A 56,621-nucleotide genomic window follows, 5' to 3' on the forward strand; every position below is an offset into this window, starting at 1 on the left:
TCATTTTCGAGAGACCTCGACCTCTATCCCGGCAACGACGCGCCAACCACCTCTACACCCTCATCTGTGAAGAGCCGTTTTAGCCAAATCGTGACTAGCCTGCCGCACCAGTTTCAACTCTCGGAACGTATTGTTTGGCGGCGAAAGCACGATGTCGCCCGGACCACAGTCCGCTGAACCCGGAACATTTGCCATCATCGACAATTTAGAGGGTTTGACATGACGACCAAGGGGCGGGGTGCAAAAACGTGGACGGCACTGACTCGAGCGGTGAGCATCGCGTCCACCGCGATACTGATCGCGCCGACGGCAGGTGCTGAATCGTCTTTCACGGGGGCCGCAGGCCGCCCATTCGCGAGCACAAGCGTGTGGAACAGCGCCATCACATCCAACCCGGCGTTGATAAGCAACTCCGCGGCCATCGTCGCCAGACTCAGCATCGGCCAGCACGTCGCCAATCTCAACGAGTTCGGAATACCGATCTACAACGCATCGGCCTCGTCGCCGGTCGTCTCCGTTCGATGCACACAAGCTTGGGGTCCATGCCCATTGCCCACCGCGGTGCGTCTACCGGCAGGTGCACTGCCCAACACAGGCAGCGACCATGCGCTGATCTCCATCGACTGGACCGCGAATCCCCCTGTTTCGTACGACTTCTGGGGTGCTGCGCAGCCGTCCGGCGGAACCATTTCGACCAGCTGGGGTGGCATCACGTACGACCTTGCAAACGGTTCGGGCATCGGGCCGGGCGGCGGCACAAGTGGATCCGCCACAGCCACAAACGTTTCGCGACTCGCCGGCGTCGTCAGGATGCGCGAAATCCAGGCAGGTTTGATTCCGCACGCACTGGCCATTGCATCGAGCCTCGCGTGTCCGGGGTACTTTCGCTACCCCGCATCGCATACCGACGGTTTCGACGCAAGCGCGAACTGCGTCCCCGAAGGCTCACGGGTTCAACTGGATCCGTCGATCAACGTCGGCGCACTGCCTTACGGGCAACAAGTGATCGCGAAGGCGCTCCAGACATTCGGTGCGTACGTCGTCGACAATGCCGGGGCGTCCATCGCGGTGGTTTTCGAAAGTGATCCGAGCCTGATCGGCAAGCCCGGCCAGATTCCGGCTGCCTACCAAAGTGCCGGTCTCGCATGGGACTACTACGACATGAACGCGATTCCGTGGAGCCGCTTACGCGTGCTGCAGCAATGGGACGGCAACGTCGATGTCACCCCGCCGACCGCACCGGCGGGCGTCACTGCCGTCAGCGTCGCCCCGACCAGCGTCACGGTGGCCTGGCAGGCATCGAACGACGGACAGGGTTCCGGAGTCGTCGGTTACTACCTCTGGCGTGGCGACCCCTCGGGACAGTACTGGACCATGGTGGCGTCGGGATCGTCGGCTACCCTCGCCGACCGATCGGCCCTACCCGGCCAGACCTACCTGTACGGAGTGCGCGCTCAAGATGGTGTCGGCCGGTTGTCTTCGTCATCGAACATCATCTCGGTGCGGACACCTGTCGGTTGATCCGACCGGCAGATGACGGCCGAGCACGCGGTTGGATCACCAACCGAAATCACAGCGCAGACAGCAGTTCCGTCAGCTCCGTGTACATCCGGTCAAGCGCCGCCTCCACAACTTCCCCCGACACGGTGGCTTCGCAGTATGTGACGGAGACGTTGCGACTGTTGGTGGTGTCGGAAATCAGTAGCGTCATCGCATCGGGTCGATCGAGGTCGACGAACGCAGTCGCCAGTTGCGGCGCATCACGCACCCACGGTAGGTGATCGAATGGAAGCCGGCCCATATCACTCACGGACAGCCGAATCCGTTCTGTGCCAACGTCTGGTTCTGCGGCTCTCGTGCGGGTAAAGCCACCCAACAACGAGCGGAGCGCGCCGATCCCGATGGACATGATGGGCCATCCTGTTTCAGTCACTTTGCGCAGCTGAGCCGTGATCTGGTCCGGCGGCAATGTACCTATCCTAAGTGGAATCCCGATCGCGAAATTTCCCAGGGCGGCCGCATATTCGCGAGGCAGGTACCGCCGGCAATTGAACAACACCACCACATGCTCGTCGATGGGCAGCTGCACTGATCGCAGCGCGGCGAGCCACAAGGCTGACATCACCGCCACCCGCGTCGAGTCGGGCGCATGCTTGTCAACCCAATCCTGCAATCGACCGATCTGGCGCGCATCGAACCGACGTGTGGCGACTCGCCTCAACGACCGCCAATCGGCCACGGCGCCGGCTTCGGAAATACCAGAAGTTCTGCGCCGCTGTTCTTTTCGCAGAGTCCAGAGCGATCTCAGCAGCGCAGGGCGCCTAGCGTAGTGCCGCCACAACGCCCGCCAAACCACGGTATGCGGCAGATCCGACGGCAACTCCGGTAGTCCGGCAGCCAGCGCACCGATGATGCTCAACCCGTAATGTCCGTCACCGACCGCGTGTGGGTATTCGACGGCAAGGAAACCGCCGGAGACGAAGACGTCGGTTGGATTCCGCCGACCCTGGCGGTGTCCGATCCCGGTGAGAAAGGCGCCGAGATCGATTGAGGCAGTGTCTGCCACGACGTGAACCGCATCGTCGATGAGATCAGGACGGTACGGCCAGCACGCTTGGCTCTGGCTTGGCGCGATCGCAATCCTGGGGGTTGCCGAACTTGTGACTATCGTCGACAGTCGGGATTGCACCTCATCGGCGGTGAGCCCCTCCAAGGGTCCGACGACTGCAACTATCCGACTGCCGGACCAAGACCTGTCCAAGGGAGTGGAGCGATACACCCCGGTCACGTTGCCCCACCAGCGCTTTCGCATCGACATCAACATACGGCTCCCCGCCATAATGGTCGCCACCGGTCCAAAGTTACCGCAGACGCGAAAACTTCCCGCGTCAGATGGTCATTTCGACATCATCGAACTCCATTTGCGTCGCTACGCAGCTCTGGGCAAATCGCCACGCCTGCTGCGCCGGGTTGATGGCATGATGGCGCCATGGCCCAGCTGACCCGGCGCGCCTTCATCGGTTGCGGCGCCATCGCCGGCGCCGGAGCCGTCGGCGCGTATGTACTGGGCACGACTGTTCGCCGGCCCCGTGCCACCGCACATCCGGCCCCCGCAACGAGCGGAGCCAATACTTTCCTCTCCGAGGCGCGGGGCGGCGTGTCAACCAGGTGGGCCATCGCACGGCCACCCGGCCGTGGTGGGCCGCTTCGCCCTGTCATCGCGTTGCACGGCAGGGGCAGCAATCTCGACGAGACCATGTCGGCAGACTTTCCGGACCGCCTGGATGAGATTGTGAAGGCAGGATTGCCGCCGTTTGCAGTCGTCGGCGTCGACGGCGGCGACAACTTTTGGCACAAGCGGGCCAACGGAGACGACCCGGGAGCCATGGTGCTCAATGAGCTGATACCGATGCTGGCCGGGCAGGGCCTGGATACGTCGCGGGTGGGGTTCCTGGGCTGGTCAATGGGCGGGTACGGCGCACTTCTCTTGGGCGCCCGGTTGGGTCGCGCCCGGACGGCGGCGATCTGCGCTGTCAGCCCAGCACTGTGGACCTCGCCTGAAACGGTGCCGGAGGGAGCCTTCGACGGCCCGGAAGACTATGCCGCGAACTCGGTATGGGGACAGCGCTCGTTGGCCTCGATTCCGATCCGGATCGACTGCGGTGAGAGCGACGGGTTCGCTGCCGCAACCAGAGCTTTCATCGCTCAATTGCCGAACGGCGCCGCAGGCGGTCTCTCACCCGGCGGTCACGCCCCCGCGTTCTGGAACCCACTGATGCAAGACGAACTCGCGTGGCTCGCGCCGCTCATGGCCCGATGATTGGTGCAGACTCTCAGCGCTTACTCGCTCTCGGTGCGCCCATAGATCCGCACAATTTCCGAGAACGCGGGTCACAGAACTCGGCCCGCTAGATGCTCGCTGCGACGGGCCGCGGAATGCTCGGCGGAAAGTCTCGCCGTTCACGAAGCCAGGCGGGCACGCGATCAGCGGCGATGGGCGTGCTGTAGAGATAGCCCTGCACAACGTCGCACTTGAATTGCTTGAGCCGAGCGGCAGTTTCGCCGTCTTCCACGCCCTCAGCGACGACGCGGGCACCCAGATGATGGGCCAGCGAAATGATGGAGCGGACGATTTCGGCGGCACGATCGTCCTTGAGGACAGATGCGACGAACTGCCGGTCGAGCTTGACTTCGTCCACCGGAAGGTCGCGCAGGTAACTCAACGTTGAATAGCCGCTGCCGAAATCATCGATCGCGACCCGTACTCCGGTGTGGCGCAACCCGTTCAAGACGTACTGAACGCGTCCCAGCTTGCTCAGCATGAAGTCCTCGGTGATCTCCAGCGTCAGGTCGGCCGCAGAGATCCGGCGTTCTTCCAGCGCCTTGGCGATCCGCCGGGGCAAGGCGATGTCAGTGAGGCAATTGGCGAATACGTTGACTGCCACGGGAACAGCCAGTCCCTCACCGCGCCAGCGGGCAACGTCGTCAAGCGCCCGCTCGATCACCAGATCGTTCACCAAGGTGGTCAGGCCATGCGAACGCACCAACGGCAAGAAGCGGTCGGGGGCCAGCAGGCCGAGTTCGGCATGGGGCCAACGCAATAGGGCTTCCACGCCCATCATGGCGCCCGAGATCAGGTCGAACTTCGGTTGGTAATACAGGCAGAGTGCCTCACTGTCGATCGCCTGGCGTAGCTGGCCCAGCAGCCGGACCGTCTCGGTCGGCCGTGCTCCCAAGGCCGCGGTGCGCGTTGTCGTCGCAGCGTCGTCGTCAATGTCGCTGTCCCTGCCGTGGATGTACGCACTTCGCAGGTGCGAGTTCTTGGCGATTTGAACGGCCGCCGCCGCTCGCGCGAGCAGATCGTCGGCAGTCAGGTCGGCTTCGCCCTCGGTGGCCACCGCCAGGCCGACGCTCGGTCGGATCAGCAGGTCGTGCCCGTCGATGATGAACGGGTCGGCGAATGCCTGGACCAGGCGGTCTGCCACGGCCCGGCCGCGCTCGACACCGCCGTCCATGAGTACCGCGAACTGCCCGCTGTCCAGCCGTGCGATGACATCGTCGAGGCCGACGCTCGATCGGATACGGCCGGCGGCCAGGTTCAGCAGGTCGTCTCCCGCACCACGGCCATAGGCCGCGGTCACCAACGCCAACTCGTCCATATCGAGACGCGCAACCGAAACGCCTTCGGCGGCATGGCCGGTCCGGGACAGCAAGGAAGACAGTCGGTCGCGCAACGAGATCGCGTTGTCGAGGCCGGTCACCCGGTCCTGCTCCAAGAGTTCTCGCGCGGCGGCCCGTAGGCGTTGGTTCTCGTTGAACGTCACAATCTGACGCACCACAACCCCGAGGCCATCCCGCACATCAACGCGATCAAGGACGCGGTGTTCGATGCCCTCAAGGCGACACCCATGTCGGACGCCAAGATCTACATCGCCGGTATCGGCTCCACCAACAAGGACATCCAAGAGGGCACCAAGTACGACCTGTTGATCTCCGCGCTGGCGGCAGTCGCGCTCATCCTGCTGATCATGGTGATCGTGACCCGCAGCATCGTGGCCGCGGCCGTCATCGTCGGCACCGTCGTGCTGTCGCTGGGCGCATCGATCGGATTGTCGGTTCTGGTGTGGCAGTACATCTTCGGCATCCATCTGTACTGGGTCGTGGTGCCACTCGCGATCATCCTGCTGTTGGCCGTCGGCGCGGACTACAACCTGCTCCTGGTGTCGCGGTTCAAAGAGGAGATGCATGCCGGCCTCAACACCGGCATCATCCGGTCGATGGGTGGCACCGGCAGCGTCGTCACAGCAGCCGGTCTGGTGTTCTCCGCCACGATGGCGGCGTTCATCTTCAGCCCGCTCGTGATCCTCGGGCAGATCGGTACGACCATCGGCCTGGGCCTGCTGTTCGACACGTTGGTGGTGCGATCGTTCATGACACCGTCGATCGCCGCACTGCTGGGCAAGTGGTTCTGGTGGCCGCAGATCGTGCGCCAGCGTCCGGTGCCCGCCGAGTGGCCGTCGCCGCAGAAGTTCGACGACGACGACCTGTCGCTCAGCGAGCGCTGACCGAACCGCACTGGACGGCGTGCTGCGCGGCACGCCGTCCGGAGTACACACAGTCGGCGAGCGACAGCCCGCTCACGTAGGAGTTGGCACAGATGCCGACAGCTGTGCGTCCCGCCGCGAAGAGGCCGTCGATCGGTTGTCCCTCAGCGGTTTTCACGGCACCGGTGTCTTCGTCGACGATGAGGCCACCGAGGGTGAACATCGGGCACGGATTGATGAGGCTGGGCTTGATCGAGATCGCGATCAGCGAGTACGGACCCTGTTCGATGGGGTGGACGTATTCGGCCGGCTTGCCCATCGGATCAGGGCGCCCCGCTGCCGCGGCCTCGTTATGCTCAGCGACTGTCCGGCACAGTCCAGCCGGGTCGACGCCCGCCTTGGCGGCGACAGCTTCGATGGTGGCCGCCTCCACGCGATCGGTCCGCAGCATCGCTTCCATCTGCAGGCGCTGAAACCAGATCGCCTGCTGCGGAAGCTGTTTGCGCGCCTGCTCGAGCAGCGACCGGTCGGCCAGAATCCAGCCTCGCCCGTCGTGGCCCTGCACCATTGCGTTGCCGATGGCTGCGCCGTAACGGGTTTCGTCGATGAAGCGGTGTCCGCGTTCGTCGACGACAAGCCCGCCGAGCATCGCACTGGGCGGCGTGATGAACCGCCAGGCGGACACGTTGTCCAGCCGATCCACGGCCGCGCCGACATCGACAGCCAACTGCATGCCGCTGCCGTCGTCCGCGCTGGTGCCGAGTTGCAGGCCATCGCGATAGTCCGGAGCGTGCTGCTGGATCAACTCACGATTGGCGATATATCCACCGGCGCAGAGGATTACACCCTTACGAGCACGGATGTCGACCGTTCGGGCGTAGCGGCGTTCGAGTGCGGCCAGCAGCCGGTCCATCGCCGCGCGCAGCGGCGGGTAGTAGATACCGGGTTTCACGGACAGCGCGGCGTATGTCGCGTAGCGTCGCTGCACCCACGCCGGCGCTTGCGCCAGGGTACTGGTGCGGACACCCACGACCCGGCCTGCGGCATCGGTCAGAAGGGAATCGGCTCGCGTGTGGAACATCGTGCGCACACCCGCCCGGCGCGCTGACGCCGCCAGCGGCTGATAGATCTTTTTACCCGACGCGCCCGGACCCTTGGCCCGGTGGCCGCGCTGCACCGGCGGCGTGATCGCGCGGAAGTGGCCGGAGTTCTCACTGCCCGAGTAATAGAGGTAGTACTTGTTGTTGGGATACGACGTCTTGTAGGGACACACCGAGGCCTCGAACGGCACGCCGTGTGCGGTGAGCCAGTCGATCATTGCGGGACTGCCGTCGACGAACCGCCGCAGTGTTTCCGGCCGCACCGAGTCACCGACCTCAGCGTGCAGGTATTCGTACATGGCATCGGCGCTGTCGGTGATGCCTGCCTGGCGCTGGACCCACGTGCCACCGCCGGCGTAGATGATCCCGCCCGACACCTGCGTGGCGCCGCCGCCGTTGAAGCGATCGATGGCGAGGACGTCGGCTCCCTGCGCACGCGCTTCGAGCGCAGCGCACACCCCAGCGGCTCCGTAGCCGACCACAACGACGTCTGCGGTGACGCTGCCCATGGTGATCCCTTCCGACCTGCACTAGAACCAGCGGTTTAGACTCCGAGTACAACATATCAGTTTGGATGTCGGTTCCACGGTCCCGGAATCCGGTGGGCCGGCGGCTCGTACACTTCGATTCGTGGTTGAGCAGACGGGACGGGCAGTGCCCGCGGCGGTGGCGAGCAAGCTCTATGCCGCGGCCGACCTGATCGCCGCCAAAGGCCTGGAGAACACGAAGATCGAAGAGATCGCCGCCGCGTCCGGCGTCCCGAAGGCCACGCTGTACTACTACTTCACCGGCAAGGACGACATCCTCGGCTTCCTGCTGCGCGATTCGCTCGGTGACCTGGCTCGTGATGTCGCCGCTGCCGCCGATTCCGCCGGTAGCGGGCGGGAGCGACTCATCGCCGTCATCACCGCGCAGGTCGCCCACACGATGAATCGACCGGGAACCAGCATGGCGCTGGTCGGCGACCTCGGCCGCGCCATCCGTCTCCCCGACCTGGCCTCGGCTGTCCAGCATGCGTTCTACGAACCCATCGCGCGCGTGCTCGAGGCCGGTGCCGCCGACGGCTCCTTGAAGCGTGTCGCGGAGCCACACACCGATGCGGTCAGCATCTTCGGCGCGGTCATGATGACAGCGCTGTTGCACAACGCCGTCGGCTCGGGAAAGACCCAACGCGACGTCGCCGGTGCCGTCATCGACTTCGTCTTGAACGGCGTCGCGCCGGCGAGCTAGGCACGCCGCAAGCGCCGGCATCGTGCCGCGGGCGGCGATCGATACCTACCCCGGGAGTAGGACGTGCCAGGCCGATCTCCGACCGCAGCACGATCCGGACCGACCCCTGACCTTCATACGCTGTTGAACACGTAGTGCGCCAATCTGTTTCACGCACGGGCAAGAGGGTTGACAGTGAATACTGCAGTAACCGGCATGGCCGGAATCGCGCGAGCCATCGCCGTCTCAGCGGCAATGAGCGCGGCCCTGACGCTGACGGCCACGTCGGCGTCCGCCTCGCCGACCCATCGAATGTTCCTGCTCGCCAACATGCACACGTGCGATTTTCAGCTCGTGACAACGCAATTGGGGCGCGCAAGCGCGAAGCCCTTCGCCGAGATCAACTCGGACGGGCACATCGTGACCGCGCACATCGACCTGACGAACGGCGCCGACGACGCGCGCTACGTGGTGCGGGTGATCCCCGCACCACACGCAGTGCAGGGCTGCCTGGCCGGTGATCCCAGCATCACCACTGGAACACTCGTCACCGATGCCTACGGCAGCGGCGGCGTCACACTACGGGCGCCCATCCCGGCCGGCGCCACCGGCATGTGGCTGGCTGTGGACCTGCCGTCCGCCCATTCACAGGTCCCGGAGGAGTTCTACAGCAGCAACTACATCGCGACGGTCTGATCAGGTCGAACCATCGCGCGTGACAACGACTTTCATCGTAGGCGCTGCCAGGCATTCCGCCCTATGGCGCGCCGATTCCCTTCACGAGCAGGACGACGGCGTCGGACCCGGCCCGTCGGTCGACCGAGATTTCCTGGTACTCAGGCGAATCCGCCCATTCACGGAACGACGGTTCGTCGGGAAACGACATCAGCACGACCTTCTCGCGGTCCCAGTCACCTTCGATGACCACGGGTGCCTCGTCGGCGGCGAGGATGGTTCCCGCGTACTTCGCGAACACACCCATGAATCGGCTCTGATACCTGTCATAGGCGGGTCGGTCCGTAAAGCGAAGCTGGGCAATGGCATACACCGTCATGGCGTGAAACTACCCGACGTCGGCGCGGTCAGTGTCGAGAACCACCGCGATACTGCACCATGCGTTCAGCACGGCAGGGCCGGGGCGCCGGCGGTCAGACTCCGGTCCACGCGCTGGCTATGCGCTTGCCGATGTCGACGACCTTCGCCTGCTGCGCTTCGGGCGCGTCGATCCGGCGGCCGACCTGCTTGGCGATGACGCGTTTGATCTCCGAGTCGACATCGGCCACGATCCGCAGGAGCTCGCCCCGCAGCGTCTGGGACGTCACGTTGACGGTGATGTCTTTGCGGTGCGGTTTCGGGATATCGATGATCAACAGCAGCGGTTCGGCGGCGCGCGCGGTGGCGATCAGCGCGATCTCACCCGTCACCTCGAACCGGGAGCGGTCCACGCGCAGGTCGATGAGCAGATCGATGTCCAGCGGAATGCGAACGTCGAACGCGATCATGTCGCCGTCTCTGCGTGTCACCTGTGGTTGCTCGATGCTGACCCGCGCCGTCACCCGCGCGATCCCGGCCGGCCCGGCGGGAAACGGCCCGAGCTCGAAGGTGTCGCCGGCCATCGTGCCGAAGCCCTCGGCAACACGGTCGGCGGTGACCGCGACCTCGAAGAACCTTCGGCCGAACTCCTCGTAGGTGGCGTAGTCGTGCGTCGACATGGGCACCAGGTCAGTCGACGGTGTGCACGATCAAGATGTCGATCTTGGCCTTGCGCGCAACATCGGCAGGCACCGAGCCCAACAGGCGGCCCGCTGCCGTATTCAGTCCGACATCGCCGACGACGATCAGGTCGGCGTCGACGTCTCGCGCCAACGTGGTCAGCGCCTCGACGGGCGCACCGATCACCGACCGCTCCACGACATGCTGTGCGCCCGCACCACGCGCGAGTTCGGCTGCGTCGCGGAGGATTTCGTACACGTGCGCGTCACCGTGCACCCGGTATCCGGCGTCGCGCCCGAGTACGTCCTCCGCACGGCGATCACTGGCCTTTTCAGGTGCGGCCGCCCGTGCCCAGCTGCCTTTTTCGACTTCGTGGAAATGGGCCGTCGCAATCACCAGTTTCGCGCCCTGCTGAGCGGCGAACGTCGCGGCGTGCTCGACGGCCTTCATCGACGAGTCTGAGCCGTCAGTTCCGACGAGGACGGTCCGGTAGGTGCCCATGGCTGTCTCCTTACGGGAGTGACGTCGTGACGACACTAACGCGAACAGGCCGGTTGACGTGGGCTTTTGAGTGCATCGCGGGTAGGCACTGTCGAGGTCTCCCCCGATCGGTGGACATCGATTTCCTCCCCCACGTCGGCCGGTCGCCGGACAGACCCGCGGCGGCCCGAGCGAGACGCTGTAGGCATCGCTGAACCGCGAAGCCACCGACTCGTCCGGGAAGGACACCACCATGACCGCCATGTCGATCGACACCATCGGACCGGAGCCGGTCGACCGCCCGGACGCCGCGCGATCCGCTGCCAAACGCCGCGTGATCATTCGGACCGTTCTCGAGATCGGGAGCCCGTTGGTCGCCTTCTACGGCCTCCGCGCCACCGGGCATTCCGAGTACTTCGCGTTGTTGGCCGCGACGGTGGTCGCCGGTATCCCGGTGGCATACGGGCTCGTGAAAGCACGTCAGCTCGATCCGTATTCCGGGTATCTCATGTTGATGTTCGGCCTGACCCTGGCGGTCGCACTGGTCACCACCGACCCCCGGCTCGTGCTGGCCGGGCAGACGCTCGTCGGCGGCGTGGCGGCGGCGGTGTTCCTGGCGAGCTGCCTGCTCGGAAAGCCCATGACACACTTCGTCGCGGCCCGCTTCATGCCGGCTGCCACGGCGCACACCCCGACCACCGCGCTGCACGCGTTGCACATCCGGCTGAGTGCCGTGGTCGGCATCGGCCTGTTGATTCAGGTCGCCATCCTGCTCGGCATCATCTTCACGTTCCCGTTCGACGTCGCCAATGGCTTGGTCAACGTGGTCGGTTCGGTCGTCGTTCTGGTCCTCGGCGCGGTGGTGGCTCTCATGGTCCGCCGTTTCAAGCAGACCCTCGCCGGCTGAGCTGACGCCGCCGCAACAGACCCTGCGCCGCTTCGACGCAGGGTCTGAGCCGCTCTGCCGGACCGATGCCGGCGAGCGCCGGCGCGCGTTGCGGGACTTCCAGGCCGATGACGACGTCGTCGGGAAGCGCCGCAAGGATTTCCAGCAGCGGCAGCTCGCCCTCCCCCGGCACCATGCGTTCGAACATGGCCTCTTCTGCATAGTTGTCGGTCCGCGGCGTGAGCGTGGTGTCACAGAGTTGGGCGTAACCGATCTGGTCGGGAGCGATCGCCGAGATCTCGTCGGCGCCCGAACCCGAGCGCACCAGGTGCATGGTGTCGACGAGGAGCCGGACATCGGGCCGCGAGACCTGTTGGAGCACAGCCAGTGCCGTCGACAGATCGCCGATCGTCAGGCCCGGCACGGGTTCGACGACAGTCTCGATCTGCCGCTCGGCCGCGTGCTCCGCCAGCGTGCCCACCTGATCACAGGTGCGGTCGAGATCCGGGTCGAGGCTGACCACATTGATGCGCGGCACCCCCAGCTCGGCCATCAGGTCAAGATCCATTGCGAATGACCGCATGTCGGCGCCGGGCAGCACCAGGAATCCATCACCCAGCGAGATGCTGACGCCGCGGTGATGCATGGCGGCCAGCAGGTCAGCCCGCAGCCGGCTGTCGTCCATGAGCGCGAACGGCGGATAGCCCAGTGGCAGCACGGCGAGGTTCCGGAGGAAGACCGTGATGTACCGACACCCGAGATCCGCGGCCAGTTCGACGAATTCGACCGGCGGCAGGCCGAACACGCTCAGCGCCTCGATACCGAGCCGATCCGCAGGCGGTGTCATGCGGGCTGCCGCACCGGAAGGCCGGCCGCCCGGTAGACGGCATCGATGACGGTCATGTTCTCGACCGCATCCTGCGGAGTCGTCTTGACCGGTTCACCGCGCAGTACCGCACCGGCGAAGGCGTCCAGCTGATAGCTGTAGGACGCTCGTCGTGAAAATCGTTCCACGCGTTTGCCGTTCGTGCTGCGGACCGCGAGGCGGTGGTACAGCTGGGGCAGCACGGGATTGACGACCCGCAGCTCGCCGTGCTCCCCGATGACCCGCGCGCTCATCGCGAGCAGGCTCGTCGACCACATACTGCAGCGCACGCGGCCGGTATGCCCTGCGGGATAACGCAATTCGGCGGTCATCGCGCGATCGACCTGCCCGTCACGGAGTTTCGCCTGCGCCGACACGACCTCGGGAGTTCCGCCGCCGAAGATGCGCGCCATGTGGATGGCGTAGCACCCGCCGTCCATCGTCGCGCCACCGGCGAGCGCGTAGTTGTACCGGATGTCGGAGAACTTGGGCAGCGGAAAGCACATCGCCGTCTCTACGTGCTGCAGCTTCCCCAGCTCGCCGGAGGCGATGATCTCCTCGACGCGCAGGGCCAGCGGATGATAGCGGTAGTGGAACGCCTCCATCACCACGCGGTCCGATGCCGCCGCCCGCTGTGCAATGTCCGTCGCCTCAGTTGCATTGGCGGTGAACGGCTTTTCGCAGAGCACATGCTTACCGGCGTCGAGGGCGGCCCGGATCCACCTGCCGTGCAGACCATTCGGCAGCGGGATGTACACCGCGTCCACCTCGGGATCCGCGATCAGCGCGTCGTAACTCCCATATGCGGTACCGATGCCGTGACGCGCGGCGAACTGGTCGGCCCGCGCGGTGTCACGTGCGGCCACCGCCGCCACGACGACATCGCTGCGGCCCCTCGCCGGTTTGATGAGCGCCAGCGGCCCGATCCGCGCGGCGCCCAGGATGCCGATGCGCACCGGCGGGGCCGTGATGTCGTTCAGCATTCGACGACATTAACGGTGACGGCGAGGCCACCGGTCGAGGTTTCCTTGTATTTGGAGCTCATGTCCATGCCGGTCGCGCGCATCGTCTCGATGACCTGGTCAAGGCTGACCCGGTGGGTGCCGTCACCGCGCAGTGCCATGCGAGCGGCATTGATGGCCTTGCCCGCCGAGATGGCGTTGCGTTCGATGCACGGGATTTGCACGAGACCTCCGATCGGATCGCAGGTCAGGCCCAGGCTGTGCTCCATCGCGATCTCGGCGGCGTTTTCGACCTGTTGGGGTGTGCCACCGAGGATTTCGGCGAGGCCACCGGCAGCCATCGATGCCGCCGATCCGACCTCACCCTGGCAGCCGACCTCTGCACCCGAGATCGATGCACGTTCCTTGTACAGGGAGCCGATGGCGCCGGCAGTCAGGAGGAAGCGGACGGTGACGTCGTCGGGATCGGCCTTGCCCGCCGCGGTGTAGTGCAGCGCGTAGTACAGCACCGCCGGAATGATGCCGGCGGCACCGTTGGTCGGTGCGGTGACGATGCGACCACCCGAGGCGTTCTCCTCGTTCACCGCCAGTGCCACCAGGTTCACCCAGTCCTCGGCGAAGGCCGGGTCGCGCCCGGCGTCTTCGGCGCTCAGTCGGACGAACCAGTCCTTGGCCCGCCGGCGGACCATCAACTTGCCGGGCAGGTAGCCGTCGCGGGACATGCCGTTGGTCGCACACGCGAGCATCACATCGCGGATGTGTAGCAGCTGTCGACGCACCTCGGTTTCGGTGCGCGTCGTCGACTCCTGGCTCATCATCACCGCGCTGATGGGGATGCGCTCGCGGTCGGTGAGCGCCAGAAGTTCTGCCGCCGACGTGAAAGTGTCCGCATCTCTGCCACATTCGGGTGGCTGCGCCAAGTCGTCTTCGGTGACGACGAAGCCACCCCCGACAGAAAAATACGTCTCGCCGAAGAGCACTTCGCCGTCGGCCGAACGGGCAGTGATCGTCATCGCGTTGGGATGACGGTCGAGCTGCTGCGCCGGGTGCAGGGCGATGTCAGATTCGGCGAGAGGGAGCTCGATCCGGCCGCCCAGCCGGACCGTACCGGTGGCCCTGATGGCCGCCAGCCGCCGTTCCATCTCGTCGGTCTCGATGGTCTCGGGACGGCAGCCCTCCAGTCCGAGCAGGATGGCGGGCATCGTGCCGTGGCCGCCGCCGGTGGCCGCCAGCGATCCGTACAGATCGATTCGAACATCGACGACGTCGTCGATCGTCTTGCGGGCGATGAGTTCGTCGACGAACATGCCGGCCGCCCGCATCGGGCCGACGGTGTGTGAACTCGACGGCCCGATCCCGACGGAAAACAGGTCGAACACGCTGATCGCCATTACAACTCCGGGTAGAGCGGGAACTGTTCGGCCAGGGTACGCACCTGCGGGTCGAGATGTCCGGAATCGGCTGCACCGTTGGCGAGCGGAGCGGCCGCGACGACCGAGATGCTCATGGCTACTCCTCGTTACGTGCGGCGTAATCGGCTGCGGTGAGCAGGTTTCCGGCCGCGGTCGGCTGTACCTCGAAGAGCCAACCGGCATCGTAGGGGTCGGCGGTGATGATGCTGGGATCGTCGACCGCGGCGCTGTTGACCGCAGTGACCGTGCCGCTCACCGGCGGGTACAGCTCCGACACGGTCTTGGTCGATTCGACCTCGCCACAGGTCTCGCCGGCGGTGATGGCGGACCCGACTTCGGGCAGGTCGACGTACACCAGATCACCGAGGGCCGCGGCCGCGACCGCGGTGATGCCGACCCGCACCGGGGCGTCGGGAAGGGCGGCGCCGGGCGCGATGAGTACCCATTCGTGCTCCTCGCTGTAGCTGCGATCGTCGGGGATGACGTTGGTGGCCATGGTGGTCCTTCCTGAAGTGGTCGTCTCGTATTCAGGGGCGACGGTAGAACGGCGCCGGGGTGACTTCGAACGGCTCTTTTCGCCCTCGGACGTCGACCTGCACCCTGGTGCCGGGTTCCGCCAGCGCGGCGTCGAGATAGGCCAGCGCGACGGGGTATCCCAGGGTCGGCGACAGCGTGCCCGAGGTCACGGTGCCCACCGCCTCGTCGTCGTGATGGATGGTGTACCCGGACCGCGCGGCGCGTCGGGTATCGCCCTTCAGTCCGACCAGCACCCGCTGGCCGTTCTGCGCAGAAAGTTGTTGCAGCGCATCACGTCCCACGAAGTCCTTGCCCAGGCGCACCACCTTGCCGAGGCCTGCCTGGTAAGGGTTGATGTCCGCGGTGAGCTCGTGCCCGTAGAGCGCCATGCCGGCCTCCAGCCGTAGCGTGTCGCGGCAGGCGAGACCCGCGGGTACGCCGCCGGCCTCGGAGGTGGCTGCGAGCAGCGCTCCCCACAGTGCCACAGCCTGACCGTTGGGCACGTAGAGCTCGAAGCCGTCTTCGCCGGTGTAGCCGGTGCGCGCGAGCAGCACGTCGATGCCGGCCACCTGAGCATCGATCACCGCGTAGTACGGGAGCTCGGCAACGGCGGCTCTCCGGCGGTGCGGCACCAGCGAGCTGACGATGGCCTCGGACGCCGGCCCCTGCACCGCGATCAGTGCGGTCGCCAGTGACTGGTCATCGACAACCGCGTCGAATTGCGCTGCGCGCCTGACCAGTTTGCGAGCCACGGTCGGCGCGTTGGCCGCATTGGCGACGACCAGGAAGGCGTCAGTGCCCAGCCGGTACACCACCAGGTCATCGATGACACCGCCATCGGCGTCGCACATCAACGAGTATTTGGCCCGCCCCACACCAATCTTGGAAGCCTCACCGACCAGCGCGAAGTCCAGCGCTGCCGCCGCTTCCGGTCCCGTGACCGCGACCTCACCCATGTGCGACAGGTCGAACAGGCCCGCCGCCTCGCGTACCGCCCGGTGCTCTGCGAGTTCACTGCCGTACTTGAGTGGCATTTCCCACCCGGCGAAGTCGGTGAAACTAGCTGCCAGGGCCCGGTGTTCGGCCAACAGCGGAGATGCCGGACCAGTGCGGTCACGAAAGCTGTTGTGGTTCTTACCAATTATTGTACGGACAGACATGAGGTGACTCCGGTTCGCGGGGCGTCGACTGCTCGACGCGTCGTTGGGTAGCACCTCCCCGCTCTGTCCTGAAACCTGAGAGTTTTGACGCGTAAGCGCCGTTCACCTTCGGTAAGCGCGGATCTGTTGATCCGCACTGTTCTCCAGAGTTGCCTCGACGCTGCGGTATTTGGGCCTGAGAGATTCCCGGGGAGGACTTGCTCCTACGGCGCCCCGTTTCCGGGGGTTCTCCCACAGCGCGTTGTCGGCGTATTGAGTTGTCTGCGGCAATCGTAGCCTGTCATCTCGATAGATAGATGCACGGCCCGCGTCTTTGTGCGAACGTCTAATCCTGGGATCGACAGGAGGTGGGCAGGTGCGTCGATGGGTTACCGCGCTGGCTGTCTCGGCAGTGCTCCTGGCGCCTGCGTGTAGCCCGAAGGTCGTCGGCGGCTACTACGTCGACGATGGCAAGGTGTACTGGACGGGCGGCATCGACTCGTCACCTCGCGAAGTCGCCGGCGCGGACGCCGGCTCCTTCCACAAGCTCTCCAGCGGCTACGCGCGGGACAAGGCGCGCGCCTACTACCGGGGGGCTCAGATCGGCGGTGCGGATGTCACCACGTTCGACTGGCTGAATTACGGCTGGGCCAAGGACCGCAACCACATCTGGGCCGGCACCCTGCCCCTCAGCGGCGACCCCGACCACTTCGAGACGATCAACAGCGATCTCGCGAAGGACAGCGGTGCCGTCTACTGCAAGGACCGCGAGATTTCGGACGACCCCGCGCACTTCGAGATCCTGCGCTTCACCCCCGACGACCGAAACCTGGACTACACCAAAGATATTCACGCGGTGTACTACCGATGCGAAGCGATCCCCGGGGCGGACGCGGCGACCTTCCGCCGACTCAACGACAGCGTTTTCAACTACGCCGTCGACAATCAGCGGGCCTACTACCAAGACCGGGTCATCGCCGGCGCCGATCCGCACACCTTCCGGGTCCTGTACGACACCGCCAATGAGGGCTGCGCCGCCGACGCCCAGCGCGCGTATCGCTGGGACACCGTCATCCCGGATGTCGATCCGCAAAAGTTCCCACCCGGCAAGTCCGTGACGGGATGCGACGGGACGCAGGTTACGTTCGGTCCATGACAGCTGACCATGGAGAACCGCGCCGACCGAGCCGGTTCCTCGTCATCGGAGCGGCGTGCGTTCTTGCGGGGGCGCTACTGGCGATGATCGCCATGAAGACACACGGGTTCGGCCTCGTCCGCCCCGAGCCGCGTCTCGCGCAAGACGTGGCCCGCGACAGATGCCAAGCCGACGTGCGCAAGCAATTGGCATCGCCCGATTCGGCTCAGCTTTCCGACGTGCGCTCGGTTGCCGGCACGCTGGAGACGGATGGGCAGGACATGTTTCCGCTGATGACCGACGAACCACTGAAAGGCGTTGACCACAGCCGCATCACCGTGTGGAACGTGTCGGGAATGGTCGACGCCAAGGCCGAAGCCGGCGGCACGATTCGTGATCCTTTCACCTGCCGCGCCTACTTCGTCGACGGCAACTTGGCCGACACCTTGGTTCTGTTCGACCACGCACACTAGCCATCTGCCTCAGTGCGGCGGCGGGATGTCTTGCTGCTCTGCTGATTCAGCGGCCGCGGCTTCTGCGGCTTCGCGTTCTTGGCGTTCTTTGCGCCGGCGGGCGAAGGCTTCTTGGGCGGCTTCGCGTTCGTCGATGTCGGCTTGGTTGAGGGCGCGTTCGTAGGCGATCTGCTGGGCCTGGTTCTGGGCGCGGGTGCGGCGCCGGATGGGCATCATGACACCCCGGCCGGCAGCCGCGGTGGTGTCCAGATCGGTTCCCTCTGGTGGTGGGTTCGGCAGCGGGGTGTCGGTGACCGTGCGGGGAAACAGGATTCGACTTTCGGGCACGCTGATGTAGGTGTGGCCGGTGGGTGCGGTCCACACAATCGTCCCGTCAGGCTGTTGACGGTCCTGCCACCCATCCGGCCCGCCGTAAAACGTTTTCAGCAGGTGGTGTTTGCGGCACTTCGGGCTCAGGTTGCCCGGATGCGTCGGCCCGACCGGCCACGCAATCGTATGGTCCACATCGCAGGCGGTGGCAGGCTGATCACAGCCCGGGAACATGCACGTCATGGCCCGCACCCGCACGAACTCATCCATCGCCGCCGACGGCCGGTACCGCGGCACCTCAGCCAGATCGGCGGCCGAGGCGACCGTGCGCACTTTCGCACCGCGGGCCACCAGATCCGCCAGCACCGCCGGGGGCACCACACCGCCGCCGAGGACATAACCGACCGGTGTGCGCACCGGAGCCGGGGGCTTGGTGGAAGTCGGAGCGGAAGCCGGGACCGGCGGGTGCGCCGCATGAGCTTCAGGGGTGGGCGCCGACTCAGCCGCCGGAGCAGGTGTATGCGCGGGTCTGCTGGCCGGCACTGGCGTGGACGTGCTGTCGCCGGCCCGTTCGACCCCAGCAGGAGTCAGGGTTTGGGCAGACCGCGAATCGGCCGCCGGTGCAGGCGCGGGCATCGGCGCCACGTCATCCGCCGGCGCGGGCTCAGGCTCAGGTTCGGGTGTGAACACCGGCTCAGGTGCAGGCTGGTTTGGCGCCGGGGTCAGCGGCGCGGCCGGATCCCCGTGCAGCAGCGGATCCGCCACCGGCGTCGGCAGCTGATCGGTGAGCACATGAATCATCACCGCCGCCGCCCGGAGCCTGTCAAGTTTTCTGTGTAAATCGCCTGTCTGATTGTTCGTATGTGAGTTGTTGTGGTGCTTACAGATAACGTTCGATGCGCTCTGGGTAGACCAGCGCGAGTTGCTCGAGTGCCTTTTTCCAGTTGGTGACCACCTGTCCTTCCACGAGGCGTCCGGGGGCTGTGCGGCCCTGTCTCTGGCCGCGTTCCTTGGCTCGCTGTGCAGCGCGTTTGTCCTCGATGTTGCAGATCGCCAGCCACAGCAGTTTCACCACCGAGGCGTCGTTGGGGAACTGGCCGCGGTTCTTGATGATCTTGCGTAGCTGGTAGTTCAACGACTCGATCGAGTTGGTTGTGTAGATCACCCGGCGCAGCTCGGGCGGGAACGCCAAAAACGGGATGAACTGTTCCCACGCGCGTTCGAAAACCATTGTCACCGTGGGGTTTTTGCGCCCTAGCTCCGAGGCCGCGAACGCGTCCAACTCGACGCGGGCAGCGTCGGCATCGGGTGCGGTGTAGATCGGCTTGAGCGCCGCGGCCACGGCCTTGCGGTCGGCATAGGACACAAACCGCAGCGCGTTGCGGATCAGGTGCACCACGCAGGTCTGCACCGCGGCCTGCGACCAGGTCGCTGTGATCGCCTCCGGGAAGCCCGTGAGCCCGTCGCAACACACGATCAGCACGTCCTTGACACCCCGATTGGCCAGGTCCGCGCACACCGATGCCCAGAACGAGGCACCTTCATTGGGCTGGACCCAGATACCCAGAACGTGCTTGACCCCGGCCATATCCACGCCCACGGCGATGTGCGCGGCCTTGTTGCGGGTGTGGCCACCGTCTTTGACCTTCACGATCATCGCGTCGAGGTAGATCACCGGATACAGCGGCTCCAACGGCCGGCGCTGCCAGGCCAGCACCTCATCGGAGATCTCGTCGACGATCTTGGAGATCGTCTCGTGCGACACCTCGGTCCCGATCGTCGATTGAAGATGAAATTGAATGTCCCGCAACGTCATTCCACCCGCATACAGTGAAATGATCATGTCGTCGAGACCACCGATACGGCGGGTTCCTTTAGGTACCAGCGTGGGGGTGAACGAGCCATCGCGATCCCGCGGCACGTCCAGGGGCACCGGGCCGGCTTCGGTGAGCACGGTCTTGGGTGAGGTGCCGTTGCGGGCGTTCGGCAGCACCCGACCGGCCGGGTCGCCCTTCTCATACCCCAGATGATCGGTCAGCTCGGCGGCCAGCCCGCGTTCGAGAGCGAGCTTGATCAGCCCGGGCAGCAGCCCACCTTCACCGGTCAGCGCGACCTCACCGGTATCGATCTGCGCCAGCAGATCATCGACCGCCCCCGACGCCCGAAGCGCCTCGGCCATCTCCACCGTGGAGACCGCCTCAACCAGCGCCACATCCATGTCCTTGCCTGTCATCACGCCCTGCGATCCTTCCGTTAACAGGACTTACACAGACCATTTGACACGCCCGCCGCCCGGGCATCAGGCCCAGCGGCCGGGCAATCCGGATTGCCGCACTGGCACGCCAGCCGATCCCCACGGGCCGCCAACACCCCCAACGCGTCAGCCCGCCGCTGCCCAAACGTCCGCGGATCGTCCTCACACACCTGCCGGGCCATCTCGTCCAGCACCCGATCCAACAACTCGGCATCGGTGGCCAACAGCGCACCCCAGATCGAGGCCACCCCGGTCTCATCATCGGGCTTACCCACCCCGACCCCACGCCGGCGCGCAGCCGAGCGCACCTTGATCACAGCGGCCGGGTCGAACTTCTGCACCCAACCGTCGATCTTGCGTTCAATCTTCTTGCGCGACAAACCCGCCCACTCCGACAACGCCCCCGCCAACGCAACATCGATCACCGCCAGCGTATTGGGATCCTCCACCAAACGGGTACGCCAACAGATCGTCCCCACCGTCCGCGCCGACACCCCACCATCGGCGAACACCGCCGCCACCCGCGGTAACCGGAAGCGCAACGCGACCGCGATCGACAACTGCCCCGACGCTTCACGCTTCCCGATCCCCAGCGCCGCACCCACCTCGGCGACCGCAGCATCCCACCCATCACAGGCCCACCACTGCCGGCCATCTTCGTCATCGACACGCAACGCCACCAGATCAGCGATCGCCCGAAACTTCCCGCACTCAGCGACATTCGACACCCGCGCGAAATGCACCACCGCATCGACCACAGAGGCATCGTGAACCAGCACACCACCGGCCCCGACACCCACATGTTCGAACATATGTGCGATTATGCCAGACGGGTCGGACACGTGCCATGTATTGCCGCCGGGTCCCGTGCACAATCGGTGCGTGACCGGCCGACCGCTCAAGCCCTGGCACTTCGTCCTCGTCTTCGGGGTGGTGAGCCTGCTCGCCGACATGGTGTACGAAGGCGCCCGCAGCATCATCGGCCCCTATCTGGCGACCCTCGGCGCGTCCGCAGCAGTCGTCGGATTGGTCGCCGGCGCAGGCGAATTCATCGGATACGGGCTGCGCGTCGTCGCCGGCTATGCCGTCTCGCGCACCCAGCACTACTGGACGTGGACGATCACCGGCTACGCGCTGACCGTGCTGAGTGTCCCGTTGATCGGCGTCACCGGATCTCTCGTTCCGGCGCTGCTGTTGTACGGCACCGAGCGTCTCGGCAAGGCGGTGCGCTCGCCGGCGAAGGACACTCTGCTGTCGCATGCGTCGACGAGCACCGGGCGCGGCAGCGCGTTCGGCGTGCACCAGGCCCTCGACCAGACCGGCGCCATCGCCGGGCCGCTGCTGCTCGCGGCGGTGTTGAGCGCCCACGCGGGCGACTACCGAATGGCGTTCGGCGTACTCATCGTTCCCGGCGTCCTGGTCCTGGTCCTGCTGGGCTGGCTTCGGTTTCGCGTTCCCGACCCGCGGAGCTACGAAGAAGAGGCCGTTCGCGAAGCCACGGAATCCACCCCGGGCAGCCCCGCGGTGCCGAAGCGATTGCCCGCCCAGTTCTGGCAGTACGTCGTCGCGATCGGCCTGCTGTCATGCGGCGTCGCATCATTCCCATTGTTGGCGTTCCATGCCCAGCGCACCGGACTGCTCACCGACGCCCAGGTGCCGATCCTGTTCGCGATCGCGATGGCCGTCGACGGCGCCGCGGGTCTGGTGATGGGCCGCGTGTACGACAAGCGCGGACCGATCGTGCTGCTCGCGGTTCCCCTCGCCGCCGCGTGCTCGGCGATTGCTTTCACCGGTGACCGCACCCTGGTCTGGGTCGGCGTCGCGGTCTGGGGTGTCGTCAACGGCGTGCTCGATTCCACAGTGAAATCGGTGGTCACCGAGCTCGTGCCGGCAAACACCAGGGCCATCGCCTTCGGCTGGCTGGCCCTGCTGCGGGGCGTCGCGTTGCTGATCGCCGGCGGCCTGCTCGGTGCCGTCTACGACATCTCCCCCGGCTACACCATGGCCCTGATCGTCGTGGCGAACATCGCGGCGCTCGCCGGTTTGGTGCCGGTGTTGCGGCGGATCCAGCCGGCCACACGCTGACGCCGCGCTGAAACACCTGGGTGAGGCCTGTTCGGCGCACGCGCCGGCGTGCCTGTCAACCCCTACGTGCCCTGCCAGCGGGACGACCTGCAGAACCGGAAATGCCGATCGCTAACATGAATGCGCTGCTCAGCGCGATCGGCCAAGCGACCCGTAGGACAGATGAGTTGAATACACCAGAACTTGCCAATTGGAACACCCAGGAAGCCCTGGCGGAGGCGATGATTCCGATCGTCGGCACCTTGCACCGCACGCGCGGCGTCACCGTCCTGCTGCACAGCCGGTCGCTGGTGAACAAGTCGGTGATCAGCATCCTGCGCACCCACCGTTTCGCTCGGCAGATCGCCGGCGAAGAGCTGTCGGTGGTCGAGACCTTCCCGTTCCTGGAGGCTCTGGCGAACCTGGACCTGGGTCCGGCCAAGATCGATCTCGGCCTGCTGGTACACGCCTACCGCGCCGATGAGCGTGGCCTCTCGGTCGCCGACTTCGTCGCCGACGCGCTGTCCGACGTCACCGGTGACAACAAGGCCGAGCCGCAGGGCCCGCGCGACGTGGTCCTGTACGGCTTCGGCCGGATCGGTCGCCTCGTGGCGCGACTGCTCGTCGAGAAGGCCGGCGGCGGCAACGGCCTGAACCTGCGCGCCGTCGTGGTCCGCAGCGGTGGCGCCGATGACCTGAAGAAGCGCGCTTCGCTGCTGCGGCGCGACTCGGTGCACGGACACTTCAACGGCACCATCAAGGTCGACAAGGAGAACAACCTCCTCATCGCCAATGGCAACGTCATCAAGTTCATCTACGCCAACGACCCGTCCGAGGTCGATTACACGCAGTACGGCATCAACGACGCCATCCTCATCGACAACACCGGCAAGTGGCGCGACCGCGCGGGTCTCGAGCAGCACCTGCGTCCGGGCGTCTCGAAGGTCGTCCTGACCGCGCCGGGCAAGGGCGACGTGCCGAACATCGTGCACGGTGTCAACCACCTCGGCCAGGACGTCAGCCAGCAGATCTTCTCGTGTGCGTCGTGCACCACCAACGCGATCGTCCCGCCACTCAAGGCGATGGACGAGAAGTTCGGCATCATCCGCGGCCACGTCGAGACGGTGCACTCGTTCACCAACGACCAGAACCTGCTGGACAACTACCACAAGGCCGACCGTCGTGGCCGTTCCGCGCCGCTGAACCTGACGATCACCGAGACCGGTGCCGCCTCGGCCGTCGCCAAGGCCCTGCCGGAGCTCAAGGCCAAGATCACGGGCAACTCGATCCGCGTCCCCACGCCCGACGTCTCGATCGCCATCCTGAGCCTGCAGCTCAAGAAGGAGACGACGAAGGACGAGGTGCTCACGCACCTGCGCGAGACGTCGCTGTCGGGCCCGCTGAGCCGCAACCTCGACTACACCGCGGCCACCGACGCGGTGTCGAGCGACTTCATCGGTTCGCGTGCGGCGTCCATCATCGACGCGAACGCGGCCATCGTCGATGGCGACCAGGCGATCCTGTACTGCTGGTACGACAACGAGTTCGGTTACTCGTGCCAGGTCGTCCGCGTCGTGCAGTTCCTCTCGGGTATCGAATACCCGACGTACCCGCGCAGCTGATCCACCTTCCGCCGAAACGGCATTCCGACAGACAAGTTCACGAGACTTGCTCTGCTGGAGTGCCGTTTCGGCGCTAGAGGGGCAGTCCGTAATGCGCGGCGATACCGGTCAGCAGCAACGTGATTCGATGCTGGAAGGCCTCGTCACCGAACGGGTCGTCACCCGATTTCGCGATGGCACGCAACGTGGGAAACTCCGACGGTGAACGTTTGGCGGTGAGCGCGAGAATCCGGGCCAACCATGGCTGCCCGCTCTCGGAGTACAGGTATTCGCGATGGGCCTCGGTGACACTGCCGACTGCCATGGTACTCACCGATGCCCATACCGCGAGGGCGTCGCTCGGCGACAAACCTTGCGCGGCAAGCGCTTCCACTGCATCGGCGGTGTACTCCATCTCGACGTCATGGCCGACCGCACCACTGACGAACTTCTCCACCAGCGCGGGTTCGGCGGCCAGCACCGACCGGATGTAGGACGCATAGTCGCGGAGCCAGGTCGCCCAGTGTCCGCCGGTGTACCGCGGCGGCGGTGAGTTCGTCAGGGCACTGACGGTGGCCAGGCGCAGCAGGTCGTGCTGGTTTTTCACGTGATGGTAGAGCCCCGGCAGGCTGATACCGAGATGCTCGGCGACCCGGCGCATGGTGGCGTTCTCGGTGCCGATCTCCAAAACCGCTGCGGCAATGGCACTCTGGTCGACACGCGGCGGCCGCCCCCGGCGGGGTGCTGCGTTGTTGACGCTCATCGGACTCTCCTGGCGACCACTTCCACATTCGGGGTTGACGATAACCGAGAGGACTTTTAATAATCAATATGAAAACTCGCCGGTACCCACAGAAACGACACGATGAACCGAGAAAACCGTCAGATCCTGCTGCGGCGCCGCCCCAACGGTCTGGTCTCCCCCGACGACACCGAGATGGTGACGGTGCCCGCACCCGTCCCCGCAGAGGGTGAAGCACTGCTACGGACGACCTATGTCGGCATCGACGCCGCTGCCCGCACCTGGCTGGACGGCGAACCCGGTTATCTCCCGGCGCTGGGGCTCGGTGAGGTGGTGCGCGTGGCCGGCATCGGCGAGGTCGTCGAATCTCGTTGCGATGCCTACAAAGTCGGTGACCTGGTCACCACGCTGACCGGCCTGCAGGACTATGCGATCATCCACGACGACCTGTTCAGCACGCCGGTCGTCGGGTACACCGACCCTCTCGCGGTGATGTCGATCTACGGCCCCACCGGGGCGACCGCCTACTTCGGCATGACGGGCGTCGGAAAGCCCCAACCCGGCGAGACGGTCGTCGTCTCGGCCGCCGCGGGCGCCACCGGATCGGTGGCCGGGCAGATCGCCAAGATCGCCGGCGCGCGCGTCGTCGGCATCGCAGGCGGCCCGGAGAAGTGTCGCGTCGTGGTCGAGGAGTTCGGGTTCGACGCCTGCGTCGACTACAAGGCCGACGATTTCCCGGCCGCCTTGAAGGCGGCCTGTCCGGGCGGCATCAACGTCTACTTCGACAACGTCGGTGGCGACATCCTCAATGCCGCGCTCGGCAATCTCGCCCACCGGGCGCGGGTGGTCATGTGCGGCATCATCACGACGTACCTCAACGGCGACCACCCCGGTCCGTCCAACTACGTGAATCTGCTGTCCACGGCCTCGACGATGCAGGGCTTCATCGCACTCGAGGAGTGGGCGCGGTTCGACGAGGCCTTCGCCGCGCTGAGTGGCTGGGAGCAGCAGGGCCTGCTGGTGCATCGCGAAACCGTTTACGAGGGACTGGAATCCAGCATCGACGCGCTGAACGGCCTGTTCACCGGGGCGAACATCGGCAAGATGCTGGTGAAGATCAACGACCCGGAACGGTGACGCCGCCGTGCTGACGCCCTTTGACGACTATCCGATTCACGCCTCGGCAGACCCGGTAGGCGTGCCGGCCAGCGGCGACCCCAACCACTACGACCGCTACTGGTTCAACGGCCACCAGCGTGACGGCGATTTCTACTTCGGTGCGGCCATGGGGCACTACCCCGTTCGCGGCATCATCGACGCCGCGTTCAGTGTCGTGAAAGACGGTGTCGAACATTCGATCTTCGCCTCGGGCGCGATGCCCCTGGACCGGTCGGCGACCATCGGCCCTTTCCGCGTCGAAGTCGCCGAACCATTGCGGACCATCCGCTATGTCGTCGAGGACAACGAGCAGAACATCTCCTGCGACCTGACCTTCCGAGCCACCACTGTGGCCGTCGAGGAGCCACGTCAACAGCGACGCACCGCTGAAGGCATCGTGCTGACCGACCACACCAGGCTGACGCAATGGGGGTCGTGGGAAGGGATCATCAGCGTCGACGGCGAGGACCTTGCGGTCAGGGCCGGTGAGGTGCCGGGGACCCGGGATCGGTCGTGGGGCATCCGTCCGGTCGGCGAACAGCTCGCCGTGTTGCGCCAACCCATGCCGTTCCAGGTCTTCTGGCTCTGGGCGCCATTGCATTTCGGAGACCGATTCACCCACTACGCGTTCCATGAGCATGAGGACGGCCGCCGGTGGCTGGAGACTGCCGCGGTCCTGGACCCGCTGCCGGACGGTGCGTCACCGTCCAGTCGCGTCGGCGTACGCGAGTGTTACGACATCGGCTACGAACTGGACTGGGAGCCCGGGCGGCGTGAAATCCGGCGGGCCCACCTGTGGTTCACCGATCCCATCGAGGGCGAGACACACATCGAACTGGAGAAGCTCTATACGTTCCGGATGCGCGGCATCGGCTACTGGCACCCGCACTGGGGCCACGGCTCCAATCATGGCCCGTACGAAATCGGCAGGGAATCAATCCGGTTGGGCGATTTCGATCCGACGGACTTCACGTCGCTGCACCTGCAGAACGTCGTGAAGGCGACCATGGGTGAGCGCACCGGGATCGGCGTCGTCGAACAGATCGCCATCGGTCCGCACACCCCGTCGGGACTCACCGGATTCCTGGACGGCTACCAGGGCTGACCCGGCACGGCAAAGATCTCCCCCGCTGACGCGACCGTCAGTGGCGTACGGCACAGTAGACCCCGGATCGGGGGCAGTCTCTTGCCGCATCAGCAGAAGGAGGGGTCGAGTTGTCTGACACGAGTGTGGTGGCACCGGTACTGCCGGACGGTGGCGTGTTGCCGTTCCCGCCGGTTCCATCCGCCAGCATCGCCGGCCGGACGCTGCAGGAGTCGACGTACCAGCCGCGGACCGTCCCCAAGCGGTTGCACGACGACACCCCCAACATCGTCATCGTCCTCATCGACGACGCCGGTCCCGGGCTGCCGTCCACTCTCGGTGGTGAAGTGACCACCTCGACACTCGACCGGGTGTGCGCGGAAGGCGTCTCGTACAACAGGTTTCACACCACGGCCATGTGCTCGCCGACGCGGGCCTCGCTGCTGACGGGTCGCAACCATCACGAGATCGGCAACGGGCAGATCGCCGAACTCGCCAACGACTGGGACGGGTACGCGGGCAAGATTCCGCGGTCCAGCGCGACGGTCGCCGAAGTTCTCAAACAGTACGGCTACGCCACCTCGGCTTTCGGCAAGTGGCACAACACCCCGGCAGAGGAAACCACCGCGGCCGGCCCGTTCGAGAACTGGCCCACCGGTTTGGGTTTCGAATACTTCTACGGCTTTCTCGCCGGTGAGGCGTCTCAGTACGAACCCAACCTGGTCCGCAACACCACGGTGGTCGCCCCGCCGAAGACTCCCGAAGAGGGCTACCACCTGTCGGAAGACCTCGCCGATGACGCCATCTCGTGGCTGCGCCGGCACAAGGCCTTCAATGCCGACAAGCCGTTCTTCATGTATTGGGCGAGCGGCTGCCTGCACGGCCCGCACCACATCATGAAGGAATGGGCGGACAAGTACGCGGGCAAGTTCGACGACGGCTGGGATGCCTACCGGCAGCGGGTCTTCGAGCGGGCCAAGGAAAAGGGCTGGATTCCGCAGGACTGCGAACTCACCGAACGCGACGAGACCCTGCCGGCGTGGGACGACATCCCCGAGGACGAGAAGCCGTTCCAGCGGCGCCTGATGGAGGTCGCCGCCGGCTACGCCGAGCACGTCGACGTGCAGGTCGGCCGGATCGCCGACGAACTCGATGCCCTCGGCTACGGCGACAACACCCTGTTCCTGTACATCTGGGGCGACAACGGTTCCTCCGGCGAAGGCCAGAACGGCACCATCTCAGAGCTGTTGGCGCAGAACGGAATTCCCACGACGGTGCGCCAGCACATCGACGCGCTCGATGAGCTCGGCGGGCTGGACGTCCTGGGCTCTCCCCTGGTCGACAATCAGTACCACGCGGGCTGGGCCTGGGCCGGCAGCACGCCGTACAAGGGCATGAAGCTGTTGGCGTCGCATCTGGGCGGCACCCGGAATCCGCTGGCGGTGCGCTGGCCCGCGAAGATCGCGGCCGACACCGTGCCCCGGGAGAACTTCCTGCACTGCAACGACATCGTGCCGACGATCTACGAGCTGGTGGGCATCGAGCCGCCACGCTCGGTCTACGGGGAACCACAGATGCCGCTGGCCGGCGCCAGCTTCGCGCGCACGCTGGTGGACCGGGATGCGCCGGGCGGCAAGAAGACCCAGTATTTCGAGATCATGGGCAGCCGCGCGATCTATCACGACGGCTGGATCGCGTCGGCGCGCGGGCCGCGGTTGCCGTGGGTGCCGGGACAGCCGCCGGGCATCGCGACGTGGACACCCGATCTGGACGTCTGGGAGCTCTACAACCTGGACGAAGACTGGTCGCAGGCCAATGATCTCGCCGAACAGCAGCCGGAGAAACTCGCGCAAATGCGGGAGATGTTCGCGATCGAAGCGGCCCGCAACGCCGTGCTGCCCATCGGTGGCGGGCTGTGGGTTCCCGTCTACCACCCGGAATTGCGGATCGCACCGCCGTTCCGGGAATGGCAATTCTCCGGCGACATGATCCGCATGCCCGAGTTCTGCGCCCCGGCGCTGGGCAACAAGAACAACGTGGTGACCATCGACGCCGAGGTCCCGGAGGACGCATCGGGCGTGCTGTACGCACTGGGCAGCGGCGCGGGTGGCCTGACCTGCTACCTCGAGGATGGTCACATCCGCTATGAGTACAACCTGTTCATCCTGCAGCGCACCAAGATTCAGGCCGAGGCCGTCATCGCGCCCGGCCGTCACACCATCACGGTGACCACCCAATACGCCGAGCCACGGCCCGGAGGTCCGCTGGACATCACCATCGCCGTCGACGGCGAGACGGTGGCCGGCGGCCAGGTTCCGATCAGCGCGCCGCTGCTGTTCACCGCGAACGACTGCCTCGACATCGGCACCTGCCTGGGGTCGCCGGTGTCGATGGACTACCGCGAACGCGCACCCTTCCCGTTCGAGGGTCACATCCACAACGTCCACGTCGCCTACACGTAAGCGGACGCCGCCCTGCCACGGCCCGGCACCATTGCCGACCGTGGCAGGACGCCCCCGAGTTGGGTCAGGTCACCACGTCACCGACGTCTCGACGTGGCCCATCTCCGACTTCTGCTTACCACTGGCGTCATGGCAGGACAGCACGACGTTGTAGGTGGAGAGAGTCGGTGCACCGCTGAAGTTCTCGGTGTGGTTCCCGTTGGCAGGGACGTTGAACTGGCGGGTGGTCTTGCGCGGCGCCAACGGATTGATCGAGTTCGTGGTAGCGACGTAGTTGCAGGTGGCCGAGAGGTTCGACGTGTTCGTGACGTTGAAGGCGACGCTCGTCGCACCCGGGGCGCCGAATGAGGCCTGGATCGCGTTGGTCACCTCGGGAATCGCGGCGCATTGCTGCCCGGCCGGAACCGTCGGAGTCGGCGAGCCGTCAGGGCATTTGATGTCTGCCACTGGCGCTGCTTCACACTGCTGGCCCGCGGGCACCGTCGACGTCTTCGATCCCGCCGGGCATTTCACGGGTGCCTGCTCCTGCGGTTTGGCGGGCGGCGTGTAGTTGTAGTCGGCCCACGGGCCGCACCAGTCGCCCTCGAGGTCCTTCTTGCGACAACCTTGGACACCGATCTTGAATGCCTTGCCACCGTTGTCATGTCCCCACCGCGCGGTGGCGCCGTTGATGCACTTGAAGTCGTACTCGGACTGGATGCCGTTCCACATGACGTGCACGGCGTCGATGACGTAGTCGCCGTGCACGCGAGCGCAGCCACCGATGATGCAGGTCACATGCACGTCGCTGTCGGGCGTACAGGTCGCGGTGAGCCCGTTCGACAACTGATCGGCGGCCGCCGATGGCGGCAGCATCAGGCCGAACGTACACAGACACGCGACCAGAATCGGCGTGACGACGCGTCTCACATTTAGCCGTCGACTGGGCATGACATCTCCTCGGGCGCTGGAACATGGCAGACGAATCGCGGTGTGCTGGCCAGCTCGAACCACGGTTCGACGCTACGTCCGCGTCCCCATCCAGCAAATAAGGGAAATCCCTATGATGTGCCCGCCGCCGTCAGGCCTGTCGGATCACCGCTCGATCGAATGCACCATGTCGATCGCCGCGCCGAGGGTGGTGAACCGTTCCTCCAGCGTGTCGCCCGCCGGGTAGATCCGGACGGTGTCGACGCCCGCGTCGCACCACACTTGCAGGCGGTCACGCACCATGTCCGGGGTACCGATCAAGGTGGTGGCCAGGATCATCTCGTCGGTGATCAGCGCTGCCGCGCCGGCGCGGTCACCGGACTGCCAGCGTTCGCGGACCGCGGCCGCGATCTCGGCCCAGCCCTGCCGGCTGTACGCCTGGTTGTAGAAATTTGTCGAGGCCGAGCCCATGCCACCGAGACTGAACGCCAACTCGGACTTCCGGGCGTCGATCATCGTCTTGAGGTGGGCCTCGTCGCGAGCGAACGACACCTCGGCGCCCTGGCAGATGTCGAGATCGGCGCGGCTGCGTTGTGAACGGGTCAGACCCTCGTCCAGGTGCGCGAAATACGCATGCTCCGCGCCTTCGGAGACGAAGCTGGTGCCGAGCCAGCCATCGGCAACCTCACCGGTCAACCGCAACATGGCGGGCGTGAGACTGGCTATGTACAAGGGTATTTCGTGCTCCGCCCGCATCGACAGCCGCATCGGCTTGACATCGCCGCCCGGCAGCGGGACCTGGAACTGCTTGCCGGAGTACGAGACCCTGTCGCCGGCGGCGGCTTGGCGGATGATGTCGATGGTCTCGCGCATCCGGCCCAGTGGCTTGGCGAACGGCACGCCGTGCAGTCCCTCGATGACCTGCGGTCCCGAAGCACCGAGGCCCAGCAGGAAGCGCCCGCCGGACAGATTCGACAGCGTGATCGCGGCCTGCGCGATGGCCACCGGCGTGCGGGTGCCGAGCTGAATGATGCCGGAGCCCAACAACATCCGCTCCGTGCATGCCGCGTAGTACCCCAGTGCAGACGGCGCGTCGGATCCCCATGCCTCGGCGACCCAACAGATGTCCAGACCCATCTTCTCGGCCTCGGAGACGAAAAGTCTCTGGTGGTCCCAGTTTCCGAGGCTCGCAGCCTCGACCGTCGTCGCCGCGCGCATCAGCTCTCGGCCCGCTGCTTGATGTGCGCGAGGACGCTCTGCATCCCGGACTCGAATTCGCGGAGACGGTTGAAGACGATCTTCTGTTCCTTGTCGGGCATCCGGGTGATCGCCAGCGACAAGCCCGACGGCGCGGGTCCCATCTGAGCCCACTCCACCAGGCGGGTTCCGGTGCCCTCGGGACGCAGGCTCAAGCGCCAGGTTGCGGTCGGATTGCCGGCATCGCCGATGGCCCACGCCATCACGTGCTGTGGTTCGTACTCGACGATCTCGCACTCGGTCGACCAGTCCCCGAGTGCGGGGTGGCTGTTGTGGCCGACGAAGCGGGCACCGAGACACGGTGCGTCGCAGTCCCCGAGCCACTCGACTCGCTGCAACTCGGAACTGCACTCGGGCATCACCGTGATGTCCGAGGCCAGTTCCCACACCCGTGCCACGGGCGCGTCGATCCACGTCGAGACCTCGACGGTCGGGGCGTCGGCATACACCGCACCGGTCCACTCCATGAGTTCAACTTCCCTTCGGTGTACTTGCGCCGGCCGCAAAGAGGGTCCGGGCCGCCAACAGCAGCTTCAGTTCGGCGTTGACATCATCGAGTGGCTGCAGGCTCGATGTGGCGCGGCACATGGTGATCGCACCTTCGATGGCACCGAGCGACATGGTGGCCAGCCGGCGGGCAACGACGGTGCCGACGCCATCGGCCACGAGGCAATCGGTGACCAACTGATGCCAGGTGCGGAAAATCTGATTGGCATGCTGAGCCAGTGCCGAGCCCGGCGCGGCACTGACGGCAATGGACACCACCGGGCAGCCGACCGCGAACTTGTTCTGGCGCAGAAGCTTCCGCCAGAAGCCCGTCACGGCGTCGACGACGGCGGCCGGACCGTCAGGTGCCGCTTTGGCGATCAGCCGGGAGATGGCATCGCCGCTGAGCTGCGCGGCCTCGTCGATGATCTGGGCACGTCCATCCGGAAAGTGGTGGTAGATGGAGCCTCGAGGCGCGCCGCTGCGGCTCAGCACATCATCGAGCGTGACACCGTCGACGCCGCGCTCGCGCAACAGCTCGACTGCGGCGAGCACCATCGACTGGCGAGTGTCGGGCGGCATCGGGCGACTCCTGGCGGGCGCAAGTATTGACCCGAATTATGATCGTGTTCATATCGAGGAGTCAAGAAGAGGCGCAGTGATGCCTCAAGGACGCGATCAGCGACTTTCGGCGGGCTCGAATATGAGGGCGGTCATAGCGGACTACAGCGCGCCGTCCAGATAAGCGGCTCGACAGGCGCGGCGCGCGAGCTTCCCACTGGTGGTTCGCGGGATGCCACCGGCGGGCAGCAGCCGAACGTCGGCGACGGCCACGCCGTGCCGCTCCGCTACGAGTGCACCGACCGACTCGATCGCCGGCTGTGGATCATGGCGGGCCGTGCCCGACGCTCGTTCGGCGATGATCACGAGCTGTTCACCACCGTCGCACGGCACGGTGAAAGCCGCCACATAGCCTCGCCGCACCAGGGGTGAGGCATCGGCGGCCGTCGTCTCGAGGTGTTGCGGATAGTGGTTCTGCCCGCCGACCGTGATCACGTCGGCCAGCCGGCCCGTGACGTACAGCTCGCCGTCGAGGTAGAAACCGAGATCGCCTGTCCGCAACCAGGATCCGTCGACGTCGGAGCCGTCGGCGTGACTGTTCAGCGGCAAGGCGCCGTGCAGCCGGGCATGGAAAACGTCACGAGTCGCCTCCGGCAGACCCCAGTAACCGCGGCCGATGTTGTCGCCCTGCAACCAGATCTCGCCGACTCGGCCGTCGGGTTGTTCGATTCCAGTGGTCGGGTCCACCATCACCACCCACAGACTGCTCGCCGGCTGCCCGCAGGCCACCTGCGCAACCGCACCCGGGGCGTCCTCGGACACCGGCACCGCTACTCCCGACGCCAGCTGCCCGCGGTCGAAGTACCGCACCGTCGCCTCCGCGTCAGGTGCGATGTTGGAGACGAACAGTGTGGCCTCGGCGATGCCGTACGACGGCTTGATCGCCGTCTTCGGCAGTCCGAACGATTCGAAGACCGAGTTGAAGCTCTTGATGGCATCCATGCTGACCGGCTCCGACCCGACGATCATCACCACGTTCGCCAGATCGATGTCGTCATCCGGGGTCGGCGCACCCCGGTGCGCTGCCCATTCGTAGGCGAAATTCGGTGCGGCGGTGACCACTCGGCCCACCTTCGAACCGTCCGACAACGCCTGGATCCACCGCAGCGGCCGGCGGATGAACGCGGTGGGTGACATCAACGTCGAGTGCCCGCCGTACACCGTGGGAAATCCGATCATCGACAGACCCATGTCGTGATACAGCGGCAGCCAGCTGACGCCATGGGTGTTGCGGTCCAGCATGTCGATGGACAAGATCATCTGAATCAGGTTGGTGCCCACCGCTTTATGGGTGATCTCCACGCCGACCGGCGGCCGGGTCGCTCCTGAGGTGTACTGCAGGTGCGAGACGTCGTCAATCTCGAGATGGACGGGTTCGAACGAAACGCCCGCGTCGTCCGGCACCTCGTCGGTGGCGATGACGGTCGGAGTACCCAGATCCGGGTGTGCCGAGAGGAATTCGGTGACCGCCGGCCGCGCCGCGGCCGTCGTCAAGATAGCTGCCGGCCGCGCGTCGTGCAGTGCGGTGTCCAAACGCTCGGCGTGCCCGGGTAATTCGGGCGCGAACAGCGGGACCGCAATGGCACCGGCCTTGATCGCCGCGAAGAACCCGAAGACATAGTCGAGCCCCTGCGGCGCCATGATGGCGACGCGATCACCGCGCTGCGTGACCGCCTGCACCCGGGCCGCGATGGCCGCCAGCCGCACGCCGAGCTCGGACCAGGTCACCTCGAAAGTGCGCGGCTCGCTACCGGAGTAGTCCAGGTAGCGGTATGCCACCATGTCGGGCAGATGCGCGATGTTCCCGTCGATGAGCGCGATCAGCGTCGCGCCGGGCGGCAGCGTCACCGCCCCCGCTTCGTCGACGCAGTCCTCGATCTGGAAAAGGCCGCTGCCCGGTGTCATGGGTCCAGCGTAAGCGCACCCCTGAAAGGGGCTGCGGCGCCAGACATCTATTCATTCTTGTTCACCGTCGGGACCATTCCTCGGCCAACAGCTCGTACGAGCGGACCCGATCCCGGTGGTCGTGCGTGATGGTGGTGATGATCAACTCGTCGGCACCGGTGGCGTCGCGCAGCCGCTCCAGCTTGTCGGCGACCTGTGCGGCGGACCCGACGAACTGGGTGTCCACGCGGTCGGCGACGAGCTCACGTTCGGCGGCCGTCCAGGTGTGCGCCCGCGCTTCGGCCGGCGCGGGAAACGGGATGGCCCCTTCGGCGGTGCGGATGCTGCGCACCCACAGGCCGTATCCGGTGGCCAGCTCGCGGGCGGTCGCCTCATCGTCGGCGACAACAACGTCGGCCGAGACGGCGACGTGCGGCTCGTCGAGTTCGGTCGATGGGCGGAACGCCGCCCGGTAGGCGTCGGTCGCCTCGAGGACCGACGCCGGAGCGACGTGGTAGTTGCTCGCAAACCGCAGGCCCCTGGTGCCGGCGACCTCGGCGCTCTCACCGGCACTGCTGCCCAGGATCCAGATCTGGAGGTCGGCACCCTCCCCGGGCACGACCCGCGCCGCCAGTCCGTCCGCGTCGCGGTAGACCCCGGCGAGCAACGCCAGGATGTCGTTGATCTGGTCGGTGTAGTCCTGCGATTGCGCACCGGGCAGCTGCAGCAGCGCCCGTTGGAGCGCGAACCGCGGAGACTGCAACAGCGGTCGCGGATCGAACTTCGGCGGAATCAACAGGCCATGCGAACCGTTGCCGGCCCGGCTGCCCACCGAGGCACTCACCGGTACCTTGGGTTCGCGCGGCTTCCCACCCGAGCGCCCCAGGCCGAGGTCGAACCGGCCCGGATGCAGCGCGTCGAGCAGACCGAACTCTTCGACCGTCGCAACCGCGGTTCGGTGACCCATCTGCACCGCGCCCGAGCCCAGGCGGATCGTGGAGGTCTCCGCTGCGGTCAGCGCGAGAAGCACAGCTGGTGAGGTGCCGGCGATACCGGGATTGAGGTGATGTTCGGCGAACCAGAAGCGCGTGTAACCCAGGGCCTCCGCGCGCTTGGCGAGGTCGATACTGTTGCGTAGCGCTTGCGGTGCAGTCGAACCCGACGAGATCGGCACCAGATCGAGCACGGTCAGTGGAGTAGCCATGAGCTACGACGCCACTTCTGCGGAGACATTCGTGCGCACTGCCGGCCGCGGCAGCGGCGCCAGTCCCAGATGGTCGCGCAATGTGGTGCCTGTGTAATCGGTGCGGTACGTCCCGCGCTCCTGGAGCAGTGGCACCACCCGGTCGACGAACGGGTCGAGCCCGCCGGGTGTGATGTGCGGGACGAGGATGAATCCGTCGCTGGCATCGGCCTGCACGAACTCGTCGATCGTCGCCGCGATGGTCTGGGGCGATCCGATGAACGACTGGCGCCCGGTGACTTCGACGATCAGCTCGCGCGTCGTGAGGTTCTGCGCCTCGGCTTTGGCCCGCCACTCGGCGGCGATCGCGAGCGGGTCCCGGAACATGCGCACACTCGCCCGGCCTCGCGCGATGGTGTTCTCCCCCACGACCGGGTCCACCGCCGGCAGCGGCCCGTCCGGGTCATGATCGGAGAGGTCGCGGTTCCAGAGCTGTTCGAGGAACTTGATCGCCGTCTGCCCGGACACCTGGGCGAGCCGGACCTCGTGCGCGAGGTCGGCCGCCTCGTCATCGGTGTCGCCGATCACGAACGTCGCGGCGGGCAGGATCAGCAACTCGTCATGGCGCCGCCCGTAGCGCGCCAACCTGCCCTTGACGTCGGTATAGAACGCCTGCCCGGCCTCGAGGGTGCTGTGCCGGGAGAAGATGGCGTCCGCCGCGGACGCCGCGAACTCGCGGCCTTCGTCCGAGTCGCCCGCCTGGAAGATCACCGGGCGCCCCTGCGGGCTGCGCGGCACGTTGAACCGGCCGTGGATGGCGAAGTGACTGTCCGTGTGCGCGAACGCGCCGGCGTCGGGATCGGACAGGAACGCCCCGCCGGTCTTGTCGGCCACGATCTCGTCTCCGCGCCACGAGTCGAACAGCTCCAGCGCCGTCTGCAGAAACGTCTTGGCACGTTCGTAGCGCTGGTCCTCCGCCAAGAACCCGCCACGGCGAAAGTTCTCGCCTGTGAACGCATCCCACGATGTCACGACGTTCCAGGCCGCGCGACCCTCGGAAAGGTGGTCCAGCGACGCGAACTGCCGAGCCACCTCGTAGGGCTCGTTGAAGGTCGAATTGATGGTGCCTGTCAATCCGATTCGCTCGGTCACCGCGGCCAGCGCCGCCAGCACCGTGAAGGTGTCCGGACGCCCGACGACGTCGAGGTCGTAGATCTGTCCGTTCTGCTCCCGCAGGCGCAATCCCTCGGCCAGGAAGAGGAAGTCGAATTTCCCGCGCTCGGCCGTCTTCGCGAAGTGCGCGAACGAGCTGAACTCGATGTGGCTGCCGGCCGCCGGGTCGCTCCACACCGTGGTGTTGTTGACGCCCGGAAAGTGCGCCGCGAGGTGAATCTGCTTGACCGGCTTGCTCATTGGCTGCTCCTTGCATAACGGTTGGCCGGACGCGACAGCCCGAGCAGTCCACGCAATGTGTTCGATTCGTAGCCGCCGCGGAAGAGTCCGCGGCGCCGCAGTTCGGGCACCAGTTGTTCGGTGATCTGAAGCAGGTCGTCCGGCAGGGTTGCCGGCCGCAGCCGAAATCCCGTCAGCCCGGCACTGTGCCATTCCGTCAGCACGTCGGCCAGCTGCGCGGCGGTGCCGGCGAAAACCGCTGCGTCGCTCCGATATTCGGCACCGGCAACATCATCGAGCCGACGCCGGCGGGCCTGCGCTGCCGACTCACTGTCGTCGAGAAACACCACCACATCGCCGAAGATGTGCAGGGTCTCGGACCCGCGGCCCGCATCATGTTGCAGCCCACGGACTTCGTCGACGACCTCGGCGGCCTGCGCGGCATCTCGAGGGGTGACGAACCCGACATCCGCGCTTCCGGCGATCACCTCGTGGCCGGCTCGGCCGTGACCCAATGCCGCGACGATCGGCTGGCCCTGCGGTGGGCGCGGTGTGATGGACGGACCCTTGACCGAGAACCAGCGGCCGGTGAAGTCGATGTAGTGCAGCTTGTCCCGATCGATGAAGCGCCCGGTGGCAGCATCCCGGATCTCGGCGTCGTCCTCCCAGCTGTCCCATAACCGGCGCAGCACCTCGACGTAATCCGCAGTCTCGGCGAGGTATTCAAGCGCCTGCGACCGGTCCGCGGCCTCACGTCGCCCGAAGTGCGCAGCCACATCCGGACGGCCGGCGATCTGGACGCGCACGCCGGCACGGCCGGAGCTCACGTAATCGAGCGTCGCGATGGATTTCGACACATGGAACGGCTCCGTGTGCGTGACAACGGCGGTCGGCACCAGTCCGATGCGCTGGGTACGGGGCGCGATCCGCGCCGCGATCAGCACGGCGTCCAACCGGCCCCGCACCCGGTCGACGCGCCGGTCCGGAACGAAGGGGTCGTCGGATTGCACTGCCAACGAGTCCTCGATGGTCACGAAGTCCAACGCGCCGCGTTCCGCCTCGAGAACCAGGTCGGTCCAGTAGCCGGCGTCGAAGAGGTCTGCGGGTCGCGCGTCGGGTTCGCGCCAGGCGGCCGGATGCCAGCCGGCGCCGTCCAACGCCACGGCCAGATGAAACGAATCGGGCATACGACCACTCTGCCGAGCCGCGCGCAGATCGCAGCGACTGCGGCACCGGCCGCGTCGGGGCAGGGAATAGTTGACCGGCTGTGCGGCAGGGCCGGCCCGGCTCACGGGTGCCGGCGGTACCGCCGCACGTGTAGGCCGGCCGATCGGGTCACGCAAGGTACGTGGACGGCATGAAGCGCGCCATCAAACGTCTTATGTGCCAATGTCTTTCAAAAAGCGCGACGATGTGTTGGTGACGTACTCGGTGGGTATTACCGAGTACTCGACACGAAAGGCATCGGCGCGGCCGTCCGCGCCGATGCTGCGCCGTCGACGTAGCGTGGGAGGCGCCGCCATGCTCCTGGAATCATCGGGATTCCAACCCCTGTCCGGGCGCTTGGGCCTAGCGGATGCCGCGGACCAGCCGGCCCGGCCGCGCGCCGGTGTCGATGCCATGCCGGCGGGTCACGGTGCCGCTGACGATCGTCGCGTCGTAGCCACTTGCGCCCTGCACCAAGCGTTTTCCGCCCGCGGGCAGGTCGTGCACCATCTTCGGCGCGTGCAGGGTCAGCGCGTCCAGATCGATGACGTTGAGGTCGGCCTTCTTGCCCACCTGAATCACGCCACGGTCGGACATCCCGTACAGCTGGGCGGTGTCATGCGACTGCTTACGGATGACGTACTCCAGCGGCAGCTTCTCGCCGCGGTGGCGATCACGGGCCCAGTGCGTCAGCAGGAAGGTCGGGTACGACGCGTCGCAGATCATGCTGCAGTGCGCGCCGCCGTCCGAAAGGCCGAGCACCCCGGCCGGATGAGTGAGCATCTCCCGGATGGCGTCATGGTTGCCGTCGGAGTAGTTGAACATCGGGTACATGAGCATGGCGCCGGCGTCCGCCTCGAGCATCAGGTCATACATCGCGGCCAGCGGGTCCACGCCGCGGCGCTCCGCGATCGCCGCGACCGTGCGCTCGACGGTCGGCTCGTAGTCGGGCGGTTCGCCGATGTGGTACAGGCGATTTGCCGCATTCTGCGCCAGCATGAACATGCCGTCGAACAACTTGGTGGGGTCGATCGGCAGGTCATCCTCGGCGAGTATCGCGGCCCGCACCGCGGGCTCGGCCAGCTTCTCGGCCATCTCCTCGCGCGTGCATTCGGCGACCAGCCGACGGTAGGTCGGCCGGTGGGTGAAGGCGTGGTGACCGGGAAAGCCCAGGAGCATGCCGAACGGGCGCGCCGCGACCTGGGGGAACAGCCTGCTGCCCGCCTGGTGCGCGGCAGCCGACAGGTCGAGCTGTTCGCGCCACAGCTTGGGGTCGGCGTCGACCTGGATGAGCGCGAAACTCAGGGCGCAGTCGATCTCCTCACCCAGCCGTCGCATCCAGTCGAGTTCCTTGCGCGGCGCGATGATGTCCTCGCCGGCCGCGCCCTGCGGGGCCAGCTCGAAGACCGCGGCGCCGCCGGCAGCGGTGGCCCGGCCCAGCGCGAACAACTCATCTTCGGCGGCGAACGTGCCGGGCACCGGTTCGCCGTCCATGGCGCGGTGTGCCAGTGTCCGCGACGACGAAAAGCCCAGGGCGCCGGCCTCGATCGCTTCCTGGACCAGTTTCGCCATGGTTTTGATGTCGTCGGCGTTGGCGGGTTCGTTGCGGGCGCCGCGCTCTCCCATGGCGTATGCGCGGACCGCGCCGTGCGCGATCTGGGTGCCCATGTCGACGGCAAGTTCACGCTGCCCGATGACGTCGAGGTACTCGCCGAAGCTCTCCCAGCCCCATGTGATGCCCTCGGTCAGGGCAGTGCCCGGGATGTCCTCGACGCCCTCCATGAGGGCGATCAACCACTCCTCCTGGCCCGGGCGCACCGGCGCGAAGCCGACGCCGCAGTTGCCCGCGACCACCGTTGTCACGCCGTGGTTGCTCGAGGGCTCCAGCACGCTGTCCCAGCTCACCTGGCCGTCGTAGTGGGTGTGGATGTCCACGAACCCGGGAGCGACGATCTTGCCGCCGGCATCGATCGTCTGGGCCGAATCACCGGACAGCACAGGGTCGTTCGGGCCGCGGCGGTGCACTTCGACGATCTTGCCGTCCTTAGATCGCGACATCGGCGGTGAACCGGTCGGCCCCCGTGCCGTCGACGACAGTGCCACCGGTGATCTTCAGATCGAACACATCTGCTCCCTCGTTGCCGCCCCCGAACGTCCGTCAGCGGCAGTACTGTAACAGTGTTACACCGTGATGGGCCGCAGATCCAGAGGCAGGACGCGGCCCAGGTGTGATTAGGTGTTCGGCGAGGCTGAAGGAGGTGGTCATGGCTGAGGCAACCCAGCGCGGGTCGGAGGGTCCGTCGAAAACTGTTGACGCTCAACTCATCCTGGATACCGCCGCGGCGCTTCTGGAGCGCGACGGTGTCGAGGGCTTCTCCATGCGCAGCCTGTCCGAGCATCTCGGTGTCGCCGTCACGTCCATCTACTGGCACGTCGGGGGCCGGGACAAGCTTTTCGACCACCTGATCGACCGGCTGATCGAGGTGATGGCGAGCCTGCCGGCCACCGGTGACACCCCGGAGGAACGCATCGTCTCGCTGGCCCGCGCACAGCGCATCGCGCTCATCGAACGCCAGCATCTGATGGCCATCGCACACGAACGCGACCGGACACCGTCGCTGTTCCAGTCGGTGCAGCAGACCCTCGCCGCCGAACTCGCCGCGCTGGGGATCACCGGCAATCAGGCGGCCCTGGCCTTGCGCTCCATCGAGGTGCACGTGATTTCGTCTGCGCTGATGCAGTTTTCGGCGATTCGCAGTGGCGAGCACGAGGAAGAGGACGCCTCGCTGTGGGGCGACGACTGGCCGGATCAGCAGCTGGTCGACGCCCTTCGCTCCCCCACCGACTACGACGCGGTGTTCGAGTACGGACTGGCCGCGCTCCTGGCCTCGCTCGTCTGATTTGTCACTTGGCGGCGAACCGGCGGGACCGCAGCTTCGGGATCGCCTGCGCGCTGAGGACCCGGGCGCGTTCGGTCATGGCACCGGCGACGGCGTCGGGGTGGGTGGTGAGGTAGAAGCCACCGGCGGCCGACTGATCGAAGATGATCTCCGCGGCGGTCATCGGATCCATGGCGGTGATCTGGTGCATCGCGGTGCGCTCCGACTCTGACGCGTCGGCGGCGTCCCCTTTTCCGCCGTCGACGCCGCCGGCCGCGGTGAAGATGTTCGACTGCACCGGTCCGGGCAGCACCGCCTGCACACACACGCGCTCGTCGTGGCCGGCCAGCTCGACCTCGACGCGCAGGCACTCGGTCAGGGCCAGCACGGCGTGCTTGCTGACGATGTACGGCGCCTGCAGTTGCACCGTCGAAACCCCACCGACGGACGACATGTTCCACACCCACGCGGGTTCCTCGGAGGCCAGCATGGCCGGCAGGAAAGCCCGCACGCCATGGAAGACACCACTGACATTGATGTCCATGACGCGCTCCCAGTTGGCGACCGGGGTGTCCCACAGGTAACCGAACTGCTCGATGCCGGCGTTGTTGACCAGTAGGCGCACCGGCCCGATCTCACCATTGACCCGGTCGGCCAGAGCCTGCACGGCCTCGGCGTCGCGGACGTCGCATACCGCGTCGACGGCCGTCGCGCCGGCTGCGGACAGCTCGTCGCGCAGGGCAGCGACCGCGGCCGCGTCGACGTCGGCCAGCACCGTCGTCATCCCAAGTTTCGCCGCGTACCGGGCCAGACCGGCCCCGATCCCCGAGCCGGCACCCGTGATGACCGCGACGCCACCACCGAACAGTTCCTGTGCACCCATGGCCGAAGTAAATCGCAGGGCGGGGGCCCGGACAGGCCCGACGTCCGATCAGTGGAATGCCGGTCAGGCCGGCTGGACCTCGGCCTCGGCTCTCGGCGCCGCACGCAGCACACACCGCGCATAGCCGATCCAGCTCACCACGCAGGCCACGACGCCGACGACGATCATCGGGTATACCGCCTGGCCGAGAACGACTGCGACGGAATCACTTCCGGCGAGCCGCCGGTCGACCGCGCCGCCCGTCATCAACGGCAGCAGACTGACCACGAAGCAGGCGATGGCGGCGGCCAATGCGGTGCCGAACCTCGCGCGCACCGCGGCGACGATCATCGTGCCGGCCGCGAGCACGATCAGCACGGCAAAGGGCAGCGGGCGCAACTCGGCACCGAGATTTCCGCTGATGTCCCAGATTCCCCAGCCACTCATCGAACCGTGGCCATGGTCGTTGTGCGCGGTGTACCACGGCAGGACAGCCGCGACGACGATCATCGCGAAGGCGATGACCCCGATCGCCCAGCGCGTCAGTACGTTCTCGATCTCGACTCCTCATACCCCCGTGAACGTGGGCTGCATCAGCGTCAACATGGCCATCGCCAAACTGATGAGCAGACACAGACTCAACACGATCATCGCACCCACCAGCAGCCAGCGGCCCATCCGGCGGCGAACGCGCGTCAATTTTGCGTGGTGGCGTTCCTCGACGTAACTCACGGCCACCATGGCGAACGCGACATCGATGTGTTCGTCACCGACGGTGGCCGCGCCCGCCGCGATCTCCTGCAGGCGTCCGGGTTCGATCTGCACTCCCGCGACGGCGAAGCGCCGACTGAGTCGGCGCGCCTGCCCTCGCGTGAGCGGGTGGTCACACACGTGCACGTGATGTCGCGGGGCTGCCACTTGCGTTATTCCCTCGATTCGGGCGCCTCGCCAGGCCCGAAAATGCCGAAGGCGCCCGGGATTCAAGTTACTCCGACGGGCGCCTTCGCACACTGCGACAGCGGGATTTCTACAGACCCATGTCCTTGGCGATGATCATCTTCATGACCTCACTGGTACCGCCGTAGATGCGGCCGACGCGGTTGTCGGCGTACAGCCGGGCAATCGGGTACTCGTTGATGTAGCCGTAGCCGCCGTGCAATTGCAGGCAGCGGTCGATGACGCGCGCCGCGGCGTCGGTGCAGAACAGTTTGGCCTTGGCGGCATCGGCCGCGGACAGCTCGTCGAGGTCGTGGGCTTCCATGGCACGGTCGACGACGGCTTCCATCGCATCGACGTCGGCCTGGCAGGCCGCGAGCTCGAACTTGGTGTTCTGGAACGAGGCGACCGGCTTGCCGAACACGGTGCGGTCCTTGGTGTACTGCACGGCGAACCGGACGGCGGCCTTGGCCTGCGCGTACGCGCTGACGGCGATACCGAGCCGCTCGCGCGGCAGGTTCTGGCCGAGGTAGTTGAAGCCTTGGTCGGCCTCGCCGAGGATGTCCTCGACCGGGACCTTGACGTCGGTGAAGTTCAGCTCGGCGGTGTCCGAGCAGCGCAGGCCCAGCTTGTCGAGCTTGCGGCCGACCGAGTAACCCTCCAGCTTGGTGTCGACCACCAGCAGCGAGATGCCGAAGCGGCGGTCGTCTTCCTTGGGGGCCGAGGTACGGGCACAGACGATCACGCGATCGGCGTGCACACCACCGGTGATGAAGGTCTTGGAGCCGTTGAGGACGTAGTGGGTGCCATCCTCGGAAAGCTTTGCGGTGGTACGCATTCCGGCGAGGTCGGAACCGGTGCCGGGCTCGGTCATCGCGATCGCGAACATGATCTCGCCGCTGAGCATGCCGGGGAACCAGCGCTTCTTCTGCTCTTCGTTGCCGATGTCGCGGATGTACGGCAGACACAGGCCGACGTGCACGCTGGAGCCGCCGAACGACACTGCGGCGCGCGCCAGTTCCTCGGTCAGGATCGCCTGGAACTTGTACGAGGTCAGGCCCTCGCCGCCGTACTCCTCCGGGATTTCCGCGCCGAAGATACCGAGTTCGCCGAGTTTGTAGTAGAACTCGCGCGGCACCAGGCCCTTCTCGAACCACTCGTCGTAGACGGGACTCACCTCGGCCTCGACGAAGGCCCGGATCATGGCCCGGTAATCCTCGTGCTCTTCGCTGTAGACCTCGCGTTTCACAGACATCTCCTCAGAAGTGGTGAACAGTGTTAGCTTGTTGCTGTCACAATAAGCTAACGACGTTCGCTAATTCAAGGGAGACGCAGATGGGCAGGCCCCGCGTACCGCTGCTCAACCGCGAACTCATCCGTGACACCGCATTGGAATTGATCGATCGCGACGGCCTCGCCGAGATGTCGATGCGCAAGCTGGCCGCCGAACTCGGCGTGCAGGCGTCGTCGCTGTACAAGCACTACCCCACCAAGGACGACGTGCTCGACGCCGTCGCGAGTCGCGTTGCCGGGGAAATCGACACGTCCGGGTTCGACCGCGGCGACGACTGGCAGGACGCGCTGGCCGCGTGGGCGCGCTCGCACCGCGCCGCGCTGGCAGCACACCCGAATCTCGTGCCCTACCTCGCGACCGGACCGGGCCGACGCGATGTGAGTCTGCGGATCGCCGACGCCGTACACGGCGGACTGGTCGGCGCCGGCTGGCCACCGCGCGAAGCGACCCTGATCGGCGCCGCCACCCGGTCACTGGTGCTCGGGTCGACCGTCGGCTCCTTCTCACGCGGGTTCACCGACGACGTGCAGGTCTACCGCGACCGCTACCCGCACATGGGCCAGGCACACCTACTTCGCGGCAAGGCCGACCAGATCGACACGGCCGGTTTCGAACTGGCCCTGACCGCATTCATCGACGGACTGGCGATCCGCTTCAGCGCCCTGCAGTGATTTGTGCACGATTTTCCGCGCTGGCCGCGGAAAATCGTGCACAAATCACTTGTCTTGCGGCGGCCTGGGCCCGCCACCGAAGGGATTCAGCCTCGAAACGCCGGGGATGTTCGACAGCAGCCGGAACACCTCGTTGCCGGTATTGACCAGGGCTTCCAGTTGCGGCAGCAGGGCGTCGAGCGTGCGGAACATGGGATCGGCCATGGCCATGACCCGCTCGGTCCGGTCGATCGTGGTGTTGAGCCGCTCGGTGGCCACCGCCAGATTCTCGATGAGATCGGGCACCTGGGCGGCGAGTTGGACGGAGGCCGGCGGAATGCGCAACGCACCGCTGGCCACCGCCTGCGTCATCTCGACGGCGGACTGGGCAGCATCGACCGCGGACTGGGCCGCGGCCTTCAGGTCGCTGGGCTTCGGAATCATTTGACCGGCCATACAGTTAACTGTGCCGCACCCGGGCCCGCCTGTCCCGTGATCGACACGGCTACACGTCGGTAACGCTGCTCACGATCTCAGGACGGCAGTACCAGGATCTTGACGTGCTCGTCCGGATTCCGCAGTGCGGTGAACGCATCTGCGATGCCGTCGAGCCCGGTACGTCCCGTGATCAGGGCTTCTGCGTCGATCTCACCGGCAGCCAGTCGAGCCAGCACCTTCTCGTACGCCTGCTCATAGGGGCCGTGACCGAAGTTGATCGCGATCTGCCGCATCTGCGCCACCACCGGGATGATGGTCTCCTCGGCGAACGGCGATGCCACCACCTGAATCCGCGAACCCCATGGCAGCGTGTGCGTCAGGGTGTTGAGCGTGCCGACCCGGCCGCTGCACTCGTAGGCGATCAGCAGGCCGCCGCCGGTCTTGCCGCTACCCAGCAACTCGTTGTAGACCTCGATCGGGTCCTGCTCATTGGGGTCGACGACGATGTCGGCGCCCATCTTCGCGGCCAGTTCGCGCCGCTTCGGCGACGGCTCGGACGCGATGACGAGGTGCGCGCCGGCAGCTTTCGCGGCGAGGATCGTGCCCAGACCGATCGAACCGCAGCCGATCACGAGTGCGGTATCCGCGGCCGTCAGCCCGGACTGCTGCATGTGCATCTCGCCGACGTGTAGCGGCTCGGCCAGAGCGGCATGCTCCAGCGACAGGCCGTCGGGCACGTGCCGGACCCAGAACGCGTCGACGACGATGTACTCGCCGAACGCCCCGTGGTAGTCGTTCGAGTAGCCGATGATGGTCGGCATCCCGTTCTGCTCGGTGGTGATACCGAGGCCGGTGACGCGGTCGTCGACCGCGAAATCGTCGACGCCCTCGCCGGTTTCGACGACGACGCCCGACCATTCGTGGCCCAGCACCACCGGACGGGTGGCGTCGAAGACGGCGAACGGGAAGCCGGCGCCGGCGGCGACGGACACGAACCGGCACGGGTCCTTGGACATGCTCAGGTCACTGCCGCAGATGCCGCAGGCCGCCACTTTGATACGTAGCTGGCCCGGACCGGTGACCGGGGGCTCCGGCACGTCCGTCACGGTGAACTGGCCGTCGATGAACTGTGCTGCCTTCATGCGTGTGCTCCTGCGGTGTTGAGTTCGGTTGAAGGCGCCGGAGTGGCGGGGAGGTCGGTCGGCCGGCCGTAGTAATCGGTGTACGCCTTGGTGATGGCGCCGACGAGATTGCCGATCAGCACCTCGGAGTTGTCCTGTGCGAACTGCAGGCTGGCCTGCCGGGCGACGTTGCGGCGACGGAAGTGCGGGATGACCTCGGAGGCGAACAGCTCATAGCTGCGCTTGGTGTTCTCCCAGTCGGCGAGGTCCACGTGCATGATCAGCAGCGTGCCGAAGCCGCCCGTCTTCTCGATGAGGCGGTCGATCTGGGCGATGGCGTCCTCCGGCGTGCCGATGATGGCCTGGCCGAACTCGCCGAGCGACTCGTTCCGCCAGTAGTCGATGATGCCGGCCGGCGTCTGCGCCCAGTCCGGGTTGATGTTCTGCTGCCGGTTGACGTACTCGGCGATGTGGTGGATGCGACGGCTGACGGCGCGCTCGGCCTCCGCGCGCGTCTCGGCGATGAACATCGGGTTGACCAGACGCCACGTCGACCGGTCGGCGACGTAGCCGTTCTCGGCCGAAACCTGTTCGTACACACCCCAGTTGCGGTCGAGTGATTCGTAGCCGGCCTGCGAGCTGGCGGCCAGCGACAGCAGCGACAGGCCGTGCTTGCCGGCCAGCACCGATCCGTTGGGCGAGATTGTCGAAGCGGTGACGACCTCGATGCCGGCCGGGTTGTAGGTGGGCAGCTGCGCGCGGGCGTCGCGCAGGGTGAACCAGTCGGTCTCCATGTTGACGACCTCGCCGCGCAGCAGCGCGAGCACGGCCTCCAGGGCCTCACCCTGCATGCGGCGCTGGTTGGTGGTCGTGATGCCCATCATGTGTGCGTCGAGCGGAATCTTGCCGGGGCCGGTGCCGACGATAAGCCGGCCACGGGTCTGCAGGTCCAGCTGGGTGATGCGGTCGGCGGTGATCAGCGGGTGGTGGTACGGCAGCGACATCACACCGGTGCCGAAGCGGATGCGCTCGGTGCGTTCGGCCGCAGCGGCGATGAAAACATCTGGCGCCGGGACGATCTCGGCACCGGTCGAGTGATGCTCCCCCATCCACGCCTCTTCGAAGCCGAGGTGGTCCAGGTGCGTCATCAGGTCGATGTCGCGGCGCAACTGCAGCGCCGGGTCGGCGTCGAGCGGATGGTACGGGGCGAGGAACGCCCCGAACTTCATGGACGTCGGGCTCCACTGGGCAACGCTGCTCACGGTGGTCTCCTGGTTCTCGGTGCGGGCTGTCTCGGCTTGCCCGGCCGACTGTAATCCGATCACTCGATTGGATCAAGTGATCCATAAATATCGGCACGCTCAGCAGCCGCGAGCGTGACAAAAGTGCACGTAATTCGCGGCGTGTTGCGTTCAGACACGCACGCTCGTGGTTAGGAGTTGAGCAGCCGCTCGGTGCCGCCGACGACGAAAGTCACGAGATCTTCGTAGAACGCTTCGAGGGCCGGGGCCGACAGCTTGGCGCGGTCCCATTCGTCGGCGCGGCTCAGGCCCTGCACGAAGCCCATGATGGACACCGCCCAGCGCGCCTCGAGCCGCTCTTCGTCGGCGTTCGGGAAGGCGCGCCGCACCTGTGCCAGCAGGGCGACCCGCAGCTTGGGCTCGATGGTTTCGTCGGCCGGACCGGCCTGGGTGATCTGCGCCATGATCTTGATCCAGCGCATCCCGCGGGTGCGCTGCCGGCGCAGCAGGTCCAGATAGGGCGCCGTGACGGCGCGGACCAACGCGTCGGGCGACGGCGCGGCCGAATCCGCCGCCAGCACATCGACATTCGCCTGGATGGCCGCGCCGACCGCGGCGCCGAGGTCCAGAACCACCGCACGCAGCAACTCGTCCTTGGAACCGAAGTGGTAGTGCACCGAGGCAGCGCCGAGGCCGGCCGCGGCGTTGACCGAGCGCACCGAGACGGCGTCCACGCCCTGCTCGGCGAAGAGCTTCTCGGCCGTCTTCACCAGCTTGGCGCGGGTGGCATTGCCCTGGCGGTTCTGCGATGTGCCCGACACGGTCAGAAGCATGTCACAGCGGCGCGCCGGCGCCACCGAAAGCGTTGCGTGTCTCCAGGATCAGCAACGCCACGTGCAATGAGGTAGCCGACTCGCCGTCGGCCAGATCGACGCCCAGAATCTGCTCGATCCGGTTCAGCTTCGCGTACAGCGACGGGCGGCTCAGATGCAGTCGCGACGCCAGCGCCGTCTTGTTGCCGCCGAGTTCCAGGTATCCGCGCAAGACGTCGAGAAGCGCGTCTCCGGTTTCGATGTCGTGCAGGATCAGCGCGCGCAACTCCCCTTCGGCGAAGCGCTGCACCCGCGGGTCGGACCGCAACATCGAGAGCAGTCCGCGCAGCCGGATGTCGGCGACCCGGAAGCAGACGCGCTGCGACGCGGGCAGTGACAGCGCCGCCTCGGCGACGTGGGCGGCATCGGTGATGCGGTGGATCGCCTCGATCAACGCCGGCGCCGGGGTGCCGAGACCGAGCACCAGGCCGTGGGCGTCGACGGCGCGCTCGGCATCGCGCCGCAGGGCCCGGCCCAGCGGCTCCAGCGCGCTGCCCGCACGCGCGTTGAGCGACAGCACCATGGCGATTTCGCCGGGCCCGCGCAGTGAGAACAATCCGGTGTGCCCCAATGCCTTCACCGACCGCGTGACGACGTCGAGCAGGCGCGCGCTGCGGCGTTGTTCGGAGACCGGGTCGGCGTCAGCCGCCCAGCCCGCGATCCGCAGCGTCGCGGGCAGGTACTGCGCCGCCGGCCGCAGGCCCAACGCGAAGGCGCGCGCGGTCGCCTCGTCCTCGAACCGGATACGTTCGCGCGCAACGTCTTCCAGCAGGCCGGCCTGCGCCTGGTGTTCGATGTCGGTGCGGCCGCGCTCGGCCATGCGGTGCAGCACCAGCGCCTGGGATGCCCGCTCCAGCACCATGGTGAACCTGGCCGCCACACCTTCGGCGGTGCTCAGCGCGATCAGGCGGCCCCATGCATCGTCGCCGCGGCCCACCTCACTGATCACCCAGTCGTCCGTCCGCTCGGCCCCGGTCTCGTGCTGACGCGACCGACGTTGCCAGTCGCGCAACACATCTGGGGTGGGACGGCCGGCCGTCGCCACCGCGATCGCCTGGTGGTTGAGGTCCTCGAGGACCACGGGTGCACCGAGCAGATTCGCCGCCGCCTCGGCGATTCCGGCGGGCGTCGCCCGGCGCATGCTCAGGTCGGTGAACACCTCGTGCGTCTGTCGCGCGAAATCGACCTCCTGGTACTGGTCGGCGACGATCACCCGGTGCACCTGTTCGGTCACCTCGACGAACTTGATCACCCGGCGCACCGCCACCAGGGCCAGCCCCAGTTCCTCCGCGATCGCGCCGACGTTGACCGGCAGCGGCACGGCGCCCGCACCGAGTTCGACGACGACGCCGACGGCCTGCGCGGCGGCCACCGACCGCAGGTAGTCCAGCGGCGCGGCGCGCAGCGCGGCACCCGTAGTCAGCACCAGTTCGCCACCCTGCAGGACCTCCGAGAGATCCGGGACATCACTGACGTGGACCCAGCGGATCGGGCGATCGAATCCGGTCGCGCAGAGAATCTCGGGCTCGCCCTGCTGGATGACCGGCAGGGCGACGATCTCGGCGACGGTCGGCATTTACAAAGTGTAAATCCACATCCGGAACCTGATACAGATTGTCGGCCGATTCGGAGGTCGCCCCGGGGCAAGCTGAGTGCACACCCAGTACCGACCAGGAAGGCCTACTTCGACGATGACCACCTCGCAGACCATCTCGCACTGGATCAACAACGACGTCTTCACCGGATCCTCGGGACAGTCGGCACCGGTCACCAACCCGGCCACCGGCCAGGTCACCGGACAGGTGGCACTGGCCAGCGTCGAGGACGCCCAGACCGTCATCAACGCCGCGGCAGCCGCCTTCCCGGCCTGGCGCGACACCTCGATCACCAAGCGCGTGCAGACGCTGTTCGCCTTCCGCGAGCTGCTCAACGCCCGCCGCGGAGAGCTGGCCGCGATCATCACCGCCGAGCACGGCAAGGTGCTCTCCGACGCCATGGGCGAGGTCGCCCGCGGTATCGAGGTCGTCGAATTCGCCTGCGGCATCCCGCATCTGCTCAAGGGCGGCTACGCCGAGAACGCCTCCACCAACGTCGACGTCTACAACATCCGGCAGGCCCTGGGCCCGGTCGCCATCATCGCGCCGTTCAACTTCCCGGCCATGGTGCCGATGTGGTTCTTCCCCATCGCCATCGCCGCCGGCAACACCGTCGTCGTCAAGCCGTCCGAGAAGGACCCGTCGTCGTCGCTGTGGATGGCCGAACTGTGGAAGGAAGCCGGCCTGCCCGACGGTGTCTTCAACGTCCTGCAGGGCGACAAGACCGCCGTCGACGAGCTGCTGACCAACCCCGCCATCAAGGCCGTCTCGTTCGTCGGCTCCACCCCGATCGCGCAGTACGTCTACCGGACCGCCACCGCCTCCGGCAAGCGCGTGCAGGCCCTCGGCGGCGCCAAGAACCACGCCGTGATCCTGCCCGACGCCGACCTGGACCTGGCCGCCGACAGCATGGTCAACGCCGGCTTCGGTTCCGCCGGTGAGCGCTGCATGGCCATCTCGGCCTGCGTCGCGGTCGGTCCGATCGCCGACGACCTGGTCGCCAAGATCGTCGAGCGCGCCGCCGCCATCAAGACCGGTGACGGCGCCAAGGGCTCGGACATGGGCCCACTCATCACCAAGGTGCACCGCGACAAGGTGGCGTCCTACATCGACGCGGGCGAGGCCGAAGGCGCCAAGGTCGTGCTCGACGGCCGCAATGTCACGGTCGAGGGTGCCGAGAACGGCTTCTGGCTGGGCCCGACCCTGCTCGACAACGTCACCCCCGAGATGAGCGTCTACACCGATGAGATCTTCGGCCCGGTGCTGTCGGTCGTCCGCGTCGAAACCTACGACGAGGCACTGGAACTGATCAACAACAACCCGTACGGCAACGGCACCGCGATCTTCACCAACGACGGTGGCGCGGCCCGGCGGTTCCAGAACGAGGTCGAGGTCGGCATGGTCGGCATCAACGTCCCCATCCCGGTTCCCATGGCGTTCTTCAGCTTCGGCGGCTGGAAGGCGTCGCTGTTCGGCGACACCCACGCCTACGGACCCGAGGGTGTGCAGTTCTTCACGCGCGCCAAGGCCGTCACCCAGCGCTGGGCCGACCCCAGCCACGGCGGCATCAACCTGGGCTTCCCTGAGAACAACTGATCACGCCACCCAGACAGAGGACCCGACATGACCCTCGCCGCAGACCACGTCCTGCCCGCAGGCCACACCATCGACTCGATGCGTGCCGAAGCCGAGCGTGCCTACGCGCTGGACCGCGCCCACGTCTTCCACTCCTGGTCGGCCCAGGCCGCGCTGAACCCCATGACCATCACCGCCGCCGAAGGCAGTTACTTCTGGGACGGTGACGGCAACCGGCTGCTCGACTTCTCCTCGCAGCTGGTCAACACCAACATCGGCCACCAACACCCGAAAGTTGTTGCGGCGATCCAGGAGCAGGCCGCCAAGCTGTGCACCATCGCGCCACAGCACGCCAACGCCGCACGTTCCGAGGCCGCCCGGCTGATCACCGAGCTGACCCCCGGCAACCTGAACCACGTGTTCTTCACCAACGGCGGCGCCGACGCCAACGAGCACGCCATCCGCATGGCGCGCCTGCACACCGGCAAGCACAAGGTGCTCGCCCGCTACCGCTCCTACCACGGTGGCACCGACCTGGCGATCAACCTGACCGGTGACCCGCGACGGTTCGCCAACGACCGCGGCGCGGCCGGCGTCGTCCACTTCAACGGACCGTTCCTGTACCGCTCGGTGTTCCACGCCGAGACCGAGGAGCAGGAATCGGCCCGCGCCCTCGACGAACTGCAGCGCGTCATCGAACTCGAAGGCGCGTCGACCATCGCGGCGATCATCCTGGAGTCCATCCCGGGCACCGCCGGCATCATGGTGCCGCCGCCCGGGTATATGGCCGGCGTCCGCGCGCTGTGCGACAAGTACGGCATCGTGATGATCGCCGACGAGGTCATGTCCGGCTTCGGCCGCTCCGGAAAGTGGTTCGCCATCAACCACTTCGATGTCGTCCCGGACCTGCTGACCTTCGCCAAGGGCGTCAACTCCGGCTACGTGCCGCTGGGTGGCGTCGCGATCAGCGACGCCATCGCCGCCACCTTCGCCGAGCGCGCCTACCCCGGTGGCCTGACCTACTCCGGCCACCCGTTGGCGACCGCGGCCGCGGTCGCGACGATCAACGCGATGCGCGAGGAGGGCATGGTCGAGAACGCTGCCCATCTGGGTGCCGACATCATCGGGCCGGCTCTGCGGGACTTCGCGCAGCGCCACCCCAGCGTCGGTGAGGTGCGCGGCGCGGGCGTGTTCTGGGCCGTCGAACTGGTGAAGGACCAGAAGACGCGGGAGCCGTTGGCGCCCTACGGTGGCAGCAGTGAGGCGATGAACGCCGTCGTCGCGTTCTGCAAGGAGAACGGGCTCATGCCGTTCACCAACTTCAACCGCATCCATGTGGTGCCGCCGTGCAACGCCGCCGATGACGACGTCCGTGCCGGGCTGGAGATTCTGGACCGCGCCCTCGACGTGGCGGACCGGTACGCAAAGTAGGGGTACTGTCGGCCGGTGCGGATAGCCCTGTTCGCGACGTGCCTGGCCGATGCCATGTTTCCGGCTGCCGCCATCGCCACGGTGCGGTTGCTGGAACGGCTCGGCCACCAGGTGGAGTTTCCCGCCGGGCAGACCTGCTGCGGGCAGATGCACGTCAACACCGGTTACCTGCGCGAGGCCGTGCCGCTGGTGCGCAACCATGTGGAGGCATTCGCCGGCTTCGACGCGATCGTGGCGCCGTCGGGGTCCTGCGTCGGGTCGGTGCGACATCAGCATGCGATGGTGGCGCGGCGCGCCGGTGACACCGGACTGGCGGCCCGCGCCGAATCGGTTGCGGCACACACCTTCGAGCTCTCCGAGTTCCTGGTGGACGTACTCGGCGTCGACGACGTCGGCGCCTACTACCCGCACCGCGTCACCTATCACCCGACGTGCCACTCGCTGCGGATGCTGGGCGTCGGTGACAAGCCGCTGCGACTACTGCGCAACGTCCGGGGCCTGACACTCGTCGAACTGCCCTCGGCCGAATCCTGTTGCGGCTTCGGTGGCACATTCGCCTTGAAGAACGCCGACGTGTCCACGGCGATGCTCGAAGACAAGATGGCGAACATCACGACGACGGGCGCCGCGGTGTGCACCGCCGGTGACGCATCGTGCCTCATGCACATCGGCGGAGGCCTGAGCCGGACCGGCAGTGGGGTCCGCACCGTGCACCTGGCCGAAATCCTGGCGGCCACATCGTGACCGCGGTGTTCCTCGGGCAGCCGGGTGTGGGGAATCTCCGTGGCGATCATAGTTTTCCGGCGGCGGCGCGGACAGCGCTGGCCGATGAGCAACTGCGACGCAATATCGGCCATGCCACCGGCACCATCCGCGCCAAACGCCTTGCCGCCATTGCCGAATGCCACGACTGGGAACAGCTGCGTGCGGCCGGCAGCGCGCTGAAACAGGATGTGCTGGCGCGGCTGCCCGAACTCCTGGAGGAACTGGAAGCCAACGTCACCGCGCGTGGCGGCACCGTGCACTGGGCCCGCGCCGGCGACGAAGCCAATCGTATTGTCGCCCAGCTCGTCCGGAACACCGGCAGCACCGAGGTCGTCAAGGTGAAGTCCATGGCGACGCAGGAGATCGGACTCAACGAATATCTCGAGGGCGCGGGCATCACGCCCATCGAGACCGACCTGGCCGAGCTGATCGTCCAACTCGGACACGACAAACCGAGTCACATCCTCGTCCCGGCGATCCACCGCAACCGGACCGAGATCCGGGACATCTTCGAACGCGAGATGCCCGGCGCGGGCGACCTCACCGACGAACCCCGGGTACTGGCGATGGCCGCCCGCGCGCATCTGCGTCGAAAGTTCCTGTCCGCCAAGGTCGCCGTCAGCGGCGCCAACTTCGGGGTCGCCGAGACCGGCACCCTGGCTGTCGTCGAATCCGAGGGCAACGGACGGATGTGCCTGACCCTGCCGGAAACCCTGATCACCGTCATGGGCATCGAGAAGGTCATCCCGCGCTTCACCGATCTCGAGGTGTTCATGCAGCTGCTGCCGCGGTCGTCGACCGCCGAGCGGATGAACCCGTACACCTCGATGTGGACCGGCGTGCACCCCGGGGACGGCCCGCAGCAGTTCCACCTGGTGCTGCTCGACAACGGCCGGACCCGGGCACTGGCCGACGAGGTGGGACGTGCTGCGCTGCACTGTATTCGGTGCAGCGCCTGCCTGAACGTCTGCCCCGTCTACGAACGCACCGGGGGGCACGCCTACGGCTCGGTGTACCCCGGGCCCATCGGCGCGATCCTCAGCCCCCTGCTGACCGGCACCACCGGCCACGACGATCCGAACGCGAGCCTGCCGTACGCGTCGTCATTGTGCGGCGCGTGTTTCGAGGCCTGCCCGGTCCGCATCGACATCCCGTCGATCCTGGTACATCTGCGTGCCGCGCAGGTGGATCAGGAACGAGGCGGGCTCCCGTCCGGACAGGATCTGGCGATGAAAACCGCGGGCTGGGCCATGGGGTCCGCGGCGCGGTTCAGGCTGGCGGAGAAGGCTCTCGGCGTGGGACGGCTGCTCGCCGGCAACGACCACCGCATCAGCAGGCTGCCCTGGCCGGCGTCGAAATGGACTGCGAGCCGCGATGTTCCGGCACCACCTGCGCAGACATTCCGGCAGTGGTGGGCCCGTAACCGGGGCGGCACGCAATGAGCGACGCACGGGCGGAGGTGCTGGGCCGGATCCGCGCGGCACTGGGACCGGACGTGCTCGCAGCGGTGCAGGTGCCACGTGACTACGACCGAGAACCGTTGTCCGGCAACGGTGACGTCGAACGATTCGCCGCGACGGTGGCCGACTACCGCGCGCAGGTCCACCGTGTCGGCGCGAGCGAGGTGGCCGCCACCATCGGCGCACTCATCGGAACCGGAACGGCCGTCATCCCCGCGGATCTGCCGCCCGACTGGGTCACCGGCGTCCACACCGTCGTCGACGACCCGCCTGTCGGCCTCGATGTGTTGGACACCGTCGATGCGGTGGTGACCGGCTGCGCTCTCGGGATCGCGGCGACCGGCACCATCGTGCTGGATGCCGGTGTGGCACAGGGCCGGCGCGCGCTGACGCTGGTGCCCGACCATCACCTCTGCGTCATCCGGGCCGGCCAGATCGTCGATACCGTGCCGCAGGCCTTCGCGGCGCTCGACCCGACCCGTCCACTGACCTTCATCTCCGGGCCGAGCGCGACGAGCGATATCGAACTGCAGCGCGTCGAAGGCGTACACGGGCCGCGCACGCTCGACGTCGTCATCGTCGGAGCAGGCCACTGATGACCGAGCCCGTAGCGACCCGGCCGAGCGCCCATTCGATCGCTGTCCGCTACACCGCCGGCTTCACGTCCGCCTACCTGCTGACCACTGCCGAGGTCGTCGCCACCGTCGTGGCGCTGTGCGCCGAAACGCACAGCGCGGCCAGCACATTGCTCAGCCGTGCGAACCTGGCTCCGCTGATCGCCATTGTCACGGTCGGCACGGTGATCGTCACGATCGGGAGTTACCGCGAGATCATCGGCATCGCCCGCTGGTATGCCGCCGGCGCCCTGCCCGATGACATCCAGCGGCGACGCGCCGTCACCGTTGTCCAGCGACAGGCGGCGCTCTCGGCTGTGGTGTGGACCATCGGCGGTGCCA

At 66.6% G+C, this 56,621-nt stretch carries 53 protein-coding genes, 2 pseudogenes and 1 riboswitch (1 of these 56 running past the window's edge); of the genes and pseudogenes, 21 read left to right on the forward strand and 34 right to left on the reverse strand.

Going from position 1 to position 56,621, the window contains the following annotated elements; genetic code table 11:
- Positions 1–194 precede the first annotated feature (194 nt).
- On the reverse strand, positions 195–440 hold the full coding sequence (locus tag ACJH7A_RS11440) for a hypothetical protein (RefSeq protein ID WP_064858246.1): 246 nt from the start codon (positions 438–440) through the stop codon (positions 195–197).
- A 109-nt stretch (positions 441–549) separates the two neighbouring features.
- On the opposite strand from ACJH7A_RS11440, the gene ACJH7A_RS11445 reads away from it, so the two are divergent.
- On the forward strand, positions 550–1,521 hold the full coding sequence (locus ACJH7A_RS11445) for a fibronectin type III domain-containing protein (protein ID WP_064858245.1): 972 nt from the start codon (positions 550–552) through the stop codon (positions 1,519–1,521).
- Positions 1,522–1,570: 49 nt separating this feature from the next.
- Here ACJH7A_RS11445 and ACJH7A_RS11450 read toward each other — a convergent pair whose 3' ends face one another.
- Positions 1,571–2,566: a hypothetical protein gene (locus tag ACJH7A_RS11450; RefSeq protein WP_165605494.1), complete on the reverse strand. Its 996-nt coding sequence runs from the start codon at positions 2,564–2,566 to the stop codon at positions 1,571–1,573.
- 423 nt (positions 2,567–2,989) lie between these two features.
- Here ACJH7A_RS11450 and ACJH7A_RS11455 point away from each other — a divergent pair, with 423 nt between their 5' ends.
- Positions 2,990–3,820 carry an alpha/beta hydrolase family protein gene (locus ACJH7A_RS11455; protein WP_064858242.1) on the forward strand — a complete coding sequence of 277 codons (831 nt, stop codon included), beginning with the start codon at positions 2,990–2,992 and terminating at the stop codon, positions 3,818–3,820.
- Between the two features lie 88 nt (positions 3,821–3,908).
- Here the strand turns inward: ACJH7A_RS11455 and ACJH7A_RS11460 are convergent, their stop codons facing one another.
- Positions 3,909–5,324: a putative bifunctional diguanylate cyclase/phosphodiesterase gene (locus ACJH7A_RS11460; RefSeq protein ID WP_406801984.1), complete on the reverse strand. Its 1,416-nt coding sequence runs from the start codon at positions 5,322–5,324 to the stop codon at positions 3,909–3,911.
- A 12-nt stretch (positions 5,325–5,336) separates the two neighbouring features.
- Between ACJH7A_RS11460 and ACJH7A_RS11465 the strand changes: the two are divergent.
- A pseudogene (locus tag ACJH7A_RS11465) lies at positions 5,337–6,065 on the forward strand (MMPL family transporter); the annotation flags it as partial.
- Here the strand turns inward: ACJH7A_RS11465 and ACJH7A_RS11470 are convergent.
- Complete coding sequence (locus tag ACJH7A_RS11470) at positions 6,052–7,653, reverse strand: FAD-binding protein (RefSeq protein ID WP_406801985.1); 1,602 nt, start codon at positions 7,651–7,653, stop codon at positions 6,052–6,054. The pseudogene ACJH7A_RS11465 and the gene ACJH7A_RS11470 overlap by 14 nt on opposite strands.
- 121 nt (positions 7,654–7,774) lie before the next feature.
- Here ACJH7A_RS11470 and ACJH7A_RS11475 point away from each other — a divergent pair, with 121 nt between their 5' ends.
- Together ACJH7A_RS11475 and ACJH7A_RS11480 are read left to right on the forward strand one after the other, a co-directional pair.
- Positions 7,775–8,374: a TetR/AcrR family transcriptional regulator gene (locus ACJH7A_RS11475; protein WP_406801986.1), complete on the forward strand. Its 600-nt coding sequence runs from the start codon at positions 7,775–7,777 to the stop codon at positions 8,372–8,374.
- Between the two features lie 174 nt (positions 8,375–8,548).
- Positions 8,549–9,049, forward strand: a complete 501-nt coding sequence (locus ACJH7A_RS11480) for a hypothetical protein (protein ID WP_406801987.1) — start codon at positions 8,549–8,551, stop codon at positions 9,047–9,049.
- 61 nt (positions 9,050–9,110) lie between these two features.
- On the opposite strand, the gene ACJH7A_RS11485 is transcribed toward ACJH7A_RS11480, so the two are convergent.
- The 3 genes from ACJH7A_RS11485 to ACJH7A_RS11495 all read right to left on the reverse strand — a co-directional run bounded on the left by ACJH7A_RS11485 (position 9,111) and on the right by ACJH7A_RS11495 (position 10,567).
- Positions 9,111–9,407 (reverse strand): DUF1330 domain-containing protein, encoded by a 297-nt coding sequence (locus tag ACJH7A_RS11485; RefSeq protein ID WP_406785134.1) that lies wholly within the window; start codon positions 9,405–9,407, stop codon positions 9,111–9,113.
- Positions 9,408–9,501: 94 nt separating this feature from the next.
- Entirely contained in the window at positions 9,502–10,065 is a 564-nt protein-coding gene (locus tag ACJH7A_RS11490) for a hypothetical protein (protein ID WP_406785133.1), read from the reverse strand.
- Positions 10,066–10,075: 10 nt separating this feature from the next.
- Complete coding sequence (locus tag ACJH7A_RS11495) at positions 10,076–10,567, reverse strand: universal stress protein (protein ID WP_406785132.1); 492 nt, start codon at positions 10,565–10,567, stop codon at positions 10,076–10,078.
- 232 nt (positions 10,568–10,799) lie between these two features.
- Here ACJH7A_RS11495 and ACJH7A_RS11500 point away from each other — a divergent pair, with 232 nt between their 5' ends.
- Positions 10,800–11,453, forward strand: a complete 654-nt coding sequence (locus ACJH7A_RS11500) for a VC0807 family protein (RefSeq protein WP_406785131.1) — start codon at positions 10,800–10,802, stop codon at positions 11,451–11,453.
- Here ACJH7A_RS11500 and ACJH7A_RS11505 read toward each other — a convergent pair.
- The 5 genes from ACJH7A_RS11505 to gcvT all read right to left on the reverse strand — a co-directional run bounded on the left by ACJH7A_RS11505 (position 11,431) and on the right by gcvT (position 16,347).
- On the reverse strand, positions 11,431–12,279 hold the full coding sequence (locus ACJH7A_RS11505) for a sugar phosphate isomerase/epimerase family protein (RefSeq protein WP_406785130.1): 849 nt from the start codon (positions 12,277–12,279) through the stop codon (positions 11,431–11,433). The two genes, ACJH7A_RS11500 and ACJH7A_RS11505, sit on opposite strands and share 23 nt — an antisense overlap.
- Positions 12,276–13,280 carry a Gfo/Idh/MocA family protein gene (locus tag ACJH7A_RS11510; RefSeq protein WP_406774568.1) on the reverse strand — a complete coding sequence of 335 codons (1,005 nt, stop codon included), beginning with the start codon at positions 13,278–13,280 and terminating at the stop codon, positions 12,276–12,278. The genes ACJH7A_RS11505 and ACJH7A_RS11510 overlap by 4 nt, the downstream gene beginning before the upstream one ends.
- Complete coding sequence (locus ACJH7A_RS11515; protein ID WP_406774567.1) at positions 13,274–14,650, reverse strand: L-serine ammonia-lyase; 1,377 nt, start codon at positions 14,648–14,650, stop codon at positions 13,274–13,276. The genes ACJH7A_RS11510 and ACJH7A_RS11515 overlap by 7 nt, the downstream gene beginning before the upstream one ends.
- 118 nt (positions 14,651–14,768) lie before the next feature.
- Positions 14,769–15,167 (reverse strand): glycine cleavage system protein GcvH, encoded by a 399-nt coding sequence (gene gcvH, locus ACJH7A_RS11520; RefSeq protein WP_406774566.1) that lies wholly within the window; start codon positions 15,165–15,167, stop codon positions 14,769–14,771.
- Between the two features lie 31 nt (positions 15,168–15,198).
- The gene (gene gcvT / locus ACJH7A_RS11525; RefSeq protein ID WP_406774565.1) at positions 15,199–16,347 is read right to left on the reverse strand and encodes a glycine cleavage system aminomethyltransferase GcvT; all 1,149 of its coding nucleotides are present in this window, start codon (positions 16,345–16,347) and stop codon (positions 15,199–15,201) included.
- Between the two features lie 153 nt (positions 16,348–16,500).
- Positions 16,501–16,591: riboswitch (glycine riboswitch) on the reverse strand.
- 111 nt (positions 16,592–16,702) lie between these two features.
- On the opposite strand from gcvT, the gene ACJH7A_RS11530 reads away from it, so the two are divergent.
- Positions 16,703–17,482 (forward strand): DKNYY domain-containing protein, encoded by a 780-nt coding sequence (locus tag ACJH7A_RS11530; protein ID WP_406774564.1) that lies wholly within the window; start codon positions 16,703–16,705, stop codon positions 17,480–17,482.
- Positions 17,483–17,565: 83 nt separating this feature from the next.
- Positions 17,566–17,934, forward strand: coding sequence for a hypothetical protein (locus ACJH7A_RS11535; protein WP_406774563.1), 369 nt, complete (start codon positions 17,566–17,568; stop codon positions 17,932–17,934).
- Positions 17,935–17,943: 9 nt separating this feature from the next.
- On the opposite strand, the gene ACJH7A_RS11540 is transcribed toward ACJH7A_RS11535, so the two are convergent.
- The 3 genes from ACJH7A_RS11540 to ACJH7A_RS11550 form a co-directional block, all read right to left on the reverse strand.
- Positions 17,944–19,044: a hypothetical protein gene (locus ACJH7A_RS11540; protein WP_406801988.1), complete on the reverse strand. Its 1,101-nt coding sequence runs from the start codon at positions 19,042–19,044 to the stop codon at positions 17,944–17,946.
- A gap of 79 nt (positions 19,045–19,123) precedes the next feature.
- Entirely contained in the window at positions 19,124–20,476 is a 1,353-nt protein-coding gene (locus ACJH7A_RS11545) for an IS256 family transposase (RefSeq protein WP_406802011.1), read from the reverse strand.
- A gap of 20 nt (positions 20,477–20,496) precedes the next feature.
- A complete protein-coding gene (locus ACJH7A_RS11550; RefSeq protein ID WP_406801989.1) occupies positions 20,497–21,309 on the reverse strand; it encodes a DUF222 domain-containing protein in 813 nt (270 codons plus the stop codon).
- Positions 21,310–21,379: 70 nt separating this feature from the next.
- Between ACJH7A_RS11550 and ACJH7A_RS11555 the strand changes: the two genes are divergently transcribed.
- Both ACJH7A_RS11555 and ACJH7A_RS11560 read left to right on the forward strand, forming a co-directional pair.
- Positions 21,380–22,582: an MFS transporter gene (locus tag ACJH7A_RS11555; RefSeq protein ID WP_346414709.1), complete on the forward strand. Its 1,203-nt coding sequence runs from the start codon at positions 21,380–21,382 to the stop codon at positions 22,580–22,582.
- 167 nt (positions 22,583–22,749) lie between these two features.
- Entirely contained in the window at positions 22,750–24,183 is a 1,434-nt protein-coding gene (locus tag ACJH7A_RS11560; RefSeq protein ID WP_406774560.1) for a glyceraldehyde-3-phosphate dehydrogenase, read from the forward strand.
- Between the two features lie 73 nt (positions 24,184–24,256).
- On the opposite strand, the gene ACJH7A_RS11565 is transcribed toward ACJH7A_RS11560, so the two are convergent.
- Positions 24,257–24,925: a TetR/AcrR family transcriptional regulator C-terminal domain-containing protein gene (locus tag ACJH7A_RS11565; RefSeq protein ID WP_212811443.1), complete on the reverse strand. Its 669-nt coding sequence runs from the start codon at positions 24,923–24,925 to the stop codon at positions 24,257–24,259.
- 102 nt (positions 24,926–25,027) lie between these two features.
- Between ACJH7A_RS11565 and ACJH7A_RS11570 the strand changes: the two genes are divergently transcribed.
- The 3 genes from ACJH7A_RS11570 (at position 25,028) to ACJH7A_RS11580 (ending at position 29,608) form a co-directional block, all read left to right on the forward strand.
- On the forward strand, positions 25,028–26,041 hold the full coding sequence (locus ACJH7A_RS11570) for an NADP-dependent oxidoreductase (protein WP_212811444.1): 1,014 nt from the start codon (positions 25,028–25,030) through the stop codon (positions 26,039–26,041).
- 7 nt (positions 26,042–26,048) lie between these two features.
- A complete protein-coding gene (locus tag ACJH7A_RS11575; RefSeq protein WP_212811445.1) occupies positions 26,049–27,167 on the forward strand; it encodes a hypothetical protein in 1,119 nt (372 codons plus the stop codon).
- Between the two features lie 110 nt (positions 27,168–27,277).
- Positions 27,278–29,608: an arylsulfatase gene (locus tag ACJH7A_RS11580; RefSeq protein ID WP_406801990.1), complete on the forward strand. Its 2,331-nt coding sequence runs from the start codon at positions 27,278–27,280 to the stop codon at positions 29,606–29,608.
- 69 nt (positions 29,609–29,677) lie between these two features.
- Here the strand turns inward: ACJH7A_RS11580 and ACJH7A_RS11585 are convergent, their stop codons facing one another.
- The 9 genes and pseudogenes from ACJH7A_RS11585 to ACJH7A_RS11625 all read right to left on the reverse strand — a co-directional run bounded on the left by ACJH7A_RS11585 (position 29,678) and on the right by ACJH7A_RS11625 (position 40,671).
- Positions 29,678–30,463: a hypothetical protein gene (locus tag ACJH7A_RS11585; RefSeq protein WP_131808687.1), complete on the reverse strand. Its 786-nt coding sequence runs from the start codon at positions 30,461–30,463 to the stop codon at positions 29,678–29,680.
- A gap of 219 nt (positions 30,464–30,682) precedes the next feature.
- Entirely contained in the window at positions 30,683–31,735 is a 1,053-nt protein-coding gene (locus ACJH7A_RS11590; protein WP_061006071.1) for an LLM class flavin-dependent oxidoreductase, read from the reverse strand.
- Positions 31,735–32,241 (reverse strand): SRPBCC family protein, encoded by a 507-nt coding sequence (locus ACJH7A_RS11595; protein WP_061006072.1) that lies wholly within the window; start codon positions 32,239–32,241, stop codon positions 31,735–31,737. The genes ACJH7A_RS11590 and ACJH7A_RS11595 overlap by 1 nt, the downstream gene beginning before the upstream one ends.
- Positions 32,242–32,245: 4 nt before the next feature.
- Positions 32,246–32,842: a TetR/AcrR family transcriptional regulator gene (locus ACJH7A_RS11600; protein WP_061006073.1), complete on the reverse strand. Its 597-nt coding sequence runs from the start codon at positions 32,840–32,842 to the stop codon at positions 32,246–32,248.
- 141 nt (positions 32,843–32,983) lie between these two features.
- Positions 32,984–34,786, reverse strand: coding sequence for a fatty acyl-AMP ligase (locus ACJH7A_RS11605; RefSeq protein WP_061010263.1), 1,803 nt, complete (start codon positions 34,784–34,786; stop codon positions 32,984–32,986).
- A gap of 61 nt (positions 34,787–34,847) precedes the next feature.
- On the reverse strand, positions 34,848–35,969 hold the full coding sequence (locus tag ACJH7A_RS11610) for an LLM class flavin-dependent oxidoreductase (RefSeq protein ID WP_061006075.1): 1,122 nt from the start codon (positions 35,967–35,969) through the stop codon (positions 34,848–34,850).
- Between the two features lie 3 nt (positions 35,970–35,972).
- Entirely contained in the window at positions 35,973–37,361 is a 1,389-nt protein-coding gene (locus ACJH7A_RS11615) for an NtaA/DmoA family FMN-dependent monooxygenase (RefSeq protein WP_061006076.1), read from the reverse strand.
- On the reverse strand, positions 37,358–38,527 hold the full coding sequence (locus ACJH7A_RS11620; protein WP_226521979.1) for an LLM class flavin-dependent oxidoreductase: 1,170 nt from the start codon (positions 38,525–38,527) through the stop codon (positions 37,358–37,360). Before ACJH7A_RS11620 ends, ACJH7A_RS11615 begins: the two co-directional genes overlap by 4 nt.
- Before the next feature lie 382 nt (positions 38,528–38,909).
- Positions 38,910–40,671, reverse strand: a pseudogene (locus tag ACJH7A_RS11625) (amidohydrolase family protein).
- A gap of 139 nt (positions 40,672–40,810) precedes the next feature.
- Between ACJH7A_RS11625 and ACJH7A_RS11630 the strand changes: the two are divergent.
- On the forward strand, positions 40,811–41,446 hold the full coding sequence (locus ACJH7A_RS11630; protein ID WP_064858160.1) for a TetR/AcrR family transcriptional regulator: 636 nt from the start codon (positions 40,811–40,813) through the stop codon (positions 41,444–41,446).
- Between the two features lie 4 nt (positions 41,447–41,450).
- Here the strand turns inward: ACJH7A_RS11630 and ACJH7A_RS11635 are convergent, their stop codons facing one another.
- The 4 genes from ACJH7A_RS11635 to ACJH7A_RS11650 form a co-directional block, all read right to left on the reverse strand.
- A complete protein-coding gene (locus ACJH7A_RS11635) occupies positions 41,451–42,308 on the reverse strand; it encodes an SDR family oxidoreductase (protein WP_064858130.1) in 858 nt (285 codons plus the stop codon).
- Between the two features lie 63 nt (positions 42,309–42,371).
- On the reverse strand, positions 42,372–42,797 hold the full coding sequence (locus ACJH7A_RS11640) for a hypothetical protein (RefSeq protein ID WP_133427382.1): 426 nt from the start codon (positions 42,795–42,797) through the stop codon (positions 42,372–42,374).
- A gap of 57 nt (positions 42,798–42,854) precedes the next feature.
- Positions 42,855–43,205 carry a hypothetical protein gene (locus tag ACJH7A_RS11645; RefSeq protein ID WP_133427381.1) on the reverse strand — a complete coding sequence of 117 codons (351 nt, stop codon included), beginning with the start codon at positions 43,203–43,205 and terminating at the stop codon, positions 42,855–42,857.
- A 109-nt stretch (positions 43,206–43,314) separates the two neighbouring features.
- A complete protein-coding gene (locus ACJH7A_RS11650; protein WP_020100487.1) occupies positions 43,315–44,472 on the reverse strand; it encodes an acyl-CoA dehydrogenase family protein in 1,158 nt (385 codons plus the stop codon).
- Between the two features lie 86 nt (positions 44,473–44,558).
- Between ACJH7A_RS11650 and ACJH7A_RS11655 the strand changes: the two genes are divergently transcribed.
- On the forward strand, positions 44,559–45,188 hold the full coding sequence (locus ACJH7A_RS11655; RefSeq protein WP_267325861.1) for a TetR/AcrR family transcriptional regulator: 630 nt from the start codon (positions 44,559–44,561) through the stop codon (positions 45,186–45,188).
- Between the two features lie 45 nt (positions 45,189–45,233).
- Here the strand turns inward: ACJH7A_RS11655 and ACJH7A_RS11660 are convergent, their stop codons facing one another.
- The 5 genes from ACJH7A_RS11660 to ACJH7A_RS11680 form a co-directional block, all read right to left on the reverse strand.
- Positions 45,234–45,623 (reverse strand): hypothetical protein, encoded by a 390-nt coding sequence (locus tag ACJH7A_RS11660; RefSeq protein ID WP_267325862.1) that lies wholly within the window; start codon positions 45,621–45,623, stop codon positions 45,234–45,236.
- Between the two features lie 77 nt (positions 45,624–45,700).
- Positions 45,701–46,747 (reverse strand): alcohol dehydrogenase catalytic domain-containing protein, encoded by a 1,047-nt coding sequence (locus ACJH7A_RS11665; protein ID WP_406801991.1) that lies wholly within the window; start codon positions 46,745–46,747, stop codon positions 45,701–45,703.
- Positions 46,744–47,988, reverse strand: a complete 1,245-nt coding sequence (locus ACJH7A_RS11670) for an LLM class flavin-dependent oxidoreductase (protein ID WP_234789588.1) — start codon at positions 47,986–47,988, stop codon at positions 46,744–46,746. Before ACJH7A_RS11670 ends, ACJH7A_RS11665 begins: the two co-directional genes overlap by 4 nt.
- A gap of 170 nt (positions 47,989–48,158) precedes the next feature.
- Positions 48,159–48,788 carry a TetR/AcrR family transcriptional regulator gene (locus tag ACJH7A_RS11675; protein ID WP_135355268.1) on the reverse strand — a complete coding sequence of 210 codons (630 nt, stop codon included), beginning with the start codon at positions 48,786–48,788 and terminating at the stop codon, positions 48,159–48,161.
- Between the two features lie 13 nt (positions 48,789–48,801).
- On the reverse strand, positions 48,802–50,415 hold the full coding sequence (locus tag ACJH7A_RS11680; RefSeq protein WP_267325864.1) for a PucR family transcriptional regulator: 1,614 nt from the start codon (positions 50,413–50,415) through the stop codon (positions 48,802–48,804).
- A gap of 115 nt (positions 50,416–50,530) precedes the next feature.
- Here ACJH7A_RS11680 and ACJH7A_RS11685 point away from each other — a divergent pair, with 115 nt between their 5' ends.
- The 6 genes in view from ACJH7A_RS11685 to ACJH7A_RS11710 are tightly spaced (at most 27 nt apart) and all read left to right on the forward strand, a layout consistent with a single transcriptional unit that may run on beyond the window.
- Positions 50,531–52,030, forward strand: coding sequence for a CoA-acylating methylmalonate-semialdehyde dehydrogenase (locus tag ACJH7A_RS11685; protein ID WP_133427375.1), 1,500 nt, complete (start codon positions 50,531–50,533; stop codon positions 52,028–52,030).
- 27 nt (positions 52,031–52,057) lie between these two features.
- A complete protein-coding gene (locus tag ACJH7A_RS11690) occupies positions 52,058–53,440 on the forward strand; it encodes an aspartate aminotransferase family protein (RefSeq protein ID WP_138249259.1) in 1,383 nt (460 codons plus the stop codon).
- Positions 53,441–53,455: 15 nt separating this feature from the next.
- Positions 53,456–54,184, forward strand: a complete 729-nt coding sequence (locus ACJH7A_RS11695; RefSeq protein ID WP_064858138.1) for a (Fe-S)-binding protein — start codon at positions 53,456–53,458, stop codon at positions 54,182–54,184.
- Positions 54,181–55,647: a LutB/LldF family L-lactate oxidation iron-sulfur protein gene (locus ACJH7A_RS11700; protein WP_406801992.1), complete on the forward strand. Its 1,467-nt coding sequence runs from the start codon at positions 54,181–54,183 to the stop codon at positions 55,645–55,647. The genes ACJH7A_RS11695 and ACJH7A_RS11700 overlap by 4 nt, the downstream gene beginning before the upstream one ends.
- Positions 55,644–56,261: a lactate utilization protein C gene (locus ACJH7A_RS11705; protein WP_406801993.1), complete on the forward strand. Its 618-nt coding sequence runs from the start codon at positions 55,644–55,646 to the stop codon at positions 56,259–56,261. Before ACJH7A_RS11700 ends, ACJH7A_RS11705 begins: the two co-directional genes overlap by 4 nt.
- Positions 56,261–56,621, forward strand: the beginning of a protein-coding gene (locus ACJH7A_RS11710) for an adenylate/guanylate cyclase domain-containing protein (protein WP_406801994.1). Its footprint extends 1,130 nt past the window's final position; only the first 361 of its 1,491 coding nucleotides appear in the window; the start codon lies at positions 56,261–56,263; its stop codon lies beyond the right edge, outside the window. Before ACJH7A_RS11705 ends, ACJH7A_RS11710 begins: the two co-directional genes overlap by 1 nt.

The sequence above is a fragment of the Mycobacterium sp. SMC-17 genome (genome assembly GCF_045310915.1).
Lineage (GTDB): Bacteria > Actinomycetota > Actinomycetes > Mycobacteriales > Mycobacteriaceae > Mycobacterium.

Bases quoted from the DNA above. Each gene is read 5' to 3' on its own strand.
- ACJH7A_RS11440 (WP_064858246.1), bottom strand. From the start codon at position 440: ATGCTGAGTCTGGCGACGATGGCCGCGGAGTTGCTTATCAACGCCGGG.
- ACJH7A_RS11455 (WP_064858242.1), top strand. From the start codon at position 2,990: ATGGCCCAGCTGACCCGGCGCGCCTTCATCGGTTGCGGCGCCATCGCC.
- ACJH7A_RS11470 (WP_406801985.1), bottom strand. From the start codon at position 7,653: ATGGGCAGCGTCACCGCAGACGTCGTTGTGGTCGGCTACGGAGCCGCT.
- ACJH7A_RS11485 (WP_406785134.1), bottom strand. From the start codon at position 9,407: ATGACGGTGTATGCCATTGCCCAGCTTCGCTTTACGGACCGACCCGCC.
- ACJH7A_RS11490 (WP_406785133.1), bottom strand. From the start codon at position 10,065: ATGTCGACGCACGACTACGCCACCTACGAGGAGTTCGGCCGAAGGTTC.
- ACJH7A_RS11495 (WP_406785132.1), bottom strand. From the start codon at position 10,567: ATGGGCACCTACCGGACCGTCCTCGTCGGAACTGACGGCTCAGACTCG.
- ACJH7A_RS11500 (WP_406785131.1), top strand. From the start codon at position 10,800: ATGACCGCCATGTCGATCGACACCATCGGACCGGAGCCGGTCGACCGC.
- ACJH7A_RS11505 (WP_406785130.1), bottom strand. From the start codon at position 12,279: ATGACACCGCCTGCGGATCGGCTCGGTATCGAGGCGCTGAGCGTGTTC.
- ACJH7A_RS11510 (WP_406774568.1), bottom strand. From the start codon at position 13,280: ATGCTGAACGACATCACGGCCCCGCCGGTGCGCATCGGCATCCTGGGC.
- ACJH7A_RS11515 (WP_406774567.1), bottom strand. From the start codon at position 14,650: ATGGCGATCAGCGTGTTCGACCTGTTTTCCGTCGGGATCGGGCCGTCG.
- gcvH (WP_406774566.1), bottom strand. From the start codon at position 15,167: ATGGCCACCAACGTCATCCCCGACGATCGCAGCTACAGCGAGGAGCAC.
- gcvT (WP_406774565.1), bottom strand. From the start codon at position 16,347: ATGTCTGTCCGTACAATAATTGGTAAGAACCACAACAGCTTTCGTGAC.
- ACJH7A_RS11535 (WP_406774563.1), top strand. From the start codon at position 17,566: ATGATCGCCATGAAGACACACGGGTTCGGCCTCGTCCGCCCCGAGCCG.
- ACJH7A_RS11540 (WP_406801988.1), bottom strand. From the start codon at position 19,044: ATGATTCATGTGCTCACCGATCAGCTGCCGACGCCGGTGGCGGATCCG.
- ACJH7A_RS11545 (WP_406802011.1), bottom strand. From the start codon at position 20,476: ATGACAGGCAAGGACATGGATGTGGCGCTGGTTGAGGCGGTCTCCACG.
- ACJH7A_RS11550 (WP_406801989.1), bottom strand. From the start codon at position 21,309: ATGTTCGAACATGTGGGTGTCGGGGCCGGTGGTGTGCTGGTTCACGAT.
- ACJH7A_RS11565 (WP_212811443.1), bottom strand. From the start codon at position 24,925: ATGAGCGTCAACAACGCAGCACCCCGCCGGGGGCGGCCGCCGCGTGTC.
- ACJH7A_RS11570 (WP_212811444.1), top strand. From the start codon at position 25,028: ATGAACCGAGAAAACCGTCAGATCCTGCTGCGGCGCCGCCCCAACGGT.
- ACJH7A_RS11585 (WP_131808687.1), bottom strand. From the start codon at position 30,463: ATGCTGCCGCCATCGGCGGCCGCCGATCAGTTGTCGAACGGGCTCACC.
- ACJH7A_RS11590 (WP_061006071.1), bottom strand. From the start codon at position 31,735: ATGCGCGCGGCGACGACGGTCGAGGCTGCGAGCCTCGGAAACTGGGAC.
- ACJH7A_RS11595 (WP_061006072.1), bottom strand. From the start codon at position 32,241: ATGGAGTGGACCGGTGCGGTGTATGCCGACGCCCCGACCGTCGAGGTC.
- ACJH7A_RS11600 (WP_061006073.1), bottom strand. From the start codon at position 32,842: ATGCCGCCCGACACTCGCCAGTCGATGGTGCTCGCCGCAGTCGAGCTG.
- ACJH7A_RS11605 (WP_061010263.1), bottom strand. From the start codon at position 34,786: ATGACACCGGGCAGCGGCCTTTTCCAGATCGAGGACTGCGTCGACGAA.
- ACJH7A_RS11610 (WP_061006075.1), bottom strand. From the start codon at position 35,969: ATGGCTACTCCACTGACCGTGCTCGATCTGGTGCCGATCTCGTCGGGT.
- ACJH7A_RS11615 (WP_061006076.1), bottom strand. From the start codon at position 37,361: ATGAGCAAGCCGGTCAAGCAGATTCACCTCGCGGCGCACTTTCCGGGC.
- ACJH7A_RS11620 (WP_226521979.1), bottom strand. From the start codon at position 38,527: ATGCCCGATTCGTTTCATCTGGCCGTGGCGTTGGACGGCGCCGGCTGG.
- ACJH7A_RS11630 (WP_064858160.1), top strand. From the start codon at position 40,811: ATGGCTGAGGCAACCCAGCGCGGGTCGGAGGGTCCGTCGAAAACTGTT.
- ACJH7A_RS11635 (WP_064858130.1), bottom strand. From the start codon at position 42,308: ATGGGTGCACAGGAACTGTTCGGTGGTGGCGTCGCGGTCATCACGGGT.
- ACJH7A_RS11640 (WP_133427382.1), bottom strand. From the start codon at position 42,797: ATGATCGTCGTCGCGGCTGTCCTGCCGTGGTACACCGCGCACAACGAC.
- ACJH7A_RS11655 (WP_267325861.1), top strand. From the start codon at position 44,559: ATGGGCAGGCCCCGCGTACCGCTGCTCAACCGCGAACTCATCCGTGAC.
- ACJH7A_RS11660 (WP_267325862.1), bottom strand. From the start codon at position 45,623: ATGGCCGGTCAAATGATTCCGAAGCCCAGCGACCTGAAGGCCGCGGCC.
- ACJH7A_RS11665 (WP_406801991.1), bottom strand. From the start codon at position 46,747: ATGAAGGCAGCACAGTTCATCGACGGCCAGTTCACCGTGACGGACGTG.
- ACJH7A_RS11680 (WP_267325864.1), bottom strand. From the start codon at position 50,415: ATGCCGACCGTCGCCGAGATCGTCGCCCTGCCGGTCATCCAGCAGGGC.
- ACJH7A_RS11685 (WP_133427375.1), top strand. From the start codon at position 50,531: ATGACCACCTCGCAGACCATCTCGCACTGGATCAACAACGACGTCTTC.
- ACJH7A_RS11690 (WP_138249259.1), top strand. From the start codon at position 52,058: ATGACCCTCGCCGCAGACCACGTCCTGCCCGCAGGCCACACCATCGAC.
- ACJH7A_RS11705 (WP_406801993.1), top strand. From the start codon at position 55,644: ATGAGCGACGCACGGGCGGAGGTGCTGGGCCGGATCCGCGCGGCACTG.